Genomic DNA, 56,521 nt, shown 5'->3' on the forward strand with positions numbered 1-56,521 from the left:
GTCGACGCCGGTGGCCGCGACGAACGCCGCGGTGTCGCCGAAACCTTGCGCGCAGGCACCCAGGCCCATCGCGGTCGCGGCCAGATAGATGGTCTGCATCAGTACACCGACATCCTTGAGGATGGCGGCGTAGCCGATTTGTTCGTAGGTCCACATGATGCGGCCGCTCCGTGCCGCCATGACGACGAGCACCTGCGGTTCCGCACCTTCGGTGAGCGTTGCCGCCGCCGGCTTGATCAATTGGGACACGGCGCGAGAATCTGTGGCGGCGACCGGGCGCAACGCGTGATCGAACGAGTCGTAGTGGTACATGCGAGGTTCCAGGCCGGCGACGTTGCGCACCACCGGGTAGAGCTCGAGCTCATAGAGGCCGCCGCCGGAGGGGTATGGGCGGGATAGCAGTTCCTCGCCTTCGTCGACCGGTAAAGATTTGCGGGTCCGCGCTGTGCGGTACAGCAACTCGGCGAGCTGTTCGATGGTGATGGGGTTGGCGTCGTCGAATGTTCTTGTCGAGACCCGATCTTCGAGAACTGCGGTCAATGTCGGGTCTTGACTTCGTCTGGCCGACAGGTCGGGGACAGGCAGCGTGACCGGTGTGCCTGGGTAGTTCGGGCGGCGCGCGGGTGGCTGCGGGAACCGGCCCTTGGCCCACTTGGTCGGACCGAAATGTTCCCACGTGACGGTGCGTTCGCCGAGCGTGCTGCGACGATGAAACCACAGATCCGGTGCGCTCCAGCTGAGGGCCTCGAAGCCACGGTCCTCTTGGCCGTGTCGGACCAGCATCCCGCTCCACTGCAGATCCTCGACGAACCGCGCAGCGACGGCACCGGCGGCGCCGTCCGGTGCGTCGAGCAGCACCAGCAAGTTCGGGTCATGGATGCGCACGTCGCACCAGGCCAGCGGATGCTCGAGCACTAATCCTTCCGAATCACGGTGCAGCACAGCGAATTTCGATAAGACGAGGGAGTCTAGCGGTCCGGCCGCGCGGGCCGGGGGCTGACCGAACGGCAATATGGTGTAGCGATCCCGCATCTCGTCGCGCACGGTGAAGGTCAGCCAGCCGCCGGCAGCGAGTTGATCGATGAGCCCCGCGACACCGCCGGACGCCTGGCCGGTCCCCGCCAAATCGGAAACCGTTGCCGGCCTCACGTTTAGGATTTTGAGGGCTCGTAGTTGATCCGGCGTCAGTCGGGTCAGCTTTTCGGTGCGCGGAGGATTCAGCAGTACGGCGCCGGCAGGGGTGGTAAGACAGGTGACACCGGAACGGAATGCGAATTGCGTCTCGTCGGGGTATCTGCTGACGGACAACCGCAACCCTTTACGTCGAATGCCATTTGCCGTGCCGCGCCCATCAAGGTAGGTGAGCAATGCACCCCGGCAACAACGCAAATCCGGTACGCCGGTGGGAGGGATTTTAATCTGGCGAGCGACTAGGTCGCAGTCCAGCCGCCCAGGGCGTCGGGCCCGTTGCAGCCGACGTTGCAATAGCGCAACGCGACGGTACTAGGAAACAAAGGTCACACCGTGCAGAATTGCACCTCGGAACACAGGGACGTTCTGACCTAACCGAAGGGGGAACCCGACCGTGAGCACGATCAAATCAATCGCCACCGGCATGGCGGCCATAGGCGCTATCGGAGCCGCCGCCGTCGGCGTGACTTCCATCGGCTTCGTTCCGGCCAGCCCGGCTCAGGTGCAGCTGGCCGGTCTCGGCGCGCCGCTGCCGCAGGACCCGCCGCCGCCGGGGCAACTGCCGACCGCAGAACAACTGGCGACGCTGTGCACCCAGGTCACCGACCCTGGCGTGTCCTACACGACCAAGCAGAACCTGGTCGAAAACGGCATCAGCCCAGGTGAGGGCCATACTGCCGACCACGACCTGCGGAAGGCGTACCGAGACGGGAAGTTCCCGGAGACCTTCAACGTGACGAACATCGCGCCGGCGGGTCCGAACGAGGCCCAGGCCGACGTGGCGATCTCGGGCCCGAAGTTCGTCGGCCCCGTCAGCAAGCACCTGGTCTTCATCGACCAGGGTGGCAACTGGGTCCTTCAGCACGACTCCGCGATCGCGCTGATCCAGGCGGCGACCAGCTAGCCGGTTACCGCGCTCAAGTCGATCCGCGTGATGCGCCGCGGGTCGGCCAGCACGTCGATCGCCGTGATCCGGCCGGCGCGCACCACGAATCCCATGATCGCGGTCGCCCGGCCGGCGACGAAGATGACCGCGCCGGCGCTGCCGTTGATCGTTGCGGCGCGCACCTCGCGGTCGGGTCCGGCATATGCGCGTGCCAGGTTGGCGACGGCGGACGCACCTTCCGCATGGAAGACCTCGGCGGGCGGGCCGAAGTCGCCGCGCAGCACCACGTCGGGATCCAGCACGGCCACCAGCCGGTCGAAGTCGCCGGCGTGTCCGGCCGCGAAGAACGCGTCGACGACTTCGCGCTGAGAGGTGATGTCGCCGTCGGGCGTGGGTTCGGTCTGCTCGATGCGCCGCCGGGCGCGGCTGGCCAGCTTGCGGGTGGCCTCCGGTGATCGGTCGACAATCGGTGCGATCTGCTCGAACGGGACCGTGAAGACGTCGTGCAAGACGAATGCCAGCCGTTCGCTCGGCGACAGCGTCTCCAGCACCACGTAAAGCGCCATGCCCACCGCATCGGCCAGCATCGCGCGGTGTTCGGGATCGAATTCCCCGTCGGCGTCCACGATCGGGTCCGGCAGCCGGGCGACGAGTTGCTCCGGGGTGTGGTTACGTCGCTCGCGCAACGTGTTCAGGCAGATGCGGGCGACCACGGTGGTCAGCCAGGCATCAAGGTTGTCGATCTCGTCGATGTCGGGGGTCCGGCTCAGCCGCAGCCATGCTTCCTGCACGGCGTCCTCGGCGTCGTCGATCGAACCGAGCATCCGGTAAGCGATGGCGCCCAGCTGCGGTCGGGCGGCCTGGAATCGCGCCGCCAGCGCCGCTGCCGAGTTCTCTCGGGTCTTGCCGACGGTCATGCCCGGCTCGTGTCGGGCAACGCACATACCCGGCCGTCAGAGAAGCCGGACGACCCGATGCCGAGCGCCACGTTGAAGCGGCCCCGAAGGTTGCCCAGCGTGATCACGTGGGTGAGTGCCACCAACGCGGCGGTGTCGAAGTGTCTGCGCAGGGCGTCGAAAAGTTCGTCGCTCACCTCTACCGGCGTGCGGCTGACCGCGGTGGCGTAATCCAGGATCAGCTTGTCGACCTCGGAGAAACACGTCGCGTTGCGGTAATCGGACAAGGCCAGCAATTCCTCGTCGCTGATCCCCCAGGAGCGGGCGATCTGCGAACCGAGGTCGATGCAGTACTCGCAGCGCACCACGGTGGCCGACTTCAACTCGGCCAGCGCGCGGTGGCGCGGACTGAGCACATCCAGCTTGGACTCGGCCTGCTCGAGCCTGCCGTAGGCGTTGAGCAGCCGGGGAATATGCGCGTACATCCGCAGCGGTTCGAGCATTTCAGGGCTATCCAATGGTGCCAGTCCAGCCATTTTTGCCAGCTTTCGCTTGGTGAAGAAGAAGGCGATCTTGGCGCTCAGGCCGGCGTCGCGGTCCGAGATTCCGTTGAGTCGGGGCATGAGGTCCTCCGGGGTAGGGCGTTGGGTGGTTCTCTTTAAGTCGACACCCGGCGCTACCCAAACGTGACCGGCACCGGGGTCAGGTCTGCGCCCCCAGCGGGAGATCCATGTCGAAGACGCGGGCATGCAGCACGGTGCGATTGCGCAGCGCCGCGCGTACGGCGCGGTGCAGGCCGTCCTCGAGATACGTGATGCCCCGCCATCGCACGGCGTGCGGGAACAGGTCGCCGTAGAACGTGGAGTCCTCGGAGAGCAACCGGTCCAGGGCAAGCACCGTGGTGGTGGTCACCAATTCGTCGAGCCGGATCTGCTGTGGCGGGATCTGCGCCCAGTCTCGGTAGGACAGCCCATGCTCGGGGTAGGGCTTGCCGTCCCGCACGCCCTTGAAGATCATTCGCGGATCGTAGCTGTAAACCCGCGCCGCGGCGAACAGACACAAAGGCCTCCAGATAGCTGCCCGGTGGACCGCTGGCGAGGTCGAATGCCTTCTTGACCGTAAAATGGACCGGATCTAACAGATGTCGATCTACCAGGTGTCGATGGAGGGGAGGAGCCGATGGGAAGCGCTGACGACCGTCGCTTCGAGGTGCTGCGCGCCATCGTCGCCGACTTCGTCGCCACCAAGGAGCCGATCGGGTCCAAGACGCTGGTGGAACGGCACAACCTGGGCGTGTCCAGCGCCACCATCCGCAACGACATGGCCGTGTTAGAGGCCGAGGGGTACATCACCCAGCCGCATACCAGCTCGGGACGAGTGCCTACCGAGAAGGGCTACCGCGAGTTCGTCGACCGCCTCGACGACGTGAAGCCGCTGTCAGCGGCCGAGCGGCGCGCGATACAAAGTTTCCTGGAATCCGGGGTCGACCTCGACGACGTGCTGCGCCGGGCGGTCCGGCTGCTGGCCCAACTGACCCGTCAGGTGGCCGTTGTCCAATACCCGACGTTGTCCACGTCGACCGTTCGGCACCTGGAAGTGATCGCGCTGACGCCGGCCCGCCTGTTGATGGTGGTCATCACCGATTCCGGCCGGGTGGACCAGCGCATCGTCGAGCTCGGCGACGTGATCGACGATCACCAGCTCTCCCAGCTGCGGGAAATGCTCGGCCAGGCCCTGGACGGCAAGAAGCTCTCGGCGGCGTCGGTGGCCGTTGCCGACCTGGCGGCGCAGCTGCAAGGAGCGGGCACGCTGGGCGATGCCGTCGGGCGAGCGGCCACGGTCTTGCTGGAGTCGCTGGTGGAGCACACCGAAGAACGCCTGGTGATGGGCGGCACCGCCAACTTGACCCGCAACGCCGCCGACTTCGGTGGCTCCTTGCGGTCGATCCTGGAAGCGCTCGAGGAACAGGTGGTGGTGCTGCGACTGCTGGCGGCCCAGCAGGAGGCCGGTAAGGTCACCGTCCGTATCGGTCATGAGACGGCGGTCGAGCAGATGGCCTGCACCTCGATGGTGACCACCGCCTACGGCACCTCCGACACCGTGTATGGCGGCATGGGCGTGCTGGGGCCCACCCGGATGGACTATCCGGGAACTATTGCCAGTGTTGCTGCGGTTGCTCTTTATATTGGCGAAGTTCTGGGTGCCCGATGATCGCGCACCCGGTGCAAGATTTGTGGACGGCCGCGTGACGCGGCATCAGACCCCCGCATAGGAGAATCAGGCGTGGCACGCGACTACTACGGGCTGCTCGGCGTAAGCAGGAACGCCACCGACGCCGAGATCAAGCGCGCCTATCGCAAGCTGGCGCGTGAACTACATCCCGACGTCAACCCCGACGAGGCCGCGCAGGCGAAATTCAAGGAAATCAGCGCCGCCTACGAGGTGCTCAGTGACCCGGAGAAACGCCGGATCGTCGATCTGGGCGGCGATCCGTTGGAAAGCGCCGGCGTCTCGGCCGGAGGGTTCGGCGGCTTCGGCGGCCTGGGCGACGTTTTCGAGGCATTCTTCGGCGGGGGGTTCGGCGGAAGTTCGGCATCCCGCGGTCCGATCGGCCGGGTTCGGCCGGGTTCGGACTCGCTGCTGCGGATGCGCCTCGACCTCGAGGAATGCGCGACCGGGGTCACCAAGCAGGTCACCGTGGACACCGCCGTGTTGTGCGACCGGTGTCACGGCAAGGGCACCAACGGCGATTCGGCGCCGATACCCTGCGACACCTGTGGTGGACGCGGGGAGGTGCAGACGGTGCAACGGTCGCTGCTGGGCCAGGTGATGACGTCGCGGCCCTGCCCCACCTGCCGCGGCGTCGGGGTGGTGATTCCCGACCCGTGCCACCAATGCTTCGGCGACGGGCGGGTGCGGGCCCGTCGGGAAATCAGCGTCAAAATTCCCGCGGGGGTCGGCGACGGCATGCGGGTGCGGTTGGCTGCGCAGGGCGAGGTGGGGCCCGGCGGAGGACCGGCGGGTGATTTGTACGTCGAGGTTCACGAGCAGCCGCACGACATCTTCGTACGCGACGGCAACGACCTGCACTGCACGGTGTCGGTACCGATGGTGGACGCCGCGCTGGGCGTCACGATCACCGTCGACGCCATCCTGGACGGAATGAGCGAAATCACGATTCCGCCTGGGACGCAACCGGGTTCGGTCATCACGCTGCGTGGGCACGGCATGCCGCTGTTGCGTTCCAGCGCACGGGGCGATTTGCACGTGCACGTCGAGGTGGTGGTCCCCAGCAGGCTGGATCACCACGAGGCCGAACTGCTGCGCGAGCTCAAGCGCCGGCGCAGCCGTGACGTGGCGGAGGTCCGGTCCACTCACAACGGCAGCGGCGGGCTGTTCAGCCGGCTACGCGAGACCTTCAGCGGCCGCTAGTTTTCCGAGCCGCTGATGGTGGCGACGCTGTTCTACATCGATGCACTGCCCGAAGTCGGCGCCCTGGCGGTCTTAGCCGACGACGAGGGGTTCCACGCCGCCATGGTGCGCCGAATCCGTCCCGGCGAGCAGCTGGTGCTCGGCGACGGCGCGGGCAGCCTGGCACGCTGCGAAGTGGAGCGGGCCGGACGCGACGGGTTGGCTGCCCGGGTTCTGCAGCGCTGGAGTGTCCCATCCGGGCAGCCGCCGGTGACGGTGGTGCAGGCGCTGCCCAAATCCGAGCGTTCGGAGTTGGCGATCGAGCTGGCCACCGAGGCCGGTGCCGACGCGTTTCTGGCCTGGCAGGCGGCACGTTGTGTGGCCAAGTGGGACGGCGCCAAGGTGGACAAGGGTCTGCGCCGATGGCGCTCAGTGGCCCGCTCGGCGGCCCGGCAATCCCGACGCGCGTACATCCCGCCCGTCGACGGCTTGCTGTCCACCGCGGCGTTGATCGAGCGGGTCCGCGACGAGGTGGCCGGTGGCGCCGCGGTGCTCGTCCTGCACGAGTCGGCGTCCGAACTGCTCCCTGACGTGTTTACGAATACCACTGTGGCACAGGCGAACTCAGTGATCCTGGTGATCGGCCCGGAGGGCGGCATCGCACCCGAAGAGGTCGCCGCATTGACCGGAGCCGGCGCCGTCACGGCCCGGCTGGGTCCCACCGTACTGCGGACGTCGACCGCAGCCGCGGTGGCATTGGGCGCGCTGGGCGTGCTGACGCCGCGCTGGGAATCGGATGCGTCGAGGCTGTAAGTTTGCAGCCCGCTACTCGTAGTTTCCCTGCAAAGTTACAGCCTCGACGAAGCCCGGGCGTAAACTAAAAGCCGCTGAGCAAACCCTGACAAGCCCCAGAAGGCAGGCATCGGAAACCACGTGACGCCCCGCGAGACCAGCGCTGCTGACGCAGCCGGAGCCCGGCAGGCCGACGCTCAAGTTCGCAGCAGTATCGATGTTCCGCCCGATCTGGTCGTGGGTTTGCTGGGCTCCTCAGACGAGAATCTGCGCGCGCTCGAACGTACGCTCAACGCCGATCTGCATGTGCGAGGCAACGCCGTCACCCTGTCCGGAGAGGCGGCCGACGTGGCCCTTGCCGAGCGGGCGATCACCGAGCTGGTCGCCATCGTGGCCGCGGGTCAACCGTTGACACCCGAGGTCGTGCGCCACAGCGTCGCCATGCTGCTGGGCACCGGTAACGAGTCACCGGCCGAAGTCCTGACACTGGACATCCTGTCGCGCCGCGGTAAGACGATCCGGCCCAAGACGCTCAACCAGAAGCGTTACGTCGACGCCATCGACGCCAATACCATCGTCTTCGGCGTCGGCCCGGCCGGTACCGGGAAGACGTATCTGGCGATGGCCAAGGCGGTCAACGCGCTGCAGACCAAGCAGGTGACGCGGATCATCCTGACTCGTCCTGCGGTGGAAGCCGGTGAGCGCCTTGGCTTTCTGCCGGGCACGCTGAGCGAGAAGATCGACCCGTATCTGCGGCCGCTGTATGACGCACTGTACGACATGATGGACCCCGAGCTGATCCCAAAACTGATGTCCGCCGGGGTAATTGAAGTCGCGCCGTTGGCATATATGCGGGGTAGGGCGCAGCCCGTATCGACGAAGGTGTTGACCCCCAACGGTTTTCGACCCATCGGTAAACTTCAAGTCGGTGACTTCGTTATCGGTTCAGACGGGCGTCCGACGGAAGTTCTAGGGGTTTATCCGCAGGGCTTCAAAGAGATTTATCGCGTTTCAGCGCAGGACGGTTCGTCGACGCTTGCGTCCGGTGACCACCTTTGGTCGGTGTATACGCGTAGTGATCGCAGGCTTGGAAAACCGCCTCGGGTGTTGCAGACCAAGGAAATGATCGGCAACCTGCGCGCTGCGCACTACCACCGCTACGAGTTGCCAATGCTGAGCGGACCAGTGCAATTCGACTCGCGGCCGGTGCCTCTCGAGCCATACGCCCTTGGATTGCTGCTGGGCGATGGATGTCTCACCTGTTCGACTACCCCCAGCTTCGCGACGGCCGATCCTGAATTGGCTCAGTCGCTAGGGCGGCTGATCCCCGGAATCCAAGTGCGGCGGAAATCGGACGTCGACTACATCCTGAACCGGATTACTCGTCCCGGCGAGGTCATCACGATTGCCAACCCGGTCACGAGTGCACTTCGGCAGTTAGGCCTGGCAGGTACGCGATCGTCGACCAAGTTCATTCCGGAGGACTACCTTTTCAATTCGCCCGATGTACGACTCGCGGTCCTGCAGGGTCTGCTCGATGCCGACGGTGGTCCGGTGACCCAACGTGGGCGCACGTGTCGCATTCAATTCACTACGGTCTCCAACCGGCTGCGTGATGACGTGGTGTTCCTGGTGCAGTCGCTCGGTGGGGTCGTATACCACCGCACCAGGGCGGCATTGGGCCGCGAGCCGGGACTAGCGCGCGGTCGGGCCGTGCACCACCGATCAGACGCACACCTCCTCGACATTCGTTTGCCAGCTGGAGTCGTCCCGTTCCGGCTCGCGCGCAAGGCCGCGAGGTACGACGCAACCGGTGGCGGTCGGGTAATGCGTTTCGTCGATCGAATCGACCCAGCGGGCACCGAGGAAGCGGTGTGTATTCAGGTCGCGGCCGCCGACTCGCTGTATGTCACCGAAGATTTCCTGCTGACACACAACACGTTGAATGACGCTTTCATCGTCCTAGACGAGGCGCAGAACACCACCGCCGAGCAAATGAAAATGTTCCTCACCCGCTTGGGCTTCGGCTCGAAGGTCGTCGTGACCGGCGATGTCACGCAGGTCGATCTTCCCGGTGGCGCCAGATCCGGTTTGCGTTCGGCAATCGACATTTTGGACAGCGTCGACGATATCCACATCGCCGAGCTGACCAGCGTGGACGTGGTACGTCATCGGCTCGTGTCAGAGATCGTCGACGCCTACGCGAAGTACGAGGAACCCGGCTCGGGTATGAATCGGGCGGCTCGGCGCGCATCCGGCATCCGCAGTCGCCGATGATGGTGTCATGACGACCGACCCAGCCAACCGATGAGCCAACCGATGAGCATCTTATGAGCATCGAAGTATCCAACGAGTCGGGCGTTGACGTCTCGGAAGCCGAATTGGTCAGCGTCGCGCGGTTTGTCATCGCCAAGATGGATGTCAATCCAGCCGCCGAGCTGTCGATGCTGTTGCTGGACAGCGCCGCGATGGCCGACCTGCACATGCGTTGGATGGACTTACCCGGGCCGACGGACGTGATGAGCTTCCCGATGGACGAGCTCGAACCGGGTGGTCGGCCCGACGCTCCCGAGCCGGGGCCGGCGATGCTCGGCGACATCGTGCTTTGTCCGGAGTTCGCCGCCGAGCAGGCGCTGGCCGCGGGGCACAGCCTTGGACATGAGTTGGCGCTGTTGACGATCCACGGTGTGCTTCATCTGCTCGGCTACGACCACGCCGAGCCGGACGAGGAAAAGGAGATGTTCGCCCTGCAGGAGCGGCTGCTCGAAGAGTGGGTCGCTGACCAGGTCGAGGCCTACCAGCACGACCGCCAAGAGGAGCGGGACCGCCGATTGCTGGACAAGTCAAGGTATTTCGACAGTTGACCGGTTGGCTCCAGCTGCTGGGCGCTCTCGCGCTCATTTGTCTCAGTGGGCTTTTTGCAGCGATCGACGCCGCCGTGAGCACCGTCTCGCTGGCCCGGGTGCAGGAATTGGTGCGCGACAAGCGGCCCGGCGCAGTTGCCCTGTCCAAGGTGATGGCCGATCGGCCCCGCTACATCAATCTGGTGGTGCTGCTGCGTATTACCTGCGAAATCAACGCGACCGTACTGCTGGTGGTCTTTCTCTATGACAACTTCGGCCTGCACTGGGGCTTGTTCACCGCCGCCGTCACCATGGTGCTGGTCAACTTCGTGGTGATCGGAGTGGGCCCGCGCACCCTCGGCCGCCAGCACGCGTACTCCATCTCATTGGCGACTGCCCTTCCGCTGCAGGCGATCTCGTGGCTGTTGATGCCGATCAGCCGGTTGCTGGTGGTGGTGGGTAACGCGCTCACCCCGGGCCCGGGTCTGCGTAACGGGCCATTCGCATCCGAGATCGAGCTGCGAGAAGTCGTCGACCTGGCCCAGCAACGCGGCGTGGTCGCCGCCGACGAGCGCCGAATGATCCAGTCCGTCTTTGAACTCGGCGACACCCCAGCCCGGGAGGTGATGGTGCCCAGGACGGAGATGGTGTGGATCGAAAGTGACGCGTCGGCCGGCGACGCCACCGCGTTGGCGGTCCGAAGTGGGCACTCCCGCATCCCGGTGATCGGTGAGAACGTCGACGACATCGTCGGTGTCGTCTACCTCAAAGACCTTGTCGCGAAGTCCTTTTTGGCGCCCGACGAGGGCCGCGACACCACCGTGGCGCAGGTGATGCGCCCGGCGGTATTCGTGCCGGACTCCAAGCCGATCGACGCGCTGCTGCGTGAGATGCAGCGCGACCGCAACCACATGGCGTTACTGGTCGACGAATACGGCGCAATTGCGGGGCTGGTGAGCATCGAAGACGTGCTGGAGGAAATCGTTGGCGAGATCGCCGACGAGTACGATGACGCCGAGACGGCGCCGGTGGAAGCCTTGGGAGACAACCATTTCCGCGTATCGGCGCGGCTGCCGATCGAAGACTTAGGCGAGCTGTACGGCATGGAGTTCGACGAGGATCTCGACGTCGACACGGTGGGCGGTCTGCTGGCCTTGGAATTGGGCCGGGTCCCGCTGCCCGGTGCAGAGGTGATATCCCACGGTCTGCGACTCCATGCCGAGGGTGGCCCCGACCATCGAGGACGCGTACGCGTCGGCACCGTCCTGCTGAGCCCGGCCGATTCAGAGGAGAACGCACACGATGGCTGAGTCACTGGATGCCGAAGACGCCAAGCTGGTAACGCTGGCGCGATCCGCGATGGCTCGCGCCGAATCCGGCAGCGGCGCCGCCGTGCGCGATGCCGATGGGCGCAGCTATGCAGCCGCGGCGGTGAACTTGTCGACACTAAAGCTGACAGGCTTGCAGGCGGCGGTGGCGGCGGCAGTATCAAGCGGGGTCAAAGCGCTCGACACGGTGGTTCTGGTTGCCGGGTCCGCCGACGACCCCGGCATCGCCGCGGTACGCGAGCTGTCGCCGACGGCGTCGGTGATCATCACCGATCAGGCCGGAAACCCGCTGTGACCCGTCGGCGACATGGCTGAATTCCGTTCCGGCTTCGTGTGTTTGGTCGGCAGGCCGAACACCGGCAAGTCGACGCTGACGAATGCGTTGGTGGGCGCCAAGGTCGCGATCACCTCGACCAAGCCGCAGACCACCCGGCACACCATTCGCGGGATCGTGCACCGCAGCGAGGAATTTCAGATCGTCCTGGTCGACACTCCGGGTCTGCACCGGCCGCGGACCCTGCTGGGCAAGAGGCTCAACGACCTGGTCCGTGACACCTATGCCGAGGTCGACGTCATCGGGTTGTGCATCCCGGCCGACGAGGCCATCGGCCCGGGAGACCGGTGGATCGTCGAGCAGATCCGAGCGATCGCACCGAACACGACCCTCGTCATGATCGTCACCAAGATCGACAAAGTGTCCAAGGATCGGGTGGCCGCGCAGCTCGTTGCGGCCAGCGAACTGGCAGCAGGCCTGCCCAATCCCGCAGAGATCGTCCCGGTGTCGGCGGTGAGCGGTGAGCAGATCGACGTGCTGATCGACGTGCTGGCCGCGGCGCTGCCCGCCGGCCCGGCGTACTACCCCGACGGTGAGCTTACCGATGAGCCCGAGGAGATGCTGATGGCCGAGCTCATCCGCGAGGCCGCCCTGGAAGGGGTGCGCGACGAGCTACCGCATTCATTGGCCGTGGTGATCGACGAGGTCAGCCAACGGGACGGGCGAGACGACCTCACCGATGTGTATGCGGTGCTCTACGTCGAACGACCCAGCCAAAAGGGGATCGTCATCGGTAAGGGTGGAGCCCGGCTACGTGAGGTGGGGACCGCCGCGCGCACCCAAATCGAGAAGCTGCTGGGCACCAAGATCTATCTCGACCTGCGCGTCAAGGTCGCCAAGAACTGGCAGCAAGATCCCAAACAGCTTGGCCGGCTTGGCTTTTGACTTGGCGGTCAGTACGACGTCGCCGAGCGTGTTCTGAGCGCGAGGAATTGGGCCAGATTTTCGCAGTGGTTACAAACTCGGCGAGATCCGCTAAGGCACGACGGGCGGCGCGCCATCCATCGGCGGGGTGTTTATATGCGAGTCCCACCACATATTCGGCTGCTTGTTTGCCCAGCCGCAGATGGCTTCCAGCTCGGCGGCCAGCGATATCAGCAGGCCCTCGCTGTTGGCCGGGCCCATCAGCTGCACACCGATCGGTAGTCCGTCGGAGGTGAACCCGGCCGGCACATTGATTGATGGCCAGCCCAACACGTTCCATGGCCAGGTCAACGGGCAAGCGGCGATCATCGCGCGATCGGTGCCAAAGCCAGTGAGCCGGTCGAACGAGCGCGCCAACGGCGGTGGCTGCGCGGTGGTCGGCGCCAGTACCACGTCGACGATGTCGAAGATCGAGCCGACCCGGCGCTGTTCGGCGGCTTCGTGCCGGCGGGCGCTGCGCAGGATCGCTTGACCCAGCACGCGGCCGGTACGCAGGTTGGCCAGGGTGCGGGGGTCCCAGTTGACCTGGTCGCCCAGCCGCTCCTCCCATTCGACGAGGCCCGCGGTGGACCGGGCGAGGAAGTCCCACGACAAACGCAGGCCATAGTCCGGGTTGCCGGACACCACAGAGTGGCCGAGCAACTCGAGCTGTTTGGCGACCCGTCGGGTCGCCGCCAGGATCTCCGGATGCAACTTGGCCCGAAAAGCGGTGTACGGGAACCGGGTTGACAACGCGATGTTCAGCGGGCCGGGCGCGTTACCAACGTAGTCGGACGCGGTCAGCGGCGGCGGCTTGTGCAGATCGCCCTCGACGTTGCCGGAGGCGGCGTCGAGCACCAGCGCCGCGTCGGCCACCGTGCGGGCCAGCACACCGTTGACGGTGATGCCGTTGAACGCTTCCGGCAACGGCCAGGTTGAGATTCGGCCGCGCTGGGGCTTGATGCCGACCAGGTGGGTCCAGGCGGCGGGGATGCGCACGCTGCCGGCCCCGTCGGAGCCGATGGCAGCCGTTACCAGGCCGGCGGCCACGGCGGCGGCGCTCCCGCCCGACGATCCGCCCGGGGTGTGCCGACGCGACCACGGATTGCGGGTGTGTCCGAATCCGGGACCGCTGGTGAACGGCCACTGGCCCAGTTCGCAGGTGTTGGTCTTGCCGACGATCACGGCACCGGCGACCTTCAGCCGGCGAACCACCTCCGAGTCCTGGGTGGCGGGCCGAATGTGGCCTTCGGTGCCGAAGGCGGTCGGCACTCCAGCAACGTCCACGTCGTCTTTGACGGCAATCGGGATGCCCAGCAGCGGCGCGGTGTCTCCGGCGGCCCTGCGCCGGTCTGCCTCCGCGGCGTCGGCCAGCGCGGATTCGGTCAAAACCACGCGAAAGGCGTTCAACGTGTGCTGGCTCATGTTGATGGCGTGCAGTGAACGCCGGACCAGTTCTTCGGAGGTCACCGAGCGGGCGGCCAGCTGGTAGAGCAGGTCGGTCAGGGTGGGCAGGCGCTGGTAGCTGGATCCGGAAGCGGACCCGGAAACGGAGCCGGTAGCGCCAATCACGGGGTAGAAGACTATCGGCGCGGATACCCGCGATGTCGCGGGGTGGTGCGAAAATGTCGGGATGCGGCTGTATCGAGACCGGGCTGTTGTGCTGCGTCAGCACAAGCTTGGCGAAGCCGACCGAATCGTCACCTTGTTGACCCGCGATCACGGGTTGGTTCGAGCGGTGGCCAAGGGCGTCCGGCGCACGCGCAGCAAATTCGGCGCCCGGCTGGAGCCGTTCGCGCACATCGACGCGCAACTGCATGCCGGCCGCAACCTCGACATCGTCACCCAGGTCATCTCGATTGACGCGTTCGCCACCGACATCGTCAGCGACTATGCCCGGTACACCTGCGGGTGCGCGATGCTGGAAACCGCCGAACGCCTGGCCGGTGAGGAGCGGGCGCCGGCCCCGGCCCTGCACCGGCTCACGGTGAGCGCCTTGCGGGCGGTGGCTGACGGAAGCCGGCCCCGCGAGCTGTTGTTGGACGCCTATCTGCTGCGGGCGATGGGCATCGCCGGCTGGGCGCCGGCGCTGACCGAGTGCGCTCGCTGTGCCACACCCGGCCCACATCGGGCGTTTCACATCGCCGCCGGGGGCAGCGTTTGCGGGCACTGCCGCCCGGCCGGTTCGACGACACCGCCGCCGGGCGTGCTGGAGCTGATGTCCGCGCTCTACGACGGTGATTGGGAGGCCGCCGGACGGGCACCGCAATCTCACCGTGGCCACGCCAGCGGGTTGGTGGCCGCGCACCTGCAATGGCATCTGGAACGGCAGCTCAAAACACTGCCGTTGGTGGAACGGACGTATCAGGTGGATCGCACCATCGCCGATCGGCGCGCGGCCCGGGACGGGCGAGACGTCGGATGGGATATGGCCTGTGGCTAGGAGCGCGCGCAAGCTGACCTCGAGCGATTTTCCGCAGCTGCCCCCGGCCCCCGACGACTATCCGACCTTTCCCGACAAGTCGACCTGGCCGGTGCTGTTCCCAGCGCTGCCGCCGTCCCCCGGTGGCGGTCCAAGCCGGCCGCCGCAACATCCGTCGAAGGCCGCCGCGCCGCGGATTCCGCGGGACCGGCTACCGGGCCATGTGGCCATTGTGATGGACGGCAACGGCAGGTGGGCCACCCAACGGGGCATGCCGCGCACCGAGGGGCACAAGGCGGGCGAGGCGGTCGTGATCGACATTGTCTGCGGCGCAATCGAACTCGGGATCAGATGGCTCAGCCTGTACGCGTTCTCCACGGAGAACTGGAAGCGCTCGCCCGAGGAAGTCCGCTTTTTGATGGGTTTCAACCGCGACGTCGTGCGCATGCGCCGCGTCAACCTCAACACGCTCGGGGTCCGGATTCGGTGGGTGGGGTCGCGGCCGCGTCTGTGGCGCAGTGTCATCAAGGAATTGGCGATCGCGGAGGAGATGACGAAAAACAACGACGTCATCACCGTCAACTACTGCGTGAACTACGGCGGCCGCACCGAAATAGCCGAAGCCGCAAAGGATATCGCCCGGTTGGTCGAGTTGGGCAAGCTGAGTTCGGACCGGATCACCGAGTCGACCATCGCTCGTCACCTGCAATGGCCCGACATCCCTGATGTGGATCTACTGCTGCGAACCTCCGGCGAGCAGCGGTCCAGCAACTTCATGTTGTGGCAGGCGGCATACGCTGAATACATATTCCAGGACAAGTTGTGGCCCGACTACGACCGCCGGGATCTCTGGGCTGCCTGCGAGGAGTACGCATCCCGCAACCGACGGTTCGGCAGCGCGTAGTGGGGACGGAAAGCGCGGCGGAGCCGGGCGCAGCGGGTCCGCACGAGGACCCAAAGCCCTCCCTGCAGGAGCGCCTGGCATCCATCCTCCGCGACGTCGTGCCCGTCGACGAAGAACCCGACGGCGGATTGACGGTCCGCCATGACGGCACTCTTGCGTCGTTGCGGGTGGTGAACATCGTGGAAGGCCTTGACCTGGTGTCGCTGACGCAGGTGCTGGCGTGGGACCTGCCGTTGACCAAGAAGCTCCGGGACCTGGTGGCCAAACAGGCGCGCGACTGCAACCTCGGCACGGTGACTCTGATGGAGAAGGTCAATTCCGGTAAGAGTGCCGGCAAGCTCGCCGATGTGATGCTGCGGTACAACTTTCCCGGCGCGGGCTTGACCGACGACGCGCTGCGCACGCTGATTCTGCTGGTGCTCGACACCGGCGGTCAGCTGCGCCGGGCGCTGACCTCCGAAGAACACCGCTGACTGATCGGCGAAACCGGTTGCAGCCGAACCGATGTGGTGGTTGCGTAGCGGCGAGCGCAGCAGGTCTTCTTGATAGCGAGCCGAGCGGGTGGAGTCGACGAGCGAGTGTAGCACATGTGTTACATATGCTACACTCGCCAGTCATGGAGATAGTTGGGTTGCGTGAACTCCGGCAGAAAGCTTCCGAACTCGTCCGACGGGCGGAGGAGGGCGAGGAGATCACCATCACGGTCGCCGGGCGACCGGGAGCCCGGCTCGTTCCGGCAGCGCCACGGACGTGGAGGCGATGGGCCGATGTGGCCGAACTGTTCGCCGGGCCGGCAGACGCTGCCTGGGAGGCCGACCGCGCGGCAGTCGCCGACGATATCCGCGACCCATGGGCAAGGCAGTGAGAGCGATTCTGGACACCAGTGTGGTCATCGCGACGGACGTCGAGCCCCTGGAGGGTGAGCTGGCCATCAGTGCAATTACGTTGGCGGAACTTCACTTTGGAGTCCTGGTGGCCAAGCAGCAGAAGTCGCGCTCGGAGCGGCTGCGACGTCTGCTGATTGCTCAGCGCAAGTTCGACGCGTTGCCCGTGGATGACGCCGTGGCGGTTAGCTACGGGCAGGTTGCGGCTGCGGTAGTCGATGCGGGACGTCAGCCGCGAGCCCGTTCAATGGACCTGCTGGTAGCGGCCACGGCGCACGCTCACTCAGCCGTGCTCTATACCCGCAACCCAGTCGACTTCGGCGGCCTCGAGGGGTTGGTCGAAGTCGTCGCGGTCTGAGCACGGCTGGATCGCCCGAAACGACGCGCTTCCATGTGCCCGCGTACTCGTCGTCAGGACACGCATTCCGAGCAGGTGCCGAAGATCTCGATGGTGTGGCTGACGTCGGAGAAGCCGTGCGCGCTGGCCACTCCGGCCGCCCACGCCTCGACCTCGTGGTCGCCCACCTCGATCGTGGAGCCGCAGTGGCGACAGACCAGGTGGTGGTGATGGTGTTCCGAGCAACTGCGGTAGACGGATTCGCCGGTGTCGGTGCGCAACGTATCGACCACGCCCGCCGCCGCCATCGACTGCAGCGTCCGGTAAACGGTGGTCAGGCCGATGTTCTCACCGCGACGGCGCAGCTCGTCGTGGATCTCCTGGGCCGAGCGAAAGTCGTCGAGGGTCTCCAGCAAAGTCGACACCGCTGCCCGCTGACGGGTGGAGCGGGCGACGTCACCGGCGCGGGCCGTCATGGCGCGTCTTCGCCGGCATGGGCGACCGCATCGACGACGATGTGCGCAAGGTGATGATCGGCCAGCCGGTAGAGCACTTCCCGGCCCGACCGCTCACCGGCCACCACGCCGGCGGCCTTGAGGATCTTCAGATGCTGGCTGACCAGTGGCTGCGGCACGCCGAGCGCGTCGACCAGTTCGTGCACGCAACGCTGAGATTCGCGCAATTGCAGCACGATGGCGATCCGCACGGGTGCGGCCAGCGCCCGCAGCAGCTCCCCGGCGCCGTCGAGGATCTCCCGCGGTGGCGGCGCGGGGTATTCGCCGAATCCGCCGCTGACGTGCTCGTGGGCAACCACCAAGTCCGCGGCGTCGTCGGCGGTCGGCGTTGACGAGGACGTCACCATATCGGAGTCATCACCTCGAGAAGTGCCAAGATTTGTACCAGTCTGCCGCTGACGTCCACTGTCACATGCATGAGCACGCATGTCAAAGACGTGGCAGTCGATCGCTACCATTGCTCATGCTTTGCGCGGCGGCGGTTCGCTGCGGCATGCACCCGCCCAAATTCCGGAAGGGACCGAAAGGAGTGACTACCTCGTGGCGTCCGTCATCGACACCGTAGTCAACCTGGCCAAACGGCGCGGCTTCGTCTTTCCCTCGGGCGAAATCTACGGCGGCACCAAGTCGGCGTGGGACTACGGACCGCTGGGCGTCGAACTCAAGGAGAACATCAAACGGCAGTGGTGGCGCGCGGTGGTCACCGGCCGCGACGACGTCGTCGGAATAGATTCCTCGATCATCCTGCCGCGGCAGGTGTGGGTGGCCTCCGGCCACGTCGAGGTGTTCCATGACCCCCTGGTCGAGTCGTTGATCACGCACAAGCGCTACCGGGCCGACCACCTCATCGAGGCCTACGAAGCCAAGCACGGGCACCCGCCACCCAATGGCCTGGCCGACATTCGCGACCCGGACACCGGCGAACCCGGCCAGTGGACCGAGCCCCGCGAATTCAACATGATGCTCAAGACGTACCTGGGGCCGATTGAAACCGAGGAGGGGCTGCACTATCTGCGCCCCGAAACCGCCCAGGGCATCTTCATCAACTTCGCCAACGTGGTGACGACGGCGCGCAAAAAGCCCCCGTTCGGCATCGGCCAAATCGGCAAGAGCTTCCGCAACGAGATCACGCCGGGCAATTTCATCTTCCGCACCCGCGAATTCGAGATGATGGAGATGGAATTCTTCGTCGAGCCGTCAACCGCCAGAGAGTGGCACCAATATTGGATCGACACCCGGCTGCAATGGTACGTCGATCTCGGTGTCAAGCCGGAGAACCTGCGGCTGTTCGAACACCCCAAGGACAAGCTGTCGCACTACTCCGACCGCACCGTCGACATCGAGTACAAGTTCGGCTTCGTCGGCAATCCCTGGGGTGAGCTGGAAGGCATCGCCAACCGGACCGATTTCGACCTCTCAGCGCACAGTAAGCATTCCGGCGTCGACCTATCGTTCTATGACCAGGTCAGCGACACCCGATACATTCCGTATGTCATCGAGCCGGCAGCCGGTCTGACGCGTTCCTTGATGACGTTCTTGATCGACGCCTACACCGAGGACGAAGCCCCAAATGCCAAGGGGGTCATGGAAAAGCGCACCGTGCTTCGGCTGGATCCGCGACTGGCACCGGTCAAGGCCGCCGTCCTGCCGCTGTCGCGGCATGCCGACTTGAGTCCCAAGGCTCGTGATCTGGCCGCAGAGTTGCGGAAATGCTGGAACATCGAATTCGACGACGCCGGCGCGATCGGGCGGCGCTACCGCCGTCAGGACGAGATCGGCACCCCGTTCTGTGTGACAGTGGATTTCGAGTCACTCGAGGACGATGCGGTCACCGTGCGCGAGCGCGACGGGATGACCCAGGAGCGCATCCCGATGAGCAACGTCGCCGACTACCTGGCGGTGCGCCTCAAGGGCTGCTGACCACTCCCGGCGAGCAGACGCAAAATCGCCCAATTCGCAAGGAATTTGGGGGATTTTGCGTCTGCTCGCGCTGCTTAGCGCGCCGTTAGAACCGCCCGCCGCCGCCCATGAAGCCGCCGCCGGACGAATTTCGTGACGAGCCGCCGAAGGAGGTGGGGGTCCAGCCGAAGCCACCCCGCATGCCCGCGTTGAGCAGGTCGCTGATGATGATTCCGCCGATCAGCGCGCCGGTGTCGTCGCCGCTGCGGCGGCTGTAAACGCGTTCGGCCGATTGCACGTCCGCATTCGCCAGCGTCTGCACATGAGCGGCCAGCGTGGACGCCGCGTTGGCGTGGGCAATCGCCTCGGTCACATTCGTCGTGCGCATGTCGTGTGCGGCTTGTAGGTGCCGTCTGGCTTCGGCCAGCCGAGTGCGCGCCTCGGATCCGATGCTGCCGCGGCGGGTGTCGATGTATTCCGACACTCCGCGCACCCGCGACTCCGCGGTGAACAACGCCTGCTCGAGCGAGCGGTTGAGGCGATCGGCGGCCGCCTTCTCTTCGGCGACGGTGGCCAGCATCCGGTTGAGCTCCGCGTCGGCCTTGGTCAGCTGCACGAAGGTGCCCAAGGGGTCGGCGGAGCCGGTGCCGCGGGCGGTGTCGAGTGCCCTGGTCGCGGCATCACGCGCGGCAGCCAGTTGCGCGGTGTGGGCAGATTCTGGGCTGCGCTGCAGCTGCTCGTCGGCGTGCGCGATGGCCGTCTGGATTTCGGTCATCAACGATGGCAGCGAAGCGACGGCATGGCGGATGTCGCTGGCTGCACTGTCCACCGCGTCGAACAGCGAACGGGCTTGCCCGAGTGCGGACTCGGCCGCGCGAACCGCGTCCACCAAGTCACTCTGGCGTCCGCTCTCTACCTGTGCGGTCAGGTTGCGTGCCGCGCTAATGTTCTTGTCGGCGAACGCCAGTCGCTCTTTGGCGGTCGAGATATTGCCGGACACCGACGTCAACGCGGCGGCATCGAACTCGGTGTGCAATTCGGCCAGCCGCTGTTCCGTCGGGCCGATGCGAGCGGTCAGATCGACGTATTGCTGGGTCAGCCCGTCGAGTCGCGCCGGCGCGTTGATCACCAGATCGCGCAGCTGCTCGAACGCTTCGGTCTGGGATTCCAGTTCGCGGTCCGCGCGAGCAGCGGACACGATAACCCGGGTGAGCAACTCGCGGCGCTGCGCCGGCGTTTCGGGCAGGTCGTCGTCGAGTTGTTGGCGCACCGTGAATGCTTGGGACAGAGCAGCTTTGGCGCTTTCGACCGCCTTGCTGAAAGGTTCGGTGCGCTGTTGACCGAACTCGTCGATCGCCAACGTGAGCTCGTTGGAGCTGGTACGTACCGCGTTGTCGACGTCGACCACCATCGAGCGCGACAAGTCGTCCAGCGCTTCGAGCGGCACCGCAGCCAGCGCGTCGGCGTCGGTGGGGTCGACTCGACGGGCCGCGGCCAGCGCCGCCGCGCGCCGGCGGCGCCGCCGATAACGCATCACGATCAACATCGTCACGACCACGACGGCGATGCCGCCGAGCACGATCAGCAGCAGCACGCGGCCTGAGGAACTCGGTGACTGGTTGAGGCCGTTGGCCGCCGCAATCGCCGCTCCACTCCAGTTGCCGTCTCGCACTGCGGGTTCGATTTGAGTGCGCCGCAGAACGTCTACTTGGTTGGCCTCGACACTGTGCACCGTGCTCGGCACCAGAAAGGCATACGCGCGATCGGTGGTGGCCACGGCCAGCAGTGCGTCGTATCCGCCCAAGTCGCTGGCGCTGTAGGTGCGCCGGGCCCAATTCTCGGCGGTCAGCCCGGAGAAGTCGTCGACGTAGACCACCCACAGCCTGATGTGGTGGTTGGCATAAAGCTTGTCGACGGCGGATTTGACCTCGGCGCGGCCCGATCCGGACAGCGCGCCGGCACCATCGGTGATGTAGTCCGACAGCCGGAATGGTGGTCGCGCGTCCGCCCGCGGGGCGAGCAGAGTCCCAGTGCAACTCACAGCCAGCATGGTCAGGATCACGCCAAGTAGCCGCGCAATGCGCATACGTCAATGTAGCCCGGCGTCGATGCCGGCCCGCACCGGTGTGAAGCGGGTTCTGCTCGGCGATCGTGCTGGCAGACTAGGCGTCGGTGACCACGAATGAGCACGACCCCTACGATGACTTCGACCGGCAGCGGCGGGTGGTGGAAGCGCCGAAGACTGCCGGTCTACCTGGCACCCAGGGTCAGCAGCACCGCACCGATTTCGCCCGCGACCGGGCCCGGGTGCTGCACAGCGCCGCGCTGCGGCGGTTGGCCGACAAGACCCAGGTGGTCGGACCCCGTGAAGGCGACACCCCGCGTACCAGGCTGACCCATTCGCTGGAGGTGGCCCAGATCGGCCGGGGCATGGCGGTCGAGTTGGGTTGCGACCTCGACCTCGTCGAGTTGGCCGGCTTGGCCCACGACATCGGGCACCCCCCGTACGGGCATAACGGTGAGGCGGCGCTGAACGAGGTTGCGGCCCAGTGCGGTGGATTTGAGGGCAACGCGCAGAACTTCCGGATACTCACCAGCCTTGAACCGAAAGTGTTTGATGCGCAAGGAAATAGCGCAGGGCTGAACCTGACTCGCGCAGCGCTGGATGCGGTCACCAAATACCCGTGGCCGCGCGGTCATGGGCATCGCAAGTTCGGGTTTTACGACGAGGATCGCGATGCGGCGGCGTGGATGCGGCAGCAGGCGCCCGCGGAGCGCACCTGCCTGGAGGCACAGGTGATGGACTGGGCCGACGATGTCGCCTATTCGGTGCACGACGTCGAGGACGGTGTCGTCTCGGAGCGCATCGATCTGCGGGTGCTGGCCGACGACGACGAGGCGGCGGTGCTGGCCAAGCTGGGGGAGCGCGAGTACTCGCGGGTGGGTTCCGACGAACTGATGGCCGCCGCCGGGCGGCTCTCGCAGCTCCCGGTGGTGGCCGCCGTCGGGAAATACGACGCCTCGCTGGCGGCGTCGGTCGCGCTCAAGCGGTTGACCAGCGAGCTGGTGGGCCGGTTCGTCTCGGCCGCGATCGCGAGCACACGCGCGGCGGCCGGCTCGGGTCCGCTGGTGCGCTACCAGGCAGATTTGCACGTACCAGACCTGGTGCGTGCCGAGGTCGCGGTGCTGAAAACCCTTGCGCTGCAATTCATTATGTCGGACCCGCGGCACCTGGAAACTCAGGTGCGGCAGCGGGAACGGATCCATCGGGTAGCGCACTGGTTGTATGCCGGTGCGCCTCGAACACTCGACCCGATATTTGCCGCCGCGTTCACCGTCGCACCCGACGACGGCGCCCGGTGGCGGGTGATCGTCGACCAGATCGCGTCGTATACCGAAGGCCGGCTGGAGCGTGTCGATGCCCGCCGCGCAGACGTGTAACGGGCAGGCGACGATAGGCTGCCCAGCATGACCAGAAACCCCGCTGTCGCCGCCCTGCTGCTGTCGCTTCCCGTGGTGGCCATGACCGCCTGCAGTTCCGCGCAACATCCGAGCAGCCCGACCAGCAGCGCGCCGGCAAGCCAGAGCGGTTCGCCGTCCGCGACCAGTCAGGCCGGCACGCTTGCGGCGCACCTGAAAACCGCTGAGGGCAAACCCGTTGCCGATGCGACGTTCGATTTCAGCGGCGGGCACGCCACAGTGCGCATACAGACCGTGGCTAACGGCATCCTGGCACCGGGTAGTCATGGCGTGCACATCCATGAGATCGGAAAATGTGAGCCCCACTCCGTTGCCCCGGAGGGCGGGCCGCCCGGAAATTTCTTGTCGGCGGGTGGGCACTATCAGGCACCCGGGCATACCGGGAAGCCGGAAAGCGGCGACCTGCCGCCGCTCGAGGTGGGCCCGGATGGGTCCGGGACTTTGCAGACCACGACCGATGCGTTCACCAAGGACCAGCTGCTGGCCGGAAAAGGGACCTCGTTGATGATCCACGGCGTCGACCACATGGCGATGGAGCGGGTCGCATGCGGTGTGATCGGTACCAGCTGACCACGACAGGCGTCTTACACTGAGCCGATGGCTGGCCGGATCTCCGATCGCGATATCGCCGCCATCCGTGAGCGGGTTCGCATCGAGGACGTCGTCGGTGACTACGTGCAACTTCGAAAGGCCGGGGCCGACTCCCTGAAGGGACTGTGCCCGTTCCACAACGAAAAGTCGCCGTCGTTCCACGTTCGTCCCAATCACGGTCACTTCCACTGCTTCGGCTGCGGTGAAGGCGGCGACGTGTATGCGTTCGTGCAAAAGATCGAACACGTCAGCTTCGTCGAGGCGGTTGAACTGCTCGCCGACCGCATCGGCCACACGATCAGCTACACCGGCGCGGCCACCAGCGTGCAGCGCGACCGCGGCAGCCGCAGCCGACTGGTCGCGGCCAATGCGGCCGCGGCGGAGTTCTACGCCGCAGCATTGGAGTCCGACGAGGCGGCCCCGGCCCGCCAGTACCTCACGGACCGGAACTTCGATGCCGAGGCCGCGCGCCGTTTCGGCTGCGGTTTCGCGCCCTCCGGCTGGGATTCGCTGACAAAGCACCTGCAGCGCAAGGGCTTTGAGTTCAGGGAACTGGAAGCCGCGGGCCTGTCCCGGCAGGGGCGCCGCGGTCCGATCGACCGTTTTCACCGCCGGCTGCTGTGGCCCATCCGGACAGCGGCCGGTGAAGTGATCGGCTTCGGCGCCCGTCGGTTGTTCGATGACGACCCGATGGAGGCGAAGTACGTCAATACGCCCGAAACGCTGCTCTACAAGAAGTCCGCGGTGATGTTCGGGATCGACTTGGCAAAACGCGACATCGCCAAGGGGCATCAGGCGGTTGTGGTCGAGGGCTACACCGATGTGATGGCGATGCATCTGGCCGGTGTCACCACCGCGGTGGCGTCGTGCGGCACCGCCTTCGGTGACGAGCACCTGGCGATGCTGCGCCGGCTGATGATGGACGACAGCTTCTTTCGGGGCGAGCTGATTTACGTGTTTGACGGTGACGAGGCCGGCCGCGCCGCCGCACTCAAGGCGCTTGACGGCGAGCAGAACTTGGCGGGCCAGTCGTTTGTCGCCGTGGCCCCGGACGGTATGGACCCCTGCGATTTGCGGTTGAAGTCCGGCGACAGCGCACTGCGCGACCTGGTGGCGCGTCGAACTCCGTTGTTCGAGTTCGCAATTCGCACCGCGCTGGCCGAGATAGACCTGGACAGCGCCGAAGGCAGGGTGGCCGCGCTGCGCCGTTGTGTACCCATGGTGGGCCAGATCAAGGACCCCACGTTGCGCGACGAGTATGCGCGGCAGCTGGCCGGCTGGGTCGGATGGGCCGACGTGGCACAGGTCATCGGCCGAGTTCGCGACGAGGCCAAGAAGTCCCGCCCCGGCCGGACGGGCTCAGCATCCAAAGCCGCACGGCGGGTGACCCGCGAGCAGCACGACGCTCCCGCCGCGGCATCACCCGAACCGCCGGCTACCCGTCCGGACCCGCGTGAGCCGACCCTGTGGCCGCAACGGGAAGCGCTCAAGTCGGCGTTGCAATACCCGGCGCTGGCGGGCCCGGTGTTCGACACGCTGACGGTGGAAAGCTTCACCCATCCCGGTTATGCGGCGGTGCGCGCGGCTATCGAGGCGGCCGGCGGTACGTCGGCCGGTATCACCGGGGCGCAGTGGATCGACGCGGTGCGTCGGCACACCACGTCGGCGTTGACCGCGGGGCTGATCAGCGAGCTCGGGGTGGAGGCGATCCAAGTCGACGACGAGAAGCTGCCGCGCTATATCGCCGGCGTGCTGGCCCGTCTCCAAGAGGTCTGGATGGGCCGCCAGATCGCCGAGGTCAAGTCGAAGCTGCAGCGCATGTCACCGATCGAGCAGGGCGACGAGTATCACGCCCTGTTCGGCGACCTGGTCGCGATGGAAGCGTACCGGCGCAGCCTGCTGGAGCAGGCCAGCGGCGACGATCTCACCGCGTGACGTGCTGGTCGCGATACTCGGCGCCATTTGCCGGCCGCTCGTCGGCCCGCTCGACCACGCTCGTCTGGTTGTCGATCTCGGCCAGCGTGACGAATCCCGCATCGGGTGAGATCCGATTCGCGATCTTGCGACGGCCGCCCTCGATCATCGACTTGGCCACGGGGCTGCCGGTGACCGCCCGATACGTGCCGACGATCTGCTCATATCGGCGACGACCGGCCTTGCTGCCCAGGACGTAACCGACTCCAAGCACGACGACATACCCGATCAAAACGGTCCCTCCCGGACAAAGGTGCGGATTGCTCCATACTGCCTCATGAACTTAGGTGGTGCCGACGGTCCAATCCAGTTGGGCGCAGGTATGCCAGTACGCTAGAGTCGTCCCGCGATCCGCGCAGTGTTCGCGTGGACTGAGCGGTCCTCCGTAGCTCAATTGGCAGAGCGTTCGGCTGTTAACCGAAGGGTTCCTGGTTCGAGTCCAGGCGGGGGAGCAAGCGTTGCACTCACGCAGCGCTAAAGGCTCGCAATAGCTGCCTCGACCTCCGCGACCCGGGCCGCTTCGATGCCCCAGGGCTGGTCTACTGCCACTCGTTTGTCGAGATCCCACAGCACACACCGCTCACCTGGCTGCGCGACCAACGACCATGCGATGACCGTCCTGCGCAGCTGCTCGTCGGCTGAATCGTTGGCACCCCGGATGTCTGCGGTGGCACCGCCCTCCGGATAGTGATGCAAAAACTCACCGTACGCCTTGTCGCAGAACGCGGCATACAGCGCGGTGCAGAGGATGAGGCCATGCCATGCCTCATCGACCGCGCGGGACGGCATGCCGATCACCTGCTTGTCACGCAGCGCGGGTGCACAACAGCGCAGCCACTGCCGCAATCCCGTTTCCACGAGCGCTCGCGGCTGCCAGGGACACGTCTTGAAAACGGCAGGTGGGAAGTCGAGTTCGGCCGTCGCCGCAAGCGCGCGCAGGTAGCGTTCCCGGGGCCGTCGTCGCACGTCATCAACTGTAAGGGGCAACGACAGCGCACAACTTCGCACAGCCAACTGCCCCCGGCAGCCGCACGCCGTACCCTGTGCGCATGGACGGCGCCGTGGTCGGGGTGATCTGCATCGTCTTGGGCGCGCTGTTGATGGTCGCTGCCGTCGTGGTGGGCATCATCGCGCTGGTGGGACGTGCCGCCCGTACCGCAGGAACCTCACTGGGCAGCAGCATCTGGTCGGCCGGGTCCACCGGACGGGTCGGCGGTTTCTACGGCGGATGCGGCGGTGGCAGCAGCGGCTTCGTCAGCGGCTGCAGCGGGGCGAGCAGCTGTAGCGCGGGCAGCAGCTGCAGCGGAGGAAGCAGCTGTAGTGGCGGAAGTGGCTGCGGCGGTGGGAGCAGCGGCTGCGGCGGCGGAAGTGGATGCGGCGGAGGCGGCTGCGGCGGCGGCGGAAGTTAGTCGCTCGAACCGGGAACGCCTAGGCCGCCGGCGCGCGGCGCAGGCGGGCCACCAGCGGATACAGCTGGCAGCCGAGGCAAATGCCGAAGGCGGCGTTGAGGAAAGCGGCGAAGAGCGCGAACCCGGTCGCAATCACGCCGAGCAGCGGGATGGCGGCGGCGAAGCCGACGACCCCGAGCGCCGCGAAAATGAACCCGACCAATTGGGCGAACCTCAGCGGCGGCACCGGCTCGCGTTCGGTCACCGGCCCCAGCCGCGGCGCCACCACCTTACGAAAAAGGACTCCGTACGGCCCATTGCGCGGGCCTCGCCACGCCGTGATCGCGAAGACGACGGTCTGCGCGCCCAGGATCACCGCGGCGGCGGGTGCGCTCAACGCGGAGACCGCCAACGTCAGCACCAAGACCGCGGTGCTGACCCAGGCGGCGAACCGCGGACCGCGCACGTCTACTTGCCCGTTATCTGACATGTACCGCTCCTCATCGATGGTCAGGCCAAAAGCGGCTCGAGTGCCGTCCGCAGGTCGGCCACCTTTGGCACGCCTGCGCTGCGATATCGTTGCCGCCCGCCGGCGTCGAAAATGAAGGTCGTCGGCAACGACAGCACCGAAAACCGTTTAGCAGCAGCCGGATTGGCGTCGATATCGATCTCCATGTGCGCCACCCCTGGCAGGTCGGCGCAGACCTGGTCGACCACCCGACGCACGGACGCGCACGGACCGCACCAAGCCGCGCTGAAGTGCACGACGGTCGGCCCGACATCCGACAGGCCCAGGTCTGCGCTCTCGTGCTCGGGCGCCGGGCCGCTTTCCCGCAACACGCCGGACCGTCGATTGACTGCCACACCAATCACGCCGGCACCTCCCAGCGCGGCGACGGTTGCGACGGTGGCGGCGATGACAGTGCTCATCTAGGGCTCATCCAACCTCAGGCTCAGATCGAGAAGTCTTCGCCATGCCACACTCCGCCTTCCGGCGGCCGGATGACGCGGTCGGGGTGCTTGCCGGCGCCGTTTCCTTCCAGCCTGGCCACCCGGGTAAGCAGGGATTGCAGGCTGACCCCCACCAGATCGGGCAGCACGGAATCGTCTTCGGTGGCTTTGCCGGGGCGGCTGATGACCTGGCCGGGGACCCCGACCACCACGGCGCTTGACGGAACCTCTTTGACCACCACGGAATTGGCGCCGATACGGCTGTCGTCGCCGATCTTGATCGGGCCCAGCACCTTGGCTCCGGCGCCGATGATCACCCGATCACCGATGGTGGGGTGGCGCTTGCCGGTATCCGAACCGGTGCCCCCGAGGGTGACGCCGTGGAAGAGCGTCACGTCCTCGCCCACTTCCGCGGTCTCCCCGATGACGACTCCTGTCGCGTGGTCGATGAACAGGCCGCCGCCCAGCACGGCACCGGGATGGACGTCGACACCGGTCAGGATGCGGGTGAGTTCCGCGACCGTGCGCGCGGCCAGCCGCCGGCCGCTATTCCACAGCCGGTGACTGATCCGGTGCCCCCACACCGCATGCACGCCGGGGTAGCACAAGATGACCTCGAGCGTGGTGGGGTTGGCCGGATCACGCTCCCTGGCCACCCGGATGTCACGTCGTATCGCTGCCAGCATGATCAATCGCTCAGATCGCTGAACAGCACCGTGCTCAGATACCGCTCGCCGAAGTCGGGGAGCACAACGACGACGAGCTTGCCGGCGTTCTCGGGCCGTCGGGCCACCTCGAGAGCAGCCGCGACGGCGGCACCCGACGAGATGCCCACCAGCAATCCCTCTTCCCTGGCCAGTCGCCGGGCCAGAGTGAGCGCGTCGTCGTTCTCGACCGTGATCACCTCGTCCACCAACCCCAGGTCCAACACCGGCGGGATGAACCCGGCGCCGATGCCCTGGATGGGGTGCGGTCCCTTTTGGCCACCGGACAGCACCGGCGACGCGACGGGTTCTACCGCGACGAACCGCGCGGACGGCTTGCGGTCCTTGATGACCTGCGCCACCCCAGTGATGGTGCCGCCGGTCCCGACGCCGGAAACGAAGACGTCGACATTGCCGTCGGTGTCCCGCCATACCTCTTCCGCGGTGGTGACGGCGTGTACCGCTGGATTGGCCGGATTCTCGAATTGCTGTGGAATGAAATATCTTTCGTCGGTCTTGGCCAATTCCTCGGCTTTGGCGATCGCGCCTGCCATGCCCTCCGCGCCGGGTGTCAGGACGAGTTCGGCGCCGTACGCGCGCAGCAGCATTCGCCGCTCGATGCTCATGGTGTCCGGCATGGTCAGCACGCACTTGTAGCCGCGGGACGCGGCAACCATGGCCAGCGCGATGCCAGTGTTGCCGCTGGTCGGCTCGAGGATGATGGTGTCCGGCTTGATCAGGCCCGCCCGCTCGGCGGCGTCGATCATGGCCACCCCGATGCGGTCCTTCACGCTGCCCGCCGGATTGAACGACTCCAGCTTGGCCACCACGTCGGCCACCGCGCCATCGGTGACTCGGCGCAGCCGGACCAGCGGCGTGTTACCGATCAGTTGGGTGATGTTGTCGGCAATGGTCATGTGAATCCTTAGGCGATGTCGGTACAGGCTTCGTCGGACTGCCAGGTGATGTCGAATTCGATGGCCACATCGGCGGGCACCGTCAGGGCAATCGGTGTCAGGCGCTGTGACGCCCCCTCGAACGCCACTCCGGTCAGCACCCGTCCGCCCAGCTCATGCGGTGTTGTCGCAGTCATCGTGGTTGCCGATGTGCCCGGCGCAGGACGCAGGTAGAAGTCGGTACCCGGGGAAATGACGGAATCGATATGCGCGCCGTCGGCATCGACCAGTGCATGTCCTTTCGCGACGCTGAGCGTCAAAGGAATGGGCACTTGAAATGGTCCTATGAGTTCGGTTTCGGCGGTTGCTTGCGTATCGACCAGGTAGGGCGCCTGGATGTCAAGGCTATCGCGCAAGGCATCGCGCGCTCCGCTGAGTAGGTAATTGTAGAGGTGCACCACTCGGTCGGCATTCCGAAAGTGGCGGGCACCGGTCAGCCGGAAGCGAACGTGGCCGACCGTCGGGGTGGCCGCGGTCGGCGCGATTGCGATCAAGCGGTAGTAGCGGTAGCCGCGCCCGCCGCGACTGTGGCTGCTGGCCGACAAGGTGCTGCCGACACCAAGTGCGCGCTGGTAGCGGGCGCTGCCGGCTTCGGCGGTCAGCTGCGATCCGGAGACATCCTGCCAGCAGCGGCCATCGGCCGACTTTTGCAGCTTGAGGTTGACCGCGGTGTCGGACGCCACCCACACCGAGTAGCCGCCCAGTTGTGGTTCGCCGTCGAACTCGAAGGTGAGCACCGGCCCGGGTGACCGGTGCACCGCGACCGGTACGTTCAGCGGGCGGGTGTCCAGAGCCAAACCATTCGTGAAATACCAGATCGCAGCCTGCGTGGCGGCGATCGCTTCGTGTTCGCTGATATTGGCCGGTCCCAACGGGTAGCCGTGCTGGCGTAACTGACGACTCAGTTCGGTGGTGCTGTGCATCGGGAAGGACTGGCGCACAATCCAATCCACTTCGGTTTCACCGGCTCGGTGACGCAGATGCGGCAGCGTGGACCAACTGCCCAGCCGGTAACGCGAGGGATGGTCCGGTGCGATGCCGCAGAAATCCAGCGAGTAACCCTGCAGGTTGGGGTGCACCCGGATCAAGTCGGTGCGGGCGGAGCTGCCGTCGACGAACAGGATCGTGTCGACGGTGTGCGAATAGGTGCCGCCGCGGTAACGCGTCATCTGAGCGAGCCCGGTGGTGGGGCGGACCAGGACTCGGCGACGCGTCGCCACCTGCGCCACGGCGCGGTGCGGCATGGATAACACGGTCATGTGCGGTTGATCTTCCTGAGACAGTTGACGGCGCGCGGTCGGGATTGCCGGGGGTACGAGCGGTACCACCCGTGTGCCCGGGTAAGGCGCGAGGATTTCTACAGCGTCGAAAGGCGTCCGGAAATCAACAGCAGCGACAACAACAACAGCTCACCACGGGGCGGCGCGTAAGGACGAAGCGCGACTGTGTGGGCTGTGCCATGGCACCACTATAGGACAACCGCAGGTCGCGGGTGCAATTCGCGGTTTCGCTCAGATCAGCTTTAATCCTGTCGACGGTCTCCGCGGCTGCGTAAGCTCGTCGCGCGCGGGCGCTCGTTGTGGGCGATCATGGATCTGCCCGGCACACTGCAGTACCTCACCAAGCACGGAAGGACAACGATGATGGCGGCTCAAACCGAGTCTCAGGCACTTGGCGATCTTGGTGCCCGGCAGCTCGCCAACGCGACCAAGACCGTCCCGCAGCTCTCCACCATCACGCCGCGCTGGTTGTTGCATCTGCTCAGCTGGGTGCCGGTGGAAGCCGGCCTGTATCGGGTGAACCGCGTGGTCAATCCCGAGCGGGTGGCGATCAACGCCGAGGAGGGTGCCGGCACCGAAGAACCACTGCCGGAGACCTACGTCGACTACGAGACCAGTCCGCGCGAATACACCCTGCGGACGATTTCGACTCTGGTCGACATCCACACCCGCGTCTCCGACCTGTACTCGAGTCCGCACGACCAGATCGCTCAGCAGCTGCGGCTGACCATCGAGACCATCAAGGAACGCCAGGAACTCGAACTGGTCAACAGTCCCGAGTACGGGCTGTTGGCGCAGGTGACCCCGGAGCAGACGATCCAGACGCTCGGCGGTGCTCCCACGCCCGACGACCTGGACGCGCTGATCACCAAGGTGTGGAAGACGCCGAGTTTCTTCCTCACCCATCCGCTGGGCATCGCCGCATTCGGGCGGGAGGCCACCTACCGCGGAGTGCCGCCCCCGGTCGTGAGCCTGTTCGGCGCACAGTTCATCACCTGGCGGGGGATTCCGCTGGTTCCCTCCGACAAGGTTCCGGTCCAGGATGGCAAGACCAAGTTCATCCTGGTGCGCACCGGCGAGGAGCGCCAGGGCGTGGTGGGACTCTTCCAGCCGGGTCTGGTGGGCGAGCAGGCGCCCGGTCTGTCGGTGCGCTTCACGGGCATCAACCAGTCCGCCATCGCGACCTACTTGGTCACCCTCTACACGTCTTTGGCCGTCCTCACCGACGACGCGCTCGCCGTGCTCGACGACGTCGCTGTGGACCAGTTCCATGAGTACAAGTGAGTACCGGTCGGTAGACGCCGAAAGCGAGCTGCCCATCAGTGCTGCCGAACTCGCGGCACTGGCGACGCAGCTGTATGCGGCCAGCATTCGGCCGGGCCCCGACAGCCCACCGCAGACAGCGCCGATGGCTCCTCGGGGCGGAGTGCCCGACGCCACCGCCGCGACGTCGGCCGGTCGGGCCGCCGCGGGCGCGGGCGATCCGTTTACGGCGCCGGTCCCGCTGATCGGGGTCTCGGATATCTATGTCCCGGCGCCGGCCTCACCCGAGCCGGACGGCGTGCCGCAGACCGCGCCGGTCGCCCCGCGCGGCAGCGTCCCGGACACGACGGCGGCGCCCTCGGCCGCCGCTGCGACCGCGGGTGTCGCCGATCCTTATGTCCCCCCGGGCGTCGCCGATCTGACCGCGTTCGCGGTGCCGTCTTCCGGGATCGTGCCGACGGTGCCCGGCGTGCTGGCCGGCTCGGTCCCGAGCGTCCCGGTCGCCCCACGCGGCACCGCACCGGGCTGGTTGCCCGAGGCGCCGTCGATACCGGATTTGGGCTGGTCCGACTCGCCGCCCGCCGGACCGGTTGGCGACGAAGGCAACTATCGGTTCCTCGCCGTGTCCGAGCCGGTTCCGGCGCTGCCCGACCGGCATGAGGTGTTCGACGTCGACGCGGTGCGGGCGGACTTTCCGATTTTGCGGGAGACCGTCAACGGCAAGCCGCTGATCTGGTTCGACAACGCCGCAACCACCCAGAAGCCGCAGGTTGTCATCGACCGGCTGGCGCACTTCTACGCGCACGAGAATTCCAATATCCACCGCGCCGCGCACGAGTTGGCAGCCCGGGCCACCGATGCCTACGAAGAGGCCCGGGACACCGCTCGGCGTTTCATCGGGGCGGCCAAGGACGAAGAGATCGTCTTTGTGCGCGGCACCACCGAAGCCATCAACCTGGTGGCCTATGCGTGGGGCGGCAAGCATCTGGGACCGGGCGATGAGATCGTCATCACCCACCTCGAACACCACGCCAATATCGTTCCGTGGCAGCTACTTTCGCAGCAGACCGGTGCAATCCTGAAGGTCGCTCCGGTGGATGACGCGGGCAATCTGTTGCTGTCGGAATTCGAGGAACTGCTCGGTCCGCGCACCAAACTCGTTGCCGCAACCCAGGTTTCCAACGCGCTGGGCACAGTGACACCGATTGAGAAGATCGTCGAATTGGGTCACCGCTATGGGGCACGGGTGCTGATCGACGGTGCCCAGTCGATCCAGCATCTGCCGGTCGACGTCTCCGAACTCGGCGTGGACTTCTTCGCGTTCTCCGGCCACAAGATCTACGGTCCCACTGGGATCGGCGTCCTCTACGGGTCTGAGCAGGCGCTGACCGAGACACCGCCGTGGCAAGGCGGCGGCAACATGATTGCCGACGTCACCCTGGAGCGGTCGCTGTATCAAGGACCGCCGAGCAAGTTCGAGGCCGGCACCGGCAATATCGCCGACGCCGTCGGGCTCGGGGAGGCGCTGCGGTACGTCGAGCGCCTGGGAATCGAGCGCATCGCGGCGCACGAGCACGCGCTGCTGCAGTATGCGACACCGCGGCTGGCCGACATCCCGGGTGTTCGCTTGGTGGGCACCGCAACCGAGAAGGCCAGTGTGTTGTCGTTTGTTCTGGACGGCCACGATCCGCTGGAGGTCGGCAAGGCGCTGAACGCCGAGGGCATCGCGGTGCGCGCCGGCCATCACTGCGCGCAGCCGATTCTTCGCCGGCTCGGAGTGGAGGCCACCGTTCGACCGTCGTTTGCCTTCTACAACACGTTCGAGGAGATCGACGTCTTCCTGGACGCGGTGCGCCGCATCGCGTTGCCCTAGCCCGCCGAACGTGGGGGTTACGTACGAAAAGTAGCGCCAAAACGCGTGCATAGCACCCACGTTCGACGCGCCCATATGTGCTACGCCCCTACGGCGCCTGCGCCCCAATGCCATACGCGTGAGGTCAGCAACACGATCCCCAGCGACACCGACGCGACGACGACAAGGCCGATCACCGCGACAACGAGCGGGCGCCATCCGGTGCGGGCGAGCTGGCGGATGTCGGTGTTAAGCCCGACACCGGCGAAGGTAAGCAGGAAAGCCCATTTCGACACGTTGGCGAGGTTGGCCGTCTGGCCCTTGCTCAGCCAGCCCGCCGTCGCGATCGTCGAGACGGCCAAAAATCCCAGTACGAACTTGGGAAATTTCTGCCAGATAAACGCAGCCTTGGCTGTTGCGCCCCGGGCGATATCGTCGGCTTGCCCTCGCGAAGCCCAAAACAACGCGAAACCCAATACGACGAAGCCGATTAGCGCGTTGCGGGTCGACTTGACCAGCACGGCGATCTTGCCGGCAGGTGCAGAGAACAGATAGCCGGTGGCGGTGGTTTCTGCGGTGTTGTCCACCGACAGGCCAGCCCATAGTCCGAATTCGTAGTCGGTCAGCCCGATCGCGTGCCCGAGTGGCGGCAGGACGAACAGTCCTACCGCTCCCAACGCAAGGATCGCCGCGATCGCGTAGCCGACGTCGGTGTTGCGCGCCCGGATCGCACCCTTGGCGGCCACGATTGCCGACACCCCGCAGATCGAGGTGCCGATCGCCAGCAGCGAGCCGAGCTTCCCGGACAAGCCGAATGTGCTTGCGACAACCAGGATTATCGTCCCGGCGATCGCCATATCCACCAAGATCTGAACCAGGCTGGTGGCGCCGAGCTTGACGATATCGCCCAAAACAAAGCGCGACCCCAACAGCACGATTCCGACCTTCAGCCAGAACTGGTAGGTCAGCACCCCGGGCCGAAACACGCGGTGCAGGCCGATCGTGTTCGCGACGAGCAGGCCGATCACGATCGCCCACAGCACGTATTCGATGTCCGGAACAGTCCAATGCTGCTGGCGGGCAAGGGCATTCCACCAGACCTGGGCGTACTTTCCTAACCCGCCCACAACAACCAGCAGCAGTATCCCGGGCACGTACTCGATGGGCCGAGTGCTGGTGAAGGCGGTTTCGCCCAGCGCTTCCTCGGGCTCGACGTCAACGACGCTCACGGCTGATCACCACGGAATCTTCGGAAGCGCATCGGCGACCGCCAGCGCGGTGATCACACCTGCCAGCGTCACTGCCCACCAGTCGTCGCCGATCCGCAGCAACCGACCGCGCCACTGCGGAGTGTCCGGTTCGGGCCCACTTTGCGCGTTCTGCCCCACTTCGATTGCTCCTATTCCCATTGGCGGCGGCATGATCCGGGCCGCAGTCTTGCGGGCAATCGTTGCGCCCTCGGCATAGCTATCCAAGTGATTAGATCCCGGTGAATCGAGATGCAAAGTCCTTCGTCAAACAATCTCGGGCGATGCAATTTTGCTCAGCCGGGACAAAACTATTGCGGTGGTCCCGCTTTGCCCGGTTGGATTTCGTGCTCGGTGGCCATCGTCGACCGGGTGCCACGCACGTGAGCTGGACGGTTGTCGCCGTCCGGCCAGATTTGTTCTGGCTGATTGCAAATCTACGGGTGGCATCGGTAGTGCCCGTAAACTGGCGCTTCCTTTTAGTCGCAAGAGGGTAGCGAGGCAGGCAGACAGCAGGCCAATAAATTAAAAGTGCGTTGCACTTATTACGAAAATGGGGGACCGGATGCGCCGAATCGACACCCGGTGGGTCGAGCGGAACGTATGAACGGCACGGCCATCGCGAAGCCCATGAACGCGCTGGGACAGTTCTTCGTGCTCAGCGTCGAATCGTTGGTGGTGATGGTGCGTCGCCCGTGGGCCTGGCGCGAGCTTCTCGAGCAAATCTGGTTCGTGGCCCGGGTCTCGATTTTCCCGACCATCATGCTGTCGATCCCGTACACGGTGCTGATCGTGTTCGTGCTCAACATTTTGCTCGTCGAGATCGGGGCGGGAGATCTGTCCGGCGCCGGAGCCGCCCTGGCGTCGGTAACCCAGGTCGGGCCGGTGGTCACCGCAATGGCCGTCGCCGGCGCCGGCTCGACCGCCATGTGCGCCGATTTGGGTGCGCGCACCATCCGTGAGGAAATCGACGCCATGAAGGTGATCGGCGTCAATCCGGTTCAGGCCCTGGTGGTTCCGCGCATCATCGCCGCCACCTTCGTCGCGCTGCTGCTCTATTCGGTGGTGGCAGTGACCGGCTTGACCGGCAGCTACATCTTCGTGGTCTTCGTCCAGCACGTCACACCCGGTGCGTTCATTGCGGGCATGACGCTGGTCACCGGGCTGCCACAAGTGGTGATCTCACTGATCAAGGCGACCTTGTTCGGGCTGTCTGCCGGATTGATCGCCTGCTACAAGGGCCTGTCGGTCGGCGGAGGCCCCACCGGCGTCGGAAACGCCGTCAACGAAACCGTGGTCTTCTCCTTCATGGCGTTGTTCTTCATCAACATCGTGGTCACCGCCCTCGGCGTGAAGGTGACCGCGAAATGAGCGCCACCGCAAGCGAGCCGCCGTGGTTCGCCACGCTCGGTCCCAGGATGGTGTCCGCCACCCGGCGGCTGGGTGAACAAACCGCGTTCTACGCGCAATCGTTGGTGTCTATCGCCGATGCGATACGCCGCTACCCGGGAGAGCTGCTGCGGCTGATCGCCGAGATGGGCCTGGGCGCAGGCGCATTGGCCGTGATCGGCGGCACGGTGGGCATCATCGGCTTCCTGACGCTGACGACGGGCGCCCTGGTCGCGGTGCAGGGCTACGACACGTTGTCCAACATCGGCGTCGAGGCGCTAACCGGATTCCTCTCGGCCTTCTTCAACGTCCGCATGATCGCGCCGTGCACGGCCGGAGTGGCACTGGCGGCCACCATCGGCGCCGGCACCACAGCGCAATTGGGCGCGATGCGCATCAATGAAGAGATCGACGCGCTCGAAGTGATGGGCATCCGATCCATCACCTACCTGGCGTCGACACGGATCATCGCCGGCATCTTGGTCGTCATCCCGCTCTACGCTGTCGCCGTGCTGATGTCGTTCTTCGCGGCAAAGTTCGGCACCATCTACATCTACGGACAGTCCCGCGGTGTCTACGAGCATTACTTTTCGACGTTCTTGCGTCCGACCGACCTGCTGTGGTCGTTCCTGGCGGCGCTGACCATGGCGATGGGCGTGATGGTGGTGCATACCTACTACGGATTCACCGCGACGGGCGGTCCCGCCGGCGTGGGCGAAGCGGTAGGTCGTTCGGTGCGATCGTCGATGATCGTCACAGCCTTTGTCTGCCTGCTGATTTCGCTATCCATCTACGGGCAGTCCGGCAACTTCAACCTGTCGGGGTGACCGCATGGCCAACATCTCCGGCGGAAGCCACGCGCGCAACAGGGTCAATCGACCCCGCAGGGGCAAGGTCGACCCAATTTGGTGGGCGCCAACGCTGTTCATCCTCATCGCTGGCCTGGTCGCGCTGACCGCGGCGTCGTTCTCCGGCACCTTCCGCAGCTACATCCCGCTGACGCTGGTGTCGGACCGTGCCGGACTGGTCATGGAAACCGGCGCAAAGGTCAAGCTGCGCGGCGTGCAGATCGGCCAGGTGGCGTCGATCGGCAGCGACGTGAAATCGGCCCAGCTGCAACTGAAAATGGACCCCGGGCCGTTCAAGTACCTACCCAGCAACGTCGAGGCCGAGATCAAGTCGACCACCGCGTTCGGCTCCAAGTACGTCGACCTGATCGTGCCCGACCATCGCAGCACGCAAGCGCTCAAGCCCGGTTCGGTGCTGCGCTCGCGCAATGTCACCGTCGAGGTCAACACCGTCTTCGAAAACCTGCAATCGGTGGTCGCGGCGATCGACCCCGCCAAACTCAATGCGATTCTGTCCGCGTTCTCACAAGCGCTGCGGGGCAAGGGCGATCGACTCGGAGAAGCCATCACCGACGCCAACGACCTGCTGCTGACCGTGAACCCCCGGATGTCCACGATCCATCAGGACTGGCGGTTGTTCGGCAAGACGGCGGCCGCGTATTCCGCTGCGGCGCAGGACATCCTGTCGATTCTGGACTCGGCGGTCACCCCCAGCGCCACCATCACCGCCAATCAGCAGGCGCTCGACACGCTGCTGTTGTCGGCGATCGGCTTCAGCCAGGCCGGCATCAGCGTGATCGGCAACAACGAATCCAACATCGTGCGATCGGTCAACCTGTTGGAACCCACGACGGCGCTGCTGCGCAAGTATTCGCCGACCTACACCTGCCTGTTCCAGGGTGCGCAATGGTTTCTGGATCACGGCGGCCGCGACGCCTTCGGCGGCAACGGCTACTCGGTGATCCTCGACGCCGCACTGCTATTCGGCGACGACCCCTACCGGTACCCACGCCACCTGCCCAAGGTGAACGCCACGGGCGGGCCCGGGGGGCGGCCGAGCTGCGGTTCGCTGCCCGACCCGAGCGCGAACTACCCGGTCCGTCAGCTGGTGACCGACACCGCTTGGGGAACCGAGCCCAACGAGATTCGCACCAACCTGGCGACCGGAAACCCGTGGTGGTCCAACTACTTCCCGACCACCAAGAACCCACCCGAACCGCCGCGGTACTTCTGGCGTGGAGGGCAGCCGCCGCCATGAAAAGAAGGAAGCTATCGGCGATCATCGCTCGCGTCGCGTTGTTCACGGCGGTCTGCCTGGTGTTCACCTTCACGCTCATCGCGGTCTTCGGGCAGCTGCGGTTCGAGGACCGCACGCCCTATCATGCGGTGTTCACCAACATATCTGGCCTGAAGTCCGGCAACTTCGTGCGCATCGCCGGCGTCGAGGTGGGCAAGGTCGGTGACCTCACCTTGCACCGCGACGGAACGGTCACCGTCGACTTCGCGATCGACAAGGGCCTGCGGCTCACCGAGGGTACCAAGGCCGTCGTGCGTTACGAAAACCTCATTGGCGACCGCTATCTGGCGCTCGTCGAGGGTGCCGGGCCCCCGCGCCGGCTGGCGCCGGGTGCGACGATCCCGCTGGCCCGCACCGCGCCCGCGCTGGACATCGACGCACTGATCGGGGGATTCCGGCCGTTGTTCCGGGCTCTGGACCCCGACCAGGTCAACGCGTTGTCCGGGGAACTGCTGCGAATTTTCCAGGGACAGGGCGGCACCATCGCCTCGGCGCTGGCGCAAACCTCCACGCTGACCACCACCCTGGCCGGACGCAGCGAGCTGATCAGTGAACTCATCACCAACCTGAACACGGTGCTGCACACCTTCGCCACCCGCGACCACGAATTCTCCGACGGCCTGGACAAACTCGCCCAACTGGTGGAGGGACTGGCGCAGCGTAAGACCGACATCGCCAACGGGCTGGCGTACATCAACGCGGCAGCCGGCTCGGTCACCGACCTACTTGCCCAGGCACGCCAGCCGATCAAGGACATGGTGCGCGAAACCGACCGGATGTCCGGTCAGGTGCTGGCCGACCGCGAGTACGTCGACAACCTGCTCAAGACATTGCCCGACATCTATCAGGTGCTGGCGAGGCAGGGCCTGAACGGTGACTACTTCGGTTTCTACTTCTGCGACGTGCTGCTCAAGCTCAACGGCAAAGGCGGCAACCCCATCTACGTCAAGATGCTGGGCCAGCCGAGCGGGCGGTGCACGCCGCAATGAAACGATTCAGGTTCAAGCCGCTCAGCGAGCGCAATCCGGTCATGGTCGGGCTGGCCGGACTCGCGATCGTGACCGCAGTGGTCGTCGGCGCCTTCCAGTACGACAAGCTGCCGTTCATCAACGGCTCCAACGACTATTCGGCCTATTTCGCCGAAGCCGGCGGGATCAAAGTCGGTAGCACCGTGCGGGTTTCGGGCATGGGGGTGGGCAGGGTCTCCGATGTCCGCCTGGACGGCACCAAGGTCCGCGTCGGCTTCACCGTCCGCAAGAGCGTCGAGCTCGGCGACCGCACGGAAGCGGCGATCAAGACCGAGACGGTGCTGGGCGCCAAGATGCTGGAGCTCACGCCACGCGGCGAGGGCCGGTTGACGGGCACCATTCCGTTGGAGCGAACCCGATCACCCTACGACCTTCCCGACGCGCTGGGTGACCTGACCACCACGATCAGCGGTCTGGATACCGCCCAATTGTCCTCGGCCCTAACGACGTTGGCGAACACGTTCAAGGAGACGCCACCCGATCTGCGGCCCGCACTGGAAGGCGTGGCCCGGTTTTCGGACACCCTCAACAGTCGCGACGAGCAGCTGCGCAACTTGCTGAGCAACGCCAACAAGGTCTCCGGAGTGCTGGGCCGGCGTAGCCAGCAGATTGCCGGGTTGGTGGCGAATTCCAATGCGCTGTTGGCGGCGTTGCTGGATGAACGAGATTCGATCGACACATTGATGAACAACCTGACCGCGGTTTCACAGCAGATCTCCGGGCTGGTCAACGACAACCGGACGCAACTCAAACCCGCCCTGGACAAGCTCAACGGGGTGCTGGAGATCCTGGACAACCGAAAGCAGGAGCTGCAGGCAACGCTACCCAAGTTCAAGCGCTATGCGATGTCGTTCGGCGAATCACTGGGATCTGGACCGTTTTTCAAGGCGTATGTGGCCAACCTGATTCCCGGCCAGATCGGCGGACCCGTGATCGACGCGGACATGTACGACAGGTTCCTTGATCCCAATGCCAAGTTGCCGTCCGAGGCGGTCGACCCGCCGACGGGATCTCCGCCCGTCCCGCCGCAGAACGCACCGGTGCCGCTGTGGTCTCAGCCACCCTCACCCCCGCCCGCGACACCGCCGCTTCGTACGGTGCCGCCCCACACCGGTTACGGCGGTGCGGGATCATGAACCGGCGCACCCTGCGGATTCTGACCGCGATCAGCCTCGCGGCCACGCTGACGATCTCGTCGCTGATCGTCGGCGCCCGGCTGTGGAAGGTTGTCGAAAAGAACACCTACTCGGCGTATTTCGCGGAAACCAATGGTCTGTTCGTCGGCGACGAGATCAGGATTCTCGGCGTCGCCGTCGGATCGGTGGACAAGATCGAGCCGCAGCCCACCGCGACCTTGGTGACATTCTCCGTCGACAAGCGATATTCGGTCCCGGCCGACGCCCGGGCAGCCATCCTGTCGCCGTCGCTGGTGACATCGCGTGCCATCCAACTTGTCCCGGTTTACTCCGGCGGCCCGAAACTGAGTCCGGGGGCGGCAATTCCGCTGAGCCGCACCGCGGTTCCGGTCGAGTGGGACGACTTCCGCAAACAGCTGGAAACGCTGAGCGAGACGTTACGGCCCACCGCTCCGGGCGGGGTGAACACACTGGGCGAATTCATCAACTCCGCCGCGGACAACCTGCGCGGCACCGGTGACACCGCGCGGGACACCGTAATTAAGTTGTCCAAAGCGATTTCGGCGCTGGGCGATCACGCCGACGACATCTTCAGCACGGTGCGCAACCTGCAGCTGCTGGTGTCGGCCCTGTACTCCAGCAGCGATCTGCTGGCCTCGTTCAACCGGAACCTGGCCAGCGTGACCACCGTGCTGTCGAACACGCCCAACGAAGTCGCGAATGCGGTGCGCGGCCTGGACGCGGCACTGGCGGACCTGCGTGGCTTCGTCGGCGAAAATCGGGAAGCGCTGGGGGTCACCTTCGACCGGTTGAGTTCCATCACGACCGCGCTCAACGACAGCCGTGGCGATATCAAGCAGATCCTGCACATCGCCCCGACGGTGTTCCAGAACTTCATGAACATCTACCAGCCGGCGCAGTCCGCGATGACCGGCATCCTGGCGTTGAACAATTTCGCCGACATCCCGCAGTGGATCTGCAGCGCGATCGAGTCGGCGTCGCGGGCCCGCCTGGAGCGGGTGTCGAAGCTGTGCCTGCAGTACGTCAATCCGGTCATCAAAAACCGCATCTACAACTACATCCCGATCGGGATCAATCCCTTTGTCGGACCTCAGGCCCGGCCGAACGAGATCACCTACAGCGAAGACTGGCTGCGGCCGGGCTATACGCCGCCCCCGGCTCCGGAGCCGGTAGATCAGCCCATGCCGGCCGAGCAGCCGCGACCCGAGGGGGCCCCGCCGCCCGCCGAGCCACCTCCGCCGGCCGCGACGGTGAGCTCGACGGAAGTCCTGCGGAATCTATTGCTACCAGTAGGTCCATCATGAGACGTGCCTTGGCCGCGGCGCTGTGCGTGGCATCGATCGTCGCGCTGCCGGCGTGTCAATGGCGCGGGCTCAACTCCTTTCGCCTCCCCGGTACTGCCGGCGGGGGACCGAACTCCTACACGATCCAGGCGCAGATGCCCGACGTCGTGACCATCCAGGAAAACACCCGGGTCCGGGTCAACGACGTCAACATCGGCAACGTCACCAAGATCGAGGTGCAAGACTGGCACGCGCTGGTCACCATGCGCATCAACGGCGATGTCCGCCTGCCCGCCAACTCGACGGCCAAGCTCGGCCAGACCAGCCTGCTCGGCTCGATGCACATCGAACTCGCGCCGCCCAAAGACCAGCCGCCGGTGGGTGAATTGAAAAACGGGTCGATCATTCCGCTGTCGCACGCCAGCATGTATCCGACCACCGAACAAACTCTGGCCGCGGTGTCGATCCTGCTCAACGGCGGCGGACTGGGCCAACTACAGGAAATCAACCGTTCGATAGCCACCGCCTTCGCCGGTCGCGAAAGCGACATGCGCAGCCTGCTCGTCCAGCTGGACCAATTCATCGCCGGCACCAACGCGCAGACCAACGACATCATCGCCGCCGCAGAGAATCTCAACAGCCTGGCCGGCCAGGTGGCCGCCAAGGATCCCGTCGTCGACAAGGCGCTGACCGTGGTGCCCAAGGCGCTGGCCGTGCTGGCCGAGCAACGCCGCAACATCGCCGAAGCCATCGACCAGCTCGGCAAGTTCAGCGCGATCGCGGCGGACACCATCCACCAGAGCAAGGAATCGTTGGTTGCCAACCTGCGTGACATCGCGCCGGTACTAAGGTCTTTGGCGGATGCCGGCCCGGCGCTGACCAAGGGCCTGGACATGCTGCTGACCTATCCGTGGCCGGCATCCACGGCCCGAAACTGGTTCCGCGGTGACTACGCGAACCTCACCCTGATCGTCGATCTGACATTGAGCCGCATAGACACCGGGATCTTCACCGGCTCGCGCTGGGAAGGCAACCTCACCCGGTTGGAACTGCAGTGGGGACGCACCATCGGCATGCAGCCCAGCCCGGCCACCGGCGGCAATCCGCTGACCTTCCCGTACCACGACGGGGGGTACTGAGTGCTGCGTTTACATCGCAAGACCTGGATTCAGTTGGCAGTCTTGGCGCTGGTCACCATATTGTCCTGCGGAGCAATGGCTTTGGACTTCATGAAGCTTCCCGAGACACTGTTCGGGGTCGGGCAGTACAACGTGACCGTCGACCTGCCAGAGTCGGGCGGGCTGTACCAGACCTCGGTGGTCACCTATCGGGGCACCGACGTCGGTCAGGTCAAGTCGATCGAAGTGACCGCCAGCGGTGTGCGTGCGGTGCTGGCAATGAAATCCGGCACCCCGGTGCCTTCCGACGTCCAGGCATCGGTGCACAGTCGCTCGGCGATCGGCGAGCAATACATCGAGCTGACACCGAAGCCGGGCAGCGGCCAACCTGGGCGGCCCCTGCGCGACGGCGACGTCATCCCCGTAGGGCGCGTCGACGTGCCCGTCGACATCGGCCACTTGCTCGACGTGACAAACCGTGCGCTGCAAGCGATCCCGCGTGACAACCTGCGCACGGTGATCGAGGAGAGCAACCGGGCGGTCGGCGGGCTCGGACCCGAGCTATCCCGGATCGTCGACGGGTCGGCGGCGCTGGCGATCGCCGGAGGCCGGACCACCGATCCGCTGGCCGCGTTGATCGACCAGTCCCCGCCGGTGCTGGACTCCCAGGTGCGGACGTCGGATGCGATCGCCACCTGGGCCAGTCGAACCGCGGCCATCATGGCGCAATTCAAGGCGCAGGACGCCGCGCTGCGCGATTTGCTCACCCAGGGTGCGGCCGGCGTGCAAGAAGGCCACCGGTTGTTCGACCGGGTAGCGCCGGCCGTGCCGCTGCTGTTGGCGAACCTGGTCAGCTTGGGCGATATCGCGGTGGTCTACCGCCACGACATCGAGCAACTGCTGGTGCTGCTGCCGCAAGGCATTGCGGCCATGTCGGCGATCATCGTGCCTAACTCCGGCACCAAGCAGGACTACCGCGGCGCCTATCTGGACTTCAACCTCAACCTCAACCTGCCGCCGCCGTGCACCACCGGATACCTCCCGCCCAAACAGCGACGTTCGCCGGCCAGCGTTGATGCTCCGGACCGGCCGGCGGCAGACCTGTACTGCCGACTGCCGCAAGACTCGGAGCTCAATGTTCGTGGGGTGCGCAACATTCCCTGTGAAACCAAGCCGTGGAAGCGGGCTCCCACCGTCGAACTCTGCGAGAGCAACGAGGAGTACGTGCCGCTCAACGACGGCTACAACTGGAAGGGCGACCCGAACGCCACCTACACCGGTCAGGGCGTCCCGCAGTATCCGCCGGGCGCCGATCCGCGGTTACCACCGCCGCGGGGCACCGCGCCTTTCATCGCACCGTCGGCCCCACCGCTTGCGGTTACCACCTACGATCCGGCGACTGGCGACTACCTGGCCCCCGACGGGCACCGCTACACCGAGTCCGACCTCGCCCATCCGCGCGCCAAGAACTGGCAGCAACTGCTGGTACCGCCGCCATAAGGCGCTGTGGGCGATGAAAAACACCGACAGATAAGGAAACTCATGGCGATACAACCCACCAGCCGCACTGTGAAGGAGTGCCATGTCCGCCGAACCTGATGCCCCCGACACCGAAAAACAGGTCGGCGAATCAACCGAGGCCGAGGACCACAACGACCCTGCCGGTGACGCCGAGGAGTCCGCTGAAATCTCCGCAGCCGAGGCTGCTGGACCTCGGATCCGCTGGCGGCTTTCAGATGCGGGATGGGCGTTGGTGGCCAGCGCCCTCGTCGTCGCAGTGCTGGCAGCATTGGGTGGCTGGTTCGGCTACCGCGGCTACCAAAAGCACGAGGCACACACGCAGCGCGAACTTTTCGTGCAGACCGCGCGTCAGGGCGCGCTGAATCTCACGACGATCAACTACACCGAGGTCGAGGCGGACGTGCAGCGTGTGCTCGATTCGGCCACCGGCGCTTTCCGGGATGACTTCGCGAAGCGCGCCCAGCCGTTCATCGAGGTGGTCAAGGCAGCGCGATCGCAGTCGGAAGGCACGATCACCGAGGCCGGACTGGAATCCCAGCGCGGCGACTCGGCTCAGGTGCTGGTAGCAGTCGCGGTGAAATCGCGAACTGCCGTCGGCGAGCAGGCGCCGCGGGAATGGCGGATGAGAATTCAGGTTCAGGCCGTCGGCGACGGCGCCAAGGTATCGAACGTGGTCTTCGTGCCATGACGACGCTGAAGGAACCCACCACCCGCGAGGAGGAACTCGCGGAGAGCGTCGACTCAGCGCCTGACGCCGGGGCGGCCGAAGCGGATTCGAGATCCACCCACACCGACCAGGACACCCCGCATCGCCGGATCGCCTGGTCGCGGGTGTTTGGTTATTGGGTGCTGCCCGGTGCGGCACTCGTGCTCGCAGTTGTCGTGGCGTACCTGAACTGGTGGGATCGATCCGCCAATGACTTCCCAACGGCTCGCAGCGAGTCCGTGCGCGTCGCCAGTGAGGACGCTGCTGCGTTGTTGTCGTACCGGCCGGAGTCGGTCGACCGGGATCTCGGCGCGGCACGGGAACGGTTGACCGGCGACTTCAAGGACGCTTACACCGCGCTGACGCGCGAAGTGGTGATCCCCGGGGCGAAGGAGAAGCACATCGCTGCGGTGGCGAAAGTCACCGCAGCAGCGCCAGTTTCGGTAACCGACAACCACGCGGTGGTCCTCGCGTTCGTGCGCCAGACGGTGACCGTCGGCGACGGCGCCCCTACCGATACCACACCCGTACTGCGGGTGACGCTGGACAAGGTCAATGGCAAGTGGCTCGTTTCGCATTTCGACCCGGTGTGAAGGCCAGCATCTTGGTTGGCGCCGGGATCGTTTCGGCGACAACCGTTTTGGTGAACCCGACGGCCTATGCCGACAATAAGCGGCTCAACGACGCCGTTGTCTCCGACGTGTACACCATCCAGCACCAAGCCGGTTGCACCAACGACGTCGTCATCAATCTGCCGCTCCAGCTGGCCGCCCAATGGCATGCGGTCGACATGCTCAACAACCGAAACCTCGACGGCGACATCGGTTCCGACGGTTCCACGCCGCAAGACCGCGCCAATGCCGCAGGCTTTCACGGCAGAGTCGCCGAGACGGTCGGGATCAATCCGGCGTTGGCCATCAGCAATCTCGAACTGATCAAGCAGTGGTACTACAACCCCGATTACCTGGCGATCATGCGCGACTGCGGGAACACCGCCATCGGAGTGTGGTCGGAGAACAGTCTGGACCGCACCGTCGTGGTGGCCGTCTACGGCCAGCCCGCCGCGCGCAATCGGTGAGCTAGGCAGGCGCGACGAGACGCGGATTAGACGTAGTCTTTGGCCGCGTCCGCATCGAGTCGCTCGGCTGAGGCAGTTGAGGCCTCGCAGACGCAAAGCGCCGTGGTGCGCGGCAACCAGCGCCACAACTGGGCGCCGCGCTTGCGCATCATGTGCTGCGCGTAGACCTTGTCGCGCTGCTGTGGGGAGAACGCCAGGTCGAGGTTGACCGGCAACCCTGCCCAATCGACGTGGTCTCGGGCCCAGGACTGGCTGCTGGACTCGGTGTCGGGTGTGTCGCCACGACGCCGCCAGCATTGCAATGGGCAGTCTTTATGCGCGGCGGCCCTGCCGAGACGGTCACACTCCGGAGCCATGCGAACATCCCTCCCTCGACTGCGCGACCAACTGAGTGCATCGTGCGACGGGGATGTTTCAACTGCGGGTGTGCGATGTTTCCGACGTATTACGGTTGCTCGCCTAAGCCCGCTGGGGACGGGCCCCGGCATGAGCTCAGTAGACGTCGCGGTGGTAGCGCTTGTCGGCGCTCAACTGCCGGACGTAGTCCTCGGCGGTGCCGCGGCTGAGCTTGCCGTGTTCGGCTGCGATCTCACAGATCGCACGGTCGACGTCTTTGGCCATCGGGTCGGCGTTGCCGCAGACGTAGAGGTGGGCGCCGTCCTGCAACCATCGCCACAGCTCGGCCCCACGCTTGCGCATCAGATGCTGCACGTAGACCTTCTCGCGCTGATCCCGCGAGAACGCAAGGTCCAGCTCGGTGAGCAAGCCGTCGGCATGCATCTTTTCGATCTCGTCGCGGTAGTAGAAGTCGGTGGCGGCGTGCTGCTCGCCGAAGAACAGCCAGTTGGGCCCGGTGTGGCCGAGCGCCCGACGCTCCTGCAGGAAGCCGCGGAACGGCGCGATCCCGGTTCCCGGGCCGATCATGATCATCGGCGTCTGCGAGTCGCTCGGTGGCCGAAAGTTGCTGGACGGCTGCAGATAGACGGCAACTCGATCGCCGGGGGAACGATCGGCAAGGTAGGTCGAACACACTCCGCGGCGTGGGACGCCCTGAAAGTTGAAGCGCACCGGCGAGACGGTCAGATGAACTTCCCCCGGGCACTCTTTGGGGCTCGACGAGATCGAGTACAGCCGTGGCCGAAGGCGTTTGAGGACCCTCAGCCACTCGTGGGCCGATGCGGAGACCGGCAGCTGTCGAAGCAGGTCGATGGACTGGCGACCCCACGCCCAATTGCTCAGGGCGGCTTTGTTTTCCGGCTTCAGCATCTCCGCGAGTTTCGCGTTGCCGGTGCGTTGCTGCACGAAGCGCACCAGGTCTCGGCTGATGTGGGCGATCTCGATTCGTTCGGTGAGCGCGGAACGTAACGACATCAGGCCAAGCTCGCCGACCTCGACCGGGGTCTGCGGATCTAGCCCGGTGACCGCCAGCCATTCGTCGACCAGGCGGTCGCTGTTGCGCGGCCACACGCCCAGCGCATCGCCGGCCTCGTACGTTACGGTCCCTTCGGGCAAATCAAACACCAAGTGCCGCACGTCTTTCGCTGATCGAGGCTTGCTCAGCGTGGTGTTGCGCACCATCCCGGTGATCAGCGGGCGCTTCTTCGTGTAGGTGTGCGTCGCCGGGCGTTTGGAGCGCGGGGTTGTGACGAGCGTGGTGGGGGCGTTGCGGGTATCCGGGGTATCGCCGGTCAGCGCCCGGACGACCGAGGCCAGCCAACCGGCCGCTGCGGCTTCGTAATCGGGCTCGCAATCGACCCGGGGGACCAGTCGAGTCGCGCCCAACTCGGACAGCCGCTCGTCGATTTTGCGTCCGTGACCGCAGAAATCGCCGTAGTTGGAGTCGCCCAGAGCCAGAACGGCGTAACTGGTATCGGTGAATCTCGGTGCGCCACTTCCGCTCAGCGCCCGCCAGAGCCCAGCGCCGTTGTCAGGTGGTTCGCCGTCGCCGGTGGTGCTGGTGATCAGCAGCAGTTGTGGAGTCGCCGGTAGTTCGGCAACCGGAAAGTCGTCCATGCTGTGCAACGCCGCCGAGAGCCCGGCGTCGCCGAGTTGCGCGGCGACATTGACGGCGAGCTCCTCGGCGTTCCCGGTCTGCGACGCCCACAACACCACGATCGGGGCCGCCTTTGGCGCCTCTGCGGGGGTCGGAGTGGGTTCCCGGCCAGCGGCCTCCGGGGGTGTCTCGGCGCGCGCAAAGATTCCGGCGAGCAGACCGTCGACCCACAATCGGGTGGCGGAGTCGAACGGGGCGCTCAGCGGTAGCGTCGGCACACCCGCGCTGCGGCGGCCGGCCTCCGATCGCAGCCCGGCGATGAGACCCGCGAGATAAGAGCGTCCAAGTGGACCGAACTGGGGCGCCGGTTCATTTGTCATACCGAGGATTTCGGCCAGGGCATCGACCTTGGCCAGGCTGATTCCTGGCGCTTCGGGTGCCTCCGGCGACTCGGTTACGGGCGGCTCGGCGTTCGAGGCGACGGCGACCTTGATCAAGGTGACAGCGCACGCCTTGTACTCCGGTTGGCGCGACACCGGGTCGACGGCATCGTTGGTGACGGCGTTGATCGACAGGTATTCGCCGAATGCGTCATTCCAGTGGAACGGGGCGAAGCAGGTGCCGGGCAGCACCCGGTCGGTGACGACGGCGGGCAGCACGGCACGGCCACGGCGGGAAGCGATTTCGACCGGATCGGTGTCGCTGATCTGCAACCGCGCGGCGTCATCGGGATGGATTTCGACGAACGGTCCCGGGTTGAGCTGGTTGAGTTTGGCGACCTTGCCGGTTTTGGTCAGGGTGTGCCACTGGTGCGCCAGGCGCCCGGTGTTGAGCAGGAACGGGTATTCGGCGTCGGGCATCTCTTCAGGTGGCAGGTGCGGCCGGGCGAAGAAGACCGCCCGGCCATCCGGGGTGGGGAAGGCCAGGCGGGGGACGATGCCGTCCTCGCGCACCAGCCTCGTCTGGCTGACACCGTCGTTGAGGTAGCGGATCGGGTTGCGATCGTCGCTGTCCGGCGGGCACGGCCACTGCAGCGGTGTCTGGCGCAGCCGTTCGTAGCTGACGCCCCGCAAGTCATACCCGGTGGCGGGATTCCAGAACCGCTTGATTTCGTCGAACACCTCTTCAGCCGTGGTGTAGCTGAAAGCCTCCGAATAGCCCATCGCGCAGGCCATTTTGGCGATGAGTTGCCAATCCGGCAGCGCCTGCCCTACCGGCTCGACGGCTCGCTGAAACAGCGTCAGGGTGCGCTCCGAATTGACCATCACCCCGTCCGACTCGGTCCACAAGGTGGCCGGTAGCAGCACGTCGGCGTATTCATTGGTCTCGGTGTCCAGGAACGCATCCTGGGTAATCACCAGTTCGGCGGTTTCCAGGCCGGCCAGGACCGTCTTGCGATTGGCCACCGTGGCAACGGGATTGGTGCAGATGATCCAGCATGCTTTGATCTCGCCGTCGGCCATGCGGGAGAACATGTCGATCACACCGTCGCTGACGTCGGTGCGCAACGACCCGCGCGGGATATCCCACTGGGCTTCCACGAATTCGCGGTCGTCGGTGCTGAGCACTGTCCGCTGACCGGGCAGGCCGGGTCCCATGTAGCCCATCTCGCGTCCGCCCATCGCATTGGGCTGACCGGTGAGCGAGAACGGACCGCTGCCGGGTTTGCAGATCGCGCCGGTAGCCAAATGCAAGTTGCAGATCGCATTGGTGTTCCAGGTCCCATGGGTGCTCTGATTGAGTCCCATTGTCCAGCAACTCATCCAGTTTCCGGCTTCGCCGATCCAGCGTGCTGCCGTGCGGATGTCGTCGGCTGGGATGCCGGTGATTTCGCTGACCGTGTCGGGGGTGAACTGCTTCAGGAAACTAGGCATCACCTCCCAGCCTGTGGTGAACTCAGAGATGAATTCGGCGTCGGTGTGCCCATTTTCGACGATGAGGTGCAGCAAGCCATTCAGCAGCGCCAGATCCGAGCCAGGTGTGATCTGCAGGAAGAGGTCCGCCTTGGCGGCCGTCGCGGTGCGGCGCGGGTCGACGACGATCAGTTTGGCGCCGGCTTTGACCCGATCCGTCATGCGCAGGAACAGGATTGGGTGACAGTCGGCCATGTTGGAGCCGATGACGAAGAAAACGTCGGCGTGGTCGAAGTCCTGATACGAGCCGGGCGGGCCGTCGGCGCCGAGGGAGAGCTTGTAACCGGAGCTGGCACCGGCCATGCACAATCGGGAGTTCGACTCGATCTGGTTGGTGCCGATGAAACCTTTGGCCAGCTTGTTCGCCAGGTACTGCGCCTCGAGCGACATCTGCCCCGACACGTACAAAGCCACGGCGTCGGGGCCGTGCTTGTCGATGATGGCGCGTAACCGGTTGGCGGACCGCGTGATCGCGGCGTCGATGCCGACGGGTTCCAGGGCCTGGCCACGGTCGGCCCGAACGTAGGCCGACTCCGCGCGGCCGCTTGCGGAAAGCAGGTCGGCAGTGGTGGCACCCTTGGTGCACAACCGTCCGAAATTCGCGGGGTGGCTGGTATTTCCGGCCGACTTCGCCACGTGACGCCGGCCGCTTTCCGGGTCGGTTGTGAGCTGCAGCACCATGCCGCAGCCCACACCGCAGTAGGCGCACAGGGTGCGCACGGTGGCTCCGGTGTCCCCGGCCACGCCTACCTCCTCGAATACAGCCCTGGAATCCGCAACAGGCTTTTCCGCTGAATCGTGCGGCAAGCATGTTTCGGCACCGCGTATCCGACGTTTCCGCCGCTTTACGGGTTCCCCGCAACCGATCCGGCGCTGTGGTGAAATGTGCGGGAAAACAGCGGTTGACCACGGCTTTCGCGGGTCAACCTGGACCGGCAGTCGTAGCTTAGGTTACCGGCGACGCCGGCGGTCGTGCGCGCCGAAAGCGGTGCTTCGACGAAACCGGTGGGACATTCCCAGCCTTCGTTAAGCTCGTTGCGTGTGTCGCCGGCTGGTTGTGGTTTTGCTGATCCTGCTGGCGCCGTCGTTTTCGGCATGTGGCTGGAAGCCGCCCACGCCACCTCCGCCGCCGCCCGACAACTGCAAGGCTTCCGACGGCCCCAGTGTCGACACGGTGAAGCAGGCCATCGCCGCCGTCCCGGTCGAGGTTCCAGGCTCGACGTGGGTGGAAATCGCGCGGGGGCACACCAGGAAGTGCCGGTTGTACTGGGTGCAGATCATTCCGACGATTGCCAGCGAGTCGACTCCCCAGCAGTTGTTGTTCTTCGACCACAACACTCCACTGGGCTCACCTACTCCCAACCCGAAGCCCTACATCACCGTGCTGCCGCCCACGGATGACACGATCACCGTTCAATACCAGTGGCAGAAGGGCAAAGACCAGCCCTGCTGCCCCACCGGCATCGGGACGGTGAAGTTCCAGATCGGATCCGACGGCAAGCTCAAGGCGCTCGGCCCGATCCCCAACCAGTAAGCCGGCCGAGCAGACGCAAAATCCCCTATTTTCGTGCCGAAATAGGGGATTTTGCGTCTGCTCGCGCCACGTCAGCCGGGCAGATTCTCCGGGTGCAGCATCTCGGCGTAGCGCAGCGGCTCGGGGATGCCGAAGCCGTCGACCAACGTCTCGGCATGCGGGCGTAGCTTGCGGCACCGGTCGTTGATGCCCCGGGTGACCGCCTTGGCCCGCTCGGTGGACAGATACCGGTGCTCGATGTACCAGGCCTTGTCTTCCTCGATCACCGACAGCGCATACAGGTCGCACACCATCTCCAGCAGCTCGCGCGCCGCGGCGTCCTGACACGACTCGATGCCGGCGACGAACGCTTCCAGCACTACCCGGTCAATGTGTGCGCTCGCCGCGTGCAACACGTGATCCTGCACCGCGTTGAAGGCGTCGAAGGCCGACATTTCCTTGGATTTGCCCTGCAGCCGGCGGGCGACCGAGGACAGCAGGTAGTTCTCGCGTTCCTCGAACATGGTGACCTGGGTGCCGCGGTTGAACAGGCTGCCTTCTTCCTCACTGTCTTGGCTGGCGTCCACGATCCGTTGCATAATCGCTTCTGCGGCAGTGCGTTTCATCACCCGATCTCCGACGGCGTTGGCGGCGAACCGCACCCACTCCACCGGGCTCATGCTGCGGATGTCGTCGGCGTAAGCGGTCAGCAACTCCTTGGCGACCAGCTGCGTGAGCACGTGGTTGTCACCTTCGAAGGTGGTGAACACGTCGGTGTCGGCGCGCAGTGCGATCAGCCGGTTCTCGGCCATGTAACCCGCTCCGCCACAGGCTTCCCGGGCCTCTTGGATGGCCTTGCTGGCGTGCCAGGTGTTGGCCGCCTTCAGTCCCGCAGCGCGCGCTTCGAGCTCGCGCTGCTCATCGGCGTCCACCACGTCCGACGTCTGCAGGTCGTGACACTTGGACACCAGCTCGTTCTGCGCGAATTGCAGTGCATAGGACCGCGCTATCAAGGGGAACAGCCGTCGCTGATGTACCAGGTAGTCCATGATCAGCACTTCGTGGTCGTCGTCGGGAGCGCTGAACTGCCTGCGCTGCAACGCATATCGGGTGGCGATGTCGAGTGCGACCTGGGCCGCGGCGCCCGCGCTGCCCCCGACGGTGACCCGGCCGCGGATCAGCGTGCCGATCATGGTGAAGAATCGGCGGTTGGGGTTGTCGATAGGTGAGGTGTAGGTGCCGTCCGGCTCGACGTCCCCGTACTTGTTGAGCAGGTTCACCCGCGGAACCCGGACGTGGTCGAACATGATGCGGCCGTTGTCGACGCCGGGTAGCCCGCCCTTGTAGTGGCAGTCCGACGTCGTCACGCCGGGTAGGTCATTGCCCTCTTCGTCGCGGATCGGCACCAGCACGCAGTGCACGCCGTGGTTGACCGGCTCACCGTTCTCATGGGTGATCAGCTGCGCGAAAACCGCTGCGATGGAGGCTGTTTCGGCGGCCCCGCCGATGTAGTCCTTGCGGGCCGTGGGAGTGGGGGAGTGGACGACAAACTCTTCGGTTTCGGGGTCGTAGGTGGCCGTCGTCTCCAGCGCCTGCACGTCACTGCCGTGTCCGGTCTCGGTCATCGCAAAACAACCGCGCAACTCGAGCGAGATGATGTCCTTGACATAGTCGTAATGCCGTTCGGTGCCCAGGTTCTCGACCGCACCGCCGAACAGGCCCCATTGCACGCCGGCCTTGACCATCAGCGACAGGTCCGACATCGCCAGCATCTGGATCATCGTGATCGCCGCACCCACGTCGCCGGTGCCGCCATGTTCCTTGCGGAACCCTTCGTCGGAGATGCCGGCCGCGGCGATGATCTTCATCTGCTCGAAGACCTTGGCGCGGGCGATGACGGTGTTGGGGGTGTAGTGCGGGCGGAATTGTTCGTGTTCGAACTTGGCCCGGGTCTGGTTCTTCACGTCACGCCAACGCCCGTCCAGCGTATCGCGCAGATGATCGGCAGTGGTTGTCATGTTCGGCGCCATAACCAGACCGTAACGTGCCGTGCGTGCCGCGGGAATAGGTTCGTCGAGGGGGTGCCTGCGGCTTGCGGGGACTGCTCGCGCAAACTACACGACATGCCGCAAAAGCTGGCCGCTCTCATGATTGTGCTGCTGTTGGGCACGGTGTTTGCCCGAGTCGCCTTGTTGCGCCGAAGCGGCACTCGCGCAATGCATTTCGGAAACATCGACAAGACGGACTTTCTGATACCGCCGGTGGCATTGTTCTACTTCTACACGGTGTTCGCCGCCGCTTTCGGCTGGCCGCTGGTCAGCACACAGCGGTTTTTCCGGTCGACAACCGTTGCCTGGCTGGGAGTTGGGCTGTGCGCGGGCGGCCTGCTGATCCTGGTGTTCAGCTTGGTGGCATTCGGCAACAGCTTTCGGGTCGGCATTGACATCGACAAACCTGGCCGGCTGGTCACCACGGGCATCTTCGCGGTCAGCCGCAATCCGATTTACGTCGGCTTCTTCCTGTTCCTGGTCGGCCAGCTCTTGGTATTTCCCAACTGGATTCCCCTCTGCTATCTGGTCGCTGGCACTTTGCTGTTCCATCGCCAGGTGTTGCGGGAGGAAGAATTCATGCGGCGGTGGTACGGCCAGGAATACCTCGAGTACTGCAACCGTGTCCGGCGCTATGTCTGAAGGGCTACGAATGCCGCCGGCTCGCCGCTGCCCCATGCCGTTCACCGAGGCTGGCGGCGCGCTGCCGTCGCCGCGGGCGCAGCCGGTACCAGACGAAGCCGGCCCACAGCGTGCCGAGCGCCAGCAGTGCGCCCATGTCGAACACCCACCAGCCCGAATAATGGGTCCACATCTGGACGTTGGCGGCAAGCGCGTCGACCCGACGCAGGTCGACGGTGGCTGCCGACGCCGCAAAACCCCACTGAGCCGGCACGAACCAGGAGATCTGGTCATAGCCCCAGGTACCGACCAAAGGAATCAGCCCACCGGCGAACAGCATTGACGCCAGGATCACCGGCAAAGCCAGGAGTAGAACCTCGCGCAGCGAGTTGCCCAGGCTGGACAGCGCCAGCCCGACGATCGCCGAGACGACGGCCGTCGCCGCCACCGCCACGTACAGCTCGGCGGCCGGACTGCCGAGCAACACGGCGCGGTGCACCGGCTGCCCTTTCACGGCGATCACGATGCCGGTCAGGATGGCCGCCAGGATGGCGGCGGCGACGGCGAAGACGATGATCTTGCCGAGTAGATAGGCCGACGTCGATAGCCCGATTTCCTGCTCGCGCCGGAACAGGCGGCGCTCTCCTACGAGCTCGCGGATGGTCAGCGCGGTGCCGATGATCACTGCGGCGAGGTTGAGGAGGGCCAGGATCTCGACGGCTTCATGCGCGTTATGAGCGGACGGCGCCGGCCTGCCGAACCCGGACTCCCCGGGAATCAGCAGCGTCAGCGCCGCCAGTGCCACCGGCAGAAGCACCAAGAAGACCAGGTAAGCGCGGCCGGCCAGGAGCAGGCGGACTTGGCGGCCGGCGACGAATCGGGTCTGTTGGGTGAAGGTGAGTCGGGCCGGCGCCAACTCGCCCGCAGCAGAAGGAGGCGGCGGGGTCGATGGCTCCGGTGGCTGTTGTCGGGCCAGGAATGCTCGGTGCGCCCCCTGGGGGTCGAAGCTCAGCCGCGCGAAGATCTCCGACCAGTCCGTGGTCCCCATGGCGGACTCGATCCGAGTGGGCGGTCCGGCGAATGCCATGGTGCCGGCGGCGGTGAGCAGCAATACCTCGTCGCACATCTGCAGCTGCATCGCCGACGACTGCGACGACACGGCGACCACGGCGACGCATCCGATGTCGGCTTGTCGCCGCAGCATTGCCAGCACGTGCTGCGTCTGTACGGGATCGAGCCCGGCGGCCGGCTCGTCAACCACCAGCAGCGTCGGTCTGCTGACCAGCTCGATCGCCATCGACGCACACCGCCGCACCTCGGGCGGCAGCTTGCGGATGCGGGTCCTGCGGTGCGGCGTCAGCTCGAGCTCGTCGAGCACCTGATCGACCACCCGTTCGCGGTGCTCGGGTGATGTGTCGGGCGGCAGCCGAAGCCGGGCGGCGTAGTCCACTGCTCGCTCCACTGTGAGGTGCGAATACACCCGCTCGTCGCGCGGCACTATCCCGATGCGGGCCGGCATCGCCTCCTGGACGTGCTGCACGTCATGGCCGTCGACGGTGACCCTGCCCGAGCTGAGTTCTCTGGTGCCGCTGAGCACCTCCAGCAGTGCCGAGTTGTGCGCATGCGACGGGCCGACAACCGCCGTCAGTGTGCCTGGACGGGCCGCGAACGACACGTTCGCGAGCAACGCGCGCTCGTCGCCGCCGGTCAGCGCGAGTTGATATGCCGCCACTCCGAGCGTGCGAGCGTCGGACTTAATCGGCAGGCGAAAGGTCGA

53 protein-coding genes, 1 tRNA gene and 4 pseudogenes (2 of these 58 running past the window's edge) are annotated in these 56,521 nt (G+C 65.6%); 37 read left to right on the forward strand and 21 right to left on the reverse strand.

Annotated features, from left to right (window positions below; genetic code table 11):
- A protein-coding gene (locus AC5Y2L_RS07380; RefSeq protein ID WP_499934185.1) for a SagB family peptide dehydrogenase crosses the window boundary here: on the reverse strand, positions 1-1,308 show its 5' portion. 78 nt of this gene lie to the left of the window's left edge; 1,308 of the gene's 1,386 nt are visible here — the first part of the coding sequence; it begins with the start codon at positions 1,306-1,308; its stop codon lies beyond the left edge, outside the window.
- 277 nt (positions 1,309-1,585) lie between these two features.
- Between AC5Y2L_RS07380 and AC5Y2L_RS07385 the strand changes: the two genes are divergently transcribed.
- Positions 1,586-2,095, forward strand: coding sequence for an MTB12 family secreted protein (locus AC5Y2L_RS07385; protein WP_499934186.1), 510 nt, complete (start codon positions 1,586-1,588; stop codon positions 2,093-2,095).
- On the opposite strand, the gene AC5Y2L_RS07390 is transcribed toward AC5Y2L_RS07385, so the two are convergent.
- The 3 genes from AC5Y2L_RS07390 to AC5Y2L_RS07400 all read right to left on the reverse strand — a co-directional run bounded on the left by AC5Y2L_RS07390 (position 2,092) and on the right by AC5Y2L_RS07400 (position 3,990).
- Positions 2,092-2,994: a sigma-70 family RNA polymerase sigma factor gene (locus AC5Y2L_RS07390; RefSeq protein WP_499934188.1), complete on the reverse strand. Its 903-nt coding sequence runs from the start codon at positions 2,992-2,994 to the stop codon at positions 2,092-2,094. The two genes, AC5Y2L_RS07385 and AC5Y2L_RS07390, sit on opposite strands and share 4 nt — an antisense overlap.
- On the reverse strand, positions 2,991-3,596 hold the full coding sequence (locus tag AC5Y2L_RS07395) for a carboxymuconolactone decarboxylase family protein (protein ID WP_499934189.1): 606 nt from the start codon (positions 3,594-3,596) through the stop codon (positions 2,991-2,993). Before AC5Y2L_RS07395 ends, AC5Y2L_RS07390 begins: the two co-directional genes overlap by 4 nt.
- A 79-nt stretch (positions 3,597-3,675) precedes the next feature.
- Positions 3,676-3,990, reverse strand: a complete 315-nt coding sequence (locus AC5Y2L_RS07400) for a type II toxin-antitoxin system VapB family antitoxin (RefSeq protein WP_499934191.1) — start codon at positions 3,988-3,990, stop codon at positions 3,676-3,678.
- Between the two features lie 162 nt (positions 3,991-4,152).
- On the opposite strand from AC5Y2L_RS07400, the gene hrcA reads away from it, so the two are divergent.
- The 10 genes and pseudogenes from hrcA (at position 4,153) to era (ending at position 12,566) form a co-directional block, all read left to right on the forward strand.
- On the forward strand, positions 4,153-5,184 hold the full coding sequence (gene hrcA, locus AC5Y2L_RS07405) for a heat-inducible transcriptional repressor HrcA (protein ID WP_499934192.1): 1,032 nt from the start codon (positions 4,153-4,155) through the stop codon (positions 5,182-5,184).
- Between the two features lie 72 nt (positions 5,185-5,256).
- On the forward strand, positions 5,257-6,405 hold the full coding sequence (dnaJ, locus tag AC5Y2L_RS07410; protein ID WP_499934194.1) for a molecular chaperone DnaJ: 1,149 nt from the start codon (positions 5,257-5,259) through the stop codon (positions 6,403-6,405).
- 15 nt (positions 6,406-6,420) lie between these two features.
- Positions 6,421-7,197: a 16S rRNA (uracil(1498)-N(3))-methyltransferase gene (locus AC5Y2L_RS07415; protein WP_499934196.1), complete on the forward strand. Its 777-nt coding sequence runs from the start codon at positions 6,421-6,423 to the stop codon at positions 7,195-7,197.
- Positions 7,198-7,317: 120 nt separating this feature from the next.
- Positions 7,318-8,037: pseudogene (locus AC5Y2L_RS07420) on the forward strand (PhoH family protein); the annotation flags it as partial.
- 309 nt (positions 8,038-8,346) lie between these two features.
- Positions 8,347-8,832, forward strand: a pseudogene (locus AC5Y2L_RS07425) (LAGLIDADG family homing endonuclease); the annotation flags it as partial.
- Between the two features lie 282 nt (positions 8,833-9,114).
- Positions 9,115-9,453 (forward strand): annotated as a pseudogene (locus AC5Y2L_RS07430) (PhoH family protein); the annotation flags it as partial.
- A gap of 53 nt (positions 9,454-9,506) precedes the next feature.
- Positions 9,507-10,040, forward strand: a complete 534-nt coding sequence (gene ybeY, locus AC5Y2L_RS07435) for an rRNA maturation RNase YbeY (RefSeq protein ID WP_499934198.1) — start codon at positions 9,507-9,509, stop codon at positions 10,038-10,040.
- On the forward strand, positions 10,037-11,329 hold the full coding sequence (locus AC5Y2L_RS07440; protein ID WP_499934200.1) for a hemolysin family protein: 1,293 nt from the start codon (positions 10,037-10,039) through the stop codon (positions 11,327-11,329). The genes ybeY and AC5Y2L_RS07440 overlap by 4 nt, the downstream gene beginning before the upstream one ends.
- On the forward strand, positions 11,301-11,642 hold the full coding sequence (locus tag AC5Y2L_RS07445; RefSeq protein ID WP_499934303.1) for a cytidine deaminase-like protein: 342 nt from the start codon (positions 11,301-11,303) through the stop codon (positions 11,640-11,642). The genes AC5Y2L_RS07440 and AC5Y2L_RS07445 overlap by 29 nt, the downstream gene beginning before the upstream one ends.
- A gap of 12 nt (positions 11,643-11,654) precedes the next feature.
- A complete protein-coding gene (era, locus tag AC5Y2L_RS07450; RefSeq protein ID WP_499934202.1) occupies positions 11,655-12,566 on the forward strand; it encodes a GTPase Era in 912 nt (303 codons plus the stop codon).
- A 90-nt stretch (positions 12,567-12,656) separates the two neighbouring features.
- On the opposite strand, the gene AC5Y2L_RS07455 is transcribed toward era, so the two are convergent.
- A complete protein-coding gene (locus tag AC5Y2L_RS07455; RefSeq protein ID WP_499934203.1) occupies positions 12,657-14,156 on the reverse strand; it encodes an amidase in 1,500 nt (499 codons plus the stop codon).
- Between the two features lie 61 nt (positions 14,157-14,217).
- Between AC5Y2L_RS07455 and recO the strand changes: the two genes are divergently transcribed.
- The 5 genes from recO to AC5Y2L_RS07480 all read left to right on the forward strand — a co-directional run bounded on the left by recO (position 14,218) and on the right by AC5Y2L_RS07480 (position 17,152).
- Complete coding sequence (recO, locus tag AC5Y2L_RS07460; RefSeq protein ID WP_499934205.1) at positions 14,218-15,027, forward strand: DNA repair protein RecO; 810 nt, start codon at positions 14,218-14,220, stop codon at positions 15,025-15,027.
- Complete coding sequence (locus tag AC5Y2L_RS07465; RefSeq protein ID WP_499934206.1) at positions 15,020-15,910, forward strand: decaprenyl diphosphate synthase; 891 nt, start codon at positions 15,020-15,022, stop codon at positions 15,908-15,910. Before recO ends, AC5Y2L_RS07465 begins: the two co-directional genes overlap by 8 nt.
- Positions 15,910-16,383, forward strand: a complete 474-nt coding sequence (locus tag AC5Y2L_RS07470) for a hypothetical protein (protein ID WP_499934207.1) — start codon at positions 15,910-15,912, stop codon at positions 16,381-16,383. Before AC5Y2L_RS07465 ends, AC5Y2L_RS07470 begins: the two co-directional genes overlap by 1 nt.
- A 143-nt stretch (positions 16,384-16,526) precedes the next feature.
- On the forward strand, positions 16,527-16,775 hold the full coding sequence (locus tag AC5Y2L_RS07475; protein ID WP_499934209.1) for a type II toxin-antitoxin system Phd/YefM family antitoxin: 249 nt from the start codon (positions 16,527-16,529) through the stop codon (positions 16,773-16,775).
- Positions 16,760-17,152, forward strand: coding sequence for a type II toxin-antitoxin system VapC family toxin (locus AC5Y2L_RS07480; protein WP_499934210.1), 393 nt, complete (start codon positions 16,760-16,762; stop codon positions 17,150-17,152). Before AC5Y2L_RS07475 ends, AC5Y2L_RS07480 begins: the two co-directional genes overlap by 16 nt.
- Positions 17,153-17,205: 53 nt before the next feature.
- On the opposite strand, the gene AC5Y2L_RS07485 is transcribed toward AC5Y2L_RS07480, so the two are convergent.
- Positions 17,206-17,607: a Fur family transcriptional regulator gene (locus AC5Y2L_RS07485; RefSeq protein ID WP_499934212.1), complete on the reverse strand. Its 402-nt coding sequence runs from the start codon at positions 17,605-17,607 to the stop codon at positions 17,206-17,208.
- Entirely contained in the window at positions 17,604-17,993 is a 390-nt protein-coding gene (locus tag AC5Y2L_RS07490) for an ArsR/SmtB family transcription factor (RefSeq protein WP_499934213.1), read from the reverse strand. The genes AC5Y2L_RS07485 and AC5Y2L_RS07490 overlap by 4 nt, the downstream gene beginning before the upstream one ends.
- Before the next feature lie 193 nt (positions 17,994-18,186).
- Here AC5Y2L_RS07490 and AC5Y2L_RS07495 point away from each other — a divergent pair, with 193 nt between their 5' ends.
- On the forward strand, positions 18,187-19,566 hold the full coding sequence (locus AC5Y2L_RS07495; protein WP_499934215.1) for a glycine--tRNA ligase: 1,380 nt from the start codon (positions 18,187-18,189) through the stop codon (positions 19,564-19,566).
- Positions 19,567-19,651: 85 nt separating this feature from the next.
- Here the strand turns inward: AC5Y2L_RS07495 and AC5Y2L_RS07500 are convergent, their stop codons facing one another.
- A complete protein-coding gene (locus AC5Y2L_RS07500; protein WP_499934216.1) occupies positions 19,652-21,631 on the reverse strand; it encodes a TPM domain-containing protein in 1,980 nt (659 codons plus the stop codon).
- An 86-nt stretch (positions 21,632-21,717) separates the two neighbouring features.
- Between AC5Y2L_RS07500 and AC5Y2L_RS07505 the strand changes: the two genes are divergently transcribed.
- Genes AC5Y2L_RS07505 through dnaG form a run of 3 tightly spaced genes read left to right on the forward strand, consistent with a single transcriptional unit; the run spans position 21,718 to position 25,551 of the window.
- A complete protein-coding gene (locus tag AC5Y2L_RS07505) occupies positions 21,718-22,986 on the forward strand; it encodes a deoxyguanosinetriphosphate triphosphohydrolase (protein ID WP_499934217.1) in 1,269 nt (422 codons plus the stop codon).
- A 27-nt stretch (positions 22,987-23,013) separates the two neighbouring features.
- A complete protein-coding gene (locus AC5Y2L_RS07510; protein WP_499934219.1) occupies positions 23,014-23,595 on the forward strand; it encodes a superoxide dismutase family protein in 582 nt (193 codons plus the stop codon).
- 27 nt (positions 23,596-23,622) lie between these two features.
- On the forward strand, positions 23,623-25,551 hold the full coding sequence (gene dnaG / locus AC5Y2L_RS07515; RefSeq protein ID WP_499934220.1) for a DNA primase: 1,929 nt from the start codon (positions 23,623-23,625) through the stop codon (positions 25,549-25,551).
- On the opposite strand, the gene AC5Y2L_RS07520 is transcribed toward dnaG, so the two are convergent.
- Complete coding sequence (locus AC5Y2L_RS07520) at positions 25,541-25,822, reverse strand: hypothetical protein (RefSeq protein WP_499934221.1); 282 nt, start codon at positions 25,820-25,822, stop codon at positions 25,541-25,543. The genes dnaG and AC5Y2L_RS07520 overlap by 11 nt on opposite strands.
- A 147-nt stretch (positions 25,823-25,969) precedes the next feature.
- Between AC5Y2L_RS07520 and AC5Y2L_RS07525 the strand changes: the two genes are divergently transcribed.
- Positions 25,970-26,042: transfer RNA gene (locus AC5Y2L_RS07525), tRNA-Asn, on the forward strand.
- A 22-nt stretch (positions 26,043-26,064) separates the two neighbouring features.
- Here AC5Y2L_RS07525 and AC5Y2L_RS07530 read toward each other — a convergent pair.
- The gene (locus AC5Y2L_RS07530; RefSeq protein ID WP_499934222.1) at positions 26,065-26,556 is read right to left on the reverse strand and encodes a UCP032817 domain-containing protein; all 492 of its coding nucleotides are present in this window, start codon (positions 26,554-26,556) and stop codon (positions 26,065-26,067) included.
- A gap of 83 nt (positions 26,557-26,639) precedes the next feature.
- On the opposite strand from AC5Y2L_RS07530, the gene AC5Y2L_RS07535 reads away from it, so the two are divergent.
- Entirely contained in the window at positions 26,640-26,999 is a 360-nt protein-coding gene (locus tag AC5Y2L_RS07535; protein WP_499934224.1) for a hypothetical protein, read from the forward strand.
- Between the two features lie 19 nt (positions 27,000-27,018).
- Here the strand turns inward: AC5Y2L_RS07535 and AC5Y2L_RS07540 are convergent, their stop codons facing one another.
- The 5 genes from AC5Y2L_RS07540 to AC5Y2L_RS07560 are packed head-to-tail and all read right to left on the reverse strand — an operon-like array spanning position 27,019 to position 30,848.
- Positions 27,019-27,468, reverse strand: a complete 450-nt coding sequence (locus AC5Y2L_RS07540) for a DUF4395 domain-containing protein (protein WP_499934225.1) — start codon at positions 27,466-27,468, stop codon at positions 27,019-27,021.
- 20 nt (positions 27,469-27,488) lie between these two features.
- Positions 27,489-27,908: a thioredoxin family protein gene (locus tag AC5Y2L_RS07545; RefSeq protein ID WP_499934227.1), complete on the reverse strand. Its 420-nt coding sequence runs from the start codon at positions 27,906-27,908 to the stop codon at positions 27,489-27,491.
- Between the two features lie 23 nt (positions 27,909-27,931).
- The gene (gene cysE / locus AC5Y2L_RS07550) at positions 27,932-28,615 is read right to left on the reverse strand and encodes a serine O-acetyltransferase (RefSeq protein WP_499934228.1); all 684 of its coding nucleotides are present in this window, start codon (positions 28,613-28,615) and stop codon (positions 27,932-27,934) included.
- Positions 28,616-28,617: 2 nt separating this feature from the next.
- Positions 28,618-29,550: a cysteine synthase A gene (cysK, locus tag AC5Y2L_RS07555; protein WP_499934229.1), complete on the reverse strand. Its 933-nt coding sequence runs from the start codon at positions 29,548-29,550 to the stop codon at positions 28,618-28,620.
- An 8-nt stretch (positions 29,551-29,558) separates the two neighbouring features.
- Entirely contained in the window at positions 29,559-30,848 is a 1,290-nt protein-coding gene (locus AC5Y2L_RS07560) for a TQXA domain-containing protein (RefSeq protein WP_499934231.1), read from the reverse strand.
- A 381-nt stretch (positions 30,849-31,229) separates the two neighbouring features.
- Between AC5Y2L_RS07560 and AC5Y2L_RS07565 the strand changes: the two genes are divergently transcribed.
- Together AC5Y2L_RS07565 and AC5Y2L_RS07570 are read left to right on the forward strand one after the other, a co-directional pair.
- Positions 31,230-32,153 carry a family 2A encapsulin nanocompartment shell protein gene (locus tag AC5Y2L_RS07565; protein ID WP_499934304.1) on the forward strand — a complete coding sequence of 308 codons (924 nt, stop codon included), beginning with the start codon at positions 31,230-31,232 and terminating at the stop codon, positions 32,151-32,153.
- The gene (locus AC5Y2L_RS07570) at positions 32,140-34,005 is read left to right on the forward strand and encodes a family 2A encapsulin nanocompartment cargo protein cysteine desulfurase (RefSeq protein ID WP_499934232.1); all 1,866 of its coding nucleotides are present in this window, start codon (positions 32,140-32,142) and stop codon (positions 34,003-34,005) included. The genes AC5Y2L_RS07565 and AC5Y2L_RS07570 overlap by 14 nt, the downstream gene beginning before the upstream one ends.
- Before the next feature lie 80 nt (positions 34,006-34,085).
- On the opposite strand, the gene AC5Y2L_RS07575 is transcribed toward AC5Y2L_RS07570, so the two are convergent.
- Both AC5Y2L_RS07575 and AC5Y2L_RS07580 read right to left on the reverse strand, forming a co-directional pair.
- Positions 34,086-35,213 (reverse strand): YeiH family protein, encoded by a 1,128-nt coding sequence (locus AC5Y2L_RS07575; protein ID WP_499934234.1) that lies wholly within the window; start codon positions 35,211-35,213, stop codon positions 34,086-34,088.
- 6 nt (positions 35,214-35,219) lie between these two features.
- Positions 35,220-35,459: a hypothetical protein gene (locus AC5Y2L_RS07580; RefSeq protein WP_499934235.1), complete on the reverse strand. Its 240-nt coding sequence runs from the start codon at positions 35,457-35,459 to the stop codon at positions 35,220-35,222.
- Positions 35,460-35,834: 375 nt separating this feature from the next.
- Here AC5Y2L_RS07580 and AC5Y2L_RS07585 point away from each other — a divergent pair, with 375 nt between their 5' ends.
- The 11 genes and pseudogenes from AC5Y2L_RS07585 to AC5Y2L_RS07635 all read left to right on the forward strand — a co-directional run.
- Positions 35,835-36,602, forward strand: a complete 768-nt coding sequence (locus AC5Y2L_RS07585; RefSeq protein ID WP_499934237.1) for an MlaE family ABC transporter permease — start codon at positions 35,835-35,837, stop codon at positions 36,600-36,602.
- Entirely contained in the window at positions 36,599-37,447 is an 849-nt protein-coding gene (locus AC5Y2L_RS07590) for an MlaE family ABC transporter permease (RefSeq protein ID WP_499934238.1), read from the forward strand. Before AC5Y2L_RS07585 ends, AC5Y2L_RS07590 begins: the two co-directional genes overlap by 4 nt.
- A gap of 4 nt (positions 37,448-37,451) precedes the next feature.
- Entirely contained in the window at positions 37,452-38,726 is a 1,275-nt protein-coding gene (locus tag AC5Y2L_RS07595; RefSeq protein WP_499934239.1) for an MCE family protein, read from the forward strand.
- Positions 38,723-39,754 carry an MCE family protein gene (locus tag AC5Y2L_RS07600; protein ID WP_499934241.1) on the forward strand — a complete coding sequence of 344 codons (1,032 nt, stop codon included), beginning with the start codon at positions 38,723-38,725 and terminating at the stop codon, positions 39,752-39,754. The genes AC5Y2L_RS07595 and AC5Y2L_RS07600 overlap by 4 nt, the downstream gene beginning before the upstream one ends.
- The gene (locus AC5Y2L_RS07605) at positions 39,751-40,929 is read left to right on the forward strand and encodes an MCE family protein (protein WP_499934243.1); all 1,179 of its coding nucleotides are present in this window, start codon (positions 39,751-39,753) and stop codon (positions 40,927-40,929) included. Before AC5Y2L_RS07600 ends, AC5Y2L_RS07605 begins: the two co-directional genes overlap by 4 nt.
- On the forward strand, positions 40,926-42,254 hold the full coding sequence (locus tag AC5Y2L_RS07610) for an MCE family protein (protein ID WP_499934245.1): 1,329 nt from the start codon (positions 40,926-40,928) through the stop codon (positions 42,252-42,254). The genes AC5Y2L_RS07605 and AC5Y2L_RS07610 overlap by 4 nt, the downstream gene beginning before the upstream one ends.
- Positions 42,251-43,372 carry an MCE family protein gene (locus AC5Y2L_RS07615; RefSeq protein ID WP_499934247.1) on the forward strand — a complete coding sequence of 374 codons (1,122 nt, stop codon included), beginning with the start codon at positions 42,251-42,253 and terminating at the stop codon, positions 43,370-43,372. Before AC5Y2L_RS07610 ends, AC5Y2L_RS07615 begins: the two co-directional genes overlap by 4 nt.
- Entirely contained in the window at positions 43,373-44,851 is a 1,479-nt protein-coding gene (locus AC5Y2L_RS07620) for an MCE family protein (protein WP_499934249.1), read from the forward strand.
- 82 nt (positions 44,852-44,933) lie between these two features.
- Positions 44,934-45,560, forward strand: a complete 627-nt coding sequence (locus AC5Y2L_RS07625) for an Rv1363c family protein (protein WP_499934250.1) — start codon at positions 44,934-44,936, stop codon at positions 45,558-45,560.
- Positions 45,557-46,171 carry a hypothetical protein gene (locus tag AC5Y2L_RS07630; protein ID WP_499934252.1) on the forward strand — a complete coding sequence of 205 codons (615 nt, stop codon included), beginning with the start codon at positions 45,557-45,559 and terminating at the stop codon, positions 46,169-46,171. Before AC5Y2L_RS07625 ends, AC5Y2L_RS07630 begins: the two co-directional genes overlap by 4 nt.
- 56 nt (positions 46,172-46,227) lie before the next feature.
- Positions 46,228-46,638 (forward strand): annotated as a pseudogene (locus tag AC5Y2L_RS07635) (CAP domain-containing protein); the annotation flags it as partial.
- A 44-nt stretch (positions 46,639-46,682) separates the two neighbouring features.
- Here the strand turns inward: AC5Y2L_RS07635 and AC5Y2L_RS07640 are convergent.
- On the reverse strand, positions 46,683-47,012 hold the full coding sequence (locus tag AC5Y2L_RS07640; protein ID WP_499934253.1) for a hypothetical protein: 330 nt from the start codon (positions 47,010-47,012) through the stop codon (positions 46,683-46,685).
- Positions 47,013-47,148: 136 nt separating this feature from the next.
- Positions 47,149-51,243 (reverse strand): bifunctional nitrate reductase/sulfite reductase flavoprotein subunit alpha, encoded by a 4,095-nt coding sequence (locus tag AC5Y2L_RS07645; RefSeq protein ID WP_499934305.1) that lies wholly within the window; start codon positions 51,241-51,243, stop codon positions 47,149-47,151.
- A 376-nt stretch (positions 51,244-51,619) separates the two neighbouring features.
- Between AC5Y2L_RS07645 and AC5Y2L_RS07650 the strand changes: the two genes are divergently transcribed.
- Entirely contained in the window at positions 51,620-52,096 is a 477-nt protein-coding gene (locus AC5Y2L_RS07650; RefSeq protein ID WP_499934307.1) for an LppP/LprE family lipoprotein, read from the forward strand.
- Between the two features lie 71 nt (positions 52,097-52,167).
- On the opposite strand, the gene AC5Y2L_RS07655 is transcribed toward AC5Y2L_RS07650, so the two are convergent.
- Positions 52,168-54,105 (reverse strand): acyl-CoA dehydrogenase family protein, encoded by a 1,938-nt coding sequence (locus AC5Y2L_RS07655; RefSeq protein WP_499934255.1) that lies wholly within the window; start codon positions 54,103-54,105, stop codon positions 52,168-52,170.
- 93 nt (positions 54,106-54,198) lie between these two features.
- Here AC5Y2L_RS07655 and AC5Y2L_RS07660 point away from each other — a divergent pair, with 93 nt between their 5' ends.
- A complete protein-coding gene (locus AC5Y2L_RS07660) occupies positions 54,199-54,765 on the forward strand; it encodes a methyltransferase family protein (RefSeq protein WP_499934256.1) in 567 nt (188 codons plus the stop codon).
- Positions 54,766-54,769: 4 nt separating this feature from the next.
- Here AC5Y2L_RS07660 and AC5Y2L_RS07665 read toward each other — a convergent pair whose 3' ends face one another.
- Positions 54,770-56,521, reverse strand: partial view of an ATP-binding cassette domain-containing protein gene (locus AC5Y2L_RS07665; protein ID WP_499934258.1) — the 3' portion only. Its footprint extends 525 nt past the window's final position; 1,752 of the gene's 2,277 nt are visible here — the last part of the coding sequence; the start codon falls outside the window, past its right edge — the gene reads right to left on this strand; the stop codon is at positions 54,770-54,772.

This window comes from Mycobacterium sp. NGS66, assembly GCF_059812225.1.

Coding starts and splice junctions, on each gene's coding strand:
- AC5Y2L_RS07660 (WP_499934256.1), top strand. CDS start 54,199: ATGCCGCAAAAGCTGGCCGCTCTCATGATTGTGCTGCTGTTGGGCACG.
- AC5Y2L_RS07485 (WP_499934212.1), bottom strand. CDS start 17,607: ATGACGGCCCGCGCCGGTGACGTCGCCCGCTCCACCCGTCAGCGGGCA.
- AC5Y2L_RS07565 (WP_499934304.1), top strand. CDS start 31,230: ATGATGGCGGCTCAAACCGAGTCTCAGGCACTTGGCGATCTTGGTGCC.
- AC5Y2L_RS07535 (WP_499934224.1), top strand. CDS start 26,640: ATGGACGGCGCCGTGGTCGGGGTGATCTGCATCGTCTTGGGCGCGCTG.
- cysK (WP_499934229.1), bottom strand. CDS start 29,550: ATGACCATTGCCGACAACATCACCCAACTGATCGGTAACACGCCGCTG.
- AC5Y2L_RS07600 (WP_499934241.1), top strand. CDS start 38,723: ATGAAAAGAAGGAAGCTATCGGCGATCATCGCTCGCGTCGCGTTGTTC.
- AC5Y2L_RS07640 (WP_499934253.1), bottom strand. CDS start 47,012: ATGGCTCCGGAGTGTGACCGTCTCGGCAGGGCCGCCGCGCATAAAGAC.
- cysE (WP_499934228.1), bottom strand. CDS start 28,615: ATGCTGGCAGCGATACGACGTGACATCCGGGTGGCCAGGGAGCGTGAT.
- AC5Y2L_RS07510 (WP_499934219.1), top strand. CDS start 23,014: ATGACCAGAAACCCCGCTGTCGCCGCCCTGCTGCTGTCGCTTCCCGTG.
- hrcA (WP_499934192.1), top strand. CDS start 4,153: ATGGGAAGCGCTGACGACCGTCGCTTCGAGGTGCTGCGCGCCATCGTC.
- AC5Y2L_RS07645 (WP_499934305.1), bottom strand. CDS start 51,243: ATGGTGCTGCAGCTCACAACCGACCCGGAAAGCGGCCGGCGTCACGTG.
- AC5Y2L_RS07415 (WP_499934196.1), top strand. CDS start 6,421: ATGGTGGCGACGCTGTTCTACATCGATGCACTGCCCGAAGTCGGCGCC.
- ybeY (WP_499934198.1), top strand. CDS start 9,507: ATGAGCATCGAAGTATCCAACGAGTCGGGCGTTGACGTCTCGGAAGCC.
- AC5Y2L_RS07655 (WP_499934255.1), bottom strand. CDS start 54,105: ATGGCGCCGAACATGACAACCACTGCCGATCATCTGCGCGATACGCTG.
- AC5Y2L_RS07615 (WP_499934247.1), top strand. CDS start 42,251: ATGAGACGTGCCTTGGCCGCGGCGCTGTGCGTGGCATCGATCGTCGCG.
- AC5Y2L_RS07630 (WP_499934252.1), top strand. CDS start 45,557: ATGACGACGCTGAAGGAACCCACCACCCGCGAGGAGGAACTCGCGGAG.
- AC5Y2L_RS07395 (WP_499934189.1), bottom strand. CDS start 3,596: ATGCCCCGACTCAACGGAATCTCGGACCGCGACGCCGGCCTGAGCGCC.
- AC5Y2L_RS07475 (WP_499934209.1), top strand. CDS start 16,527: ATGGAGATAGTTGGGTTGCGTGAACTCCGGCAGAAAGCTTCCGAACTC.
- AC5Y2L_RS07480 (WP_499934210.1), top strand. CDS start 16,760: ATGGGCAAGGCAGTGAGAGCGATTCTGGACACCAGTGTGGTCATCGCG.
- dnaG (WP_499934220.1), top strand. CDS start 23,623: ATGGCTGGCCGGATCTCCGATCGCGATATCGCCGCCATCCGTGAGCGG.
- AC5Y2L_RS07560 (WP_499934231.1), bottom strand. CDS start 30,848: ATGACCGTGTTATCCATGCCGCACCGCGCCGTGGCGCAGGTGGCGACG.
- AC5Y2L_RS07585 (WP_499934237.1), top strand. CDS start 35,835: ATGAACGGCACGGCCATCGCGAAGCCCATGAACGCGCTGGGACAGTTC.
- recO (WP_499934205.1), top strand. CDS start 14,218: ATGCGGCTGTATCGAGACCGGGCTGTTGTGCTGCGTCAGCACAAGCTT.
- AC5Y2L_RS07390 (WP_499934188.1), bottom strand. CDS start 2,994: ATGACCGTCGGCAAGACCCGAGAGAACTCGGCAGCGGCGCTGGCGGCG.
- AC5Y2L_RS07500 (WP_499934216.1), bottom strand. CDS start 21,631: ATGCGCATTGCGCGGCTACTTGGCGTGATCCTGACCATGCTGGCTGTG.
- AC5Y2L_RS07540 (WP_499934225.1), bottom strand. CDS start 27,468: ATGTCAGATAACGGGCAAGTAGACGTGCGCGGTCCGCGGTTCGCCGCC.
- AC5Y2L_RS07545 (WP_499934227.1), bottom strand. CDS start 27,908: ATGAGCACTGTCATCGCCGCCACCGTCGCAACCGTCGCCGCGCTGGGA.
- AC5Y2L_RS07590 (WP_499934238.1), top strand. CDS start 36,599: ATGAGCGCCACCGCAAGCGAGCCGCCGTGGTTCGCCACGCTCGGTCCC.
- AC5Y2L_RS07610 (WP_499934245.1), top strand. CDS start 40,926: ATGAACCGGCGCACCCTGCGGATTCTGACCGCGATCAGCCTCGCGGCC.
- AC5Y2L_RS07570 (WP_499934232.1), top strand. CDS start 32,140: ATGAGTACAAGTGAGTACCGGTCGGTAGACGCCGAAAGCGAGCTGCCC.
- AC5Y2L_RS07490 (WP_499934213.1), bottom strand. CDS start 17,993: ATGGTGACGTCCTCGTCAACGCCGACCGCCGACGACGCCGCGGACTTG.
- era (WP_499934202.1), top strand. CDS start 11,655: ATGGCTGAATTCCGTTCCGGCTTCGTGTGTTTGGTCGGCAGGCCGAAC.
- AC5Y2L_RS07625 (WP_499934250.1), top strand. CDS start 44,934: ATGTCCGCCGAACCTGATGCCCCCGACACCGAAAAACAGGTCGGCGAA.
- AC5Y2L_RS07605 (WP_499934243.1), top strand. CDS start 39,751: ATGAAACGATTCAGGTTCAAGCCGCTCAGCGAGCGCAATCCGGTCATG.
- AC5Y2L_RS07595 (WP_499934239.1), top strand. CDS start 37,452: ATGGCCAACATCTCCGGCGGAAGCCACGCGCGCAACAGGGTCAATCGA.
- AC5Y2L_RS07400 (WP_499934191.1), bottom strand. CDS start 3,990: ATGATCTTCAAGGGCGTGCGGGACGGCAAGCCCTACCCCGAGCATGGG.